The sequence below is a fragment of the Streptomyces sp. NPDC003943 genome, assembly GCF_053605265.1.
In genome coordinates this window covers 1-47,724 of the sequence record NZ_JBSGIW010000064.1, presented here as the reverse complement: position 1 = coordinate 47,724, position 47,724 = coordinate 1, and the positions used below count along the sequence as shown (strand labels likewise).

Annotated in this window: 42 protein-coding genes, 1 rRNA gene and 2 pseudogenes; 11 read left to right on the top strand and 34 right to left on the bottom strand. The window is 73.4% G+C overall.

Annotated elements, in window-relative coordinates; translation table 11 throughout:
* Positions 1-245: 245 nt before the first annotated feature.
* Both ACWEV0_RS24580 and ACWEV0_RS24575 read left to right on the top strand, forming a co-directional pair.
* Positions 246-1,037: pseudogene (locus ACWEV0_RS24580) on the top strand (ABC transporter ATP-binding protein); the annotation flags it as partial.
* Positions 1,034-1,717: an ATP-binding cassette domain-containing protein gene (locus ACWEV0_RS24575; protein WP_453151585.1), complete on the top strand. Its 684-nt coding sequence runs from the start codon at positions 1,034-1,036 to the stop codon at positions 1,715-1,717. The pseudogene ACWEV0_RS24580 and the gene ACWEV0_RS24575, both read left to right, overlap by 4 nt.
* On the opposite strand, the gene ACWEV0_RS24570 is transcribed toward ACWEV0_RS24575, so the two are convergent.
* Positions 1,714-2,238, bottom strand: a complete 525-nt coding sequence (locus ACWEV0_RS24570; protein ID WP_453151584.1) for a LysM peptidoglycan-binding domain-containing protein — start codon at positions 2,236-2,238, stop codon at positions 1,714-1,716. The genes ACWEV0_RS24575 and ACWEV0_RS24570 overlap by 4 nt on opposite strands.
* A 233-nt stretch (positions 2,239-2,471) precedes the next feature.
* Here ACWEV0_RS24570 and ACWEV0_RS24565 point away from each other — a divergent pair, with 233 nt between their 5' ends.
* On the top strand, positions 2,472-3,260 hold the full coding sequence (locus ACWEV0_RS24565) for a hypothetical protein (protein ID WP_453151583.1): 789 nt from the start codon (positions 2,472-2,474) through the stop codon (positions 3,258-3,260).
* A gap of 98 nt (positions 3,261-3,358) precedes the next feature.
* A pseudogene (locus ACWEV0_RS24560) lies at positions 3,359-3,556 on the top strand (hypothetical protein); the annotation flags it as partial.
* A gap of 188 nt (positions 3,557-3,744) precedes the next feature.
* Here ACWEV0_RS24560 and der read toward each other — a convergent pair.
* From der to aroH, 5 genes are all read right to left on the bottom strand, one after another.
* Positions 3,745-5,193, bottom strand: coding sequence for a ribosome biogenesis GTPase Der (gene der / locus ACWEV0_RS24555; RefSeq protein WP_453151582.1), 1,449 nt, complete (start codon positions 5,191-5,193; stop codon positions 3,745-3,747).
* 91 nt (positions 5,194-5,284) lie between these two features.
* On the bottom strand, positions 5,285-5,929 hold the full coding sequence (locus tag ACWEV0_RS24550) for a lysophospholipid acyltransferase family protein (protein WP_453151581.1): 645 nt from the start codon (positions 5,927-5,929) through the stop codon (positions 5,285-5,287).
* Complete coding sequence (cmk, locus tag ACWEV0_RS24545; protein WP_453151580.1) at positions 5,926-6,645, bottom strand: (d)CMP kinase; 720 nt, start codon at positions 6,643-6,645, stop codon at positions 5,926-5,928. Before cmk ends, ACWEV0_RS24550 begins: the two co-directional genes overlap by 4 nt.
* Before the next feature lie 150 nt (positions 6,646-6,795).
* On the bottom strand, positions 6,796-7,884 hold the full coding sequence (locus tag ACWEV0_RS24540) for a prephenate dehydrogenase (protein WP_453151579.1): 1,089 nt from the start codon (positions 7,882-7,884) through the stop codon (positions 6,796-6,798).
* The gene (gene aroH / locus ACWEV0_RS24535; RefSeq protein ID WP_403797413.1) at positions 7,881-8,243 is read right to left on the bottom strand and encodes a chorismate mutase; all 363 of its coding nucleotides are present in this window, start codon (positions 8,241-8,243) and stop codon (positions 7,881-7,883) included. Before aroH ends, ACWEV0_RS24540 begins: the two co-directional genes overlap by 4 nt.
* 101 nt (positions 8,244-8,344) lie before the next feature.
* On the opposite strand from aroH, the gene ACWEV0_RS24530 reads away from it, so the two are divergent.
* Positions 8,345-8,680, top strand: a complete 336-nt coding sequence (locus tag ACWEV0_RS24530; protein WP_453151578.1) for a DUF952 domain-containing protein — start codon at positions 8,345-8,347, stop codon at positions 8,678-8,680.
* Positions 8,681-8,797: 117 nt separating this feature from the next.
* The gene (locus ACWEV0_RS24525; RefSeq protein WP_453151577.1) at positions 8,798-9,559 is read left to right on the top strand and encodes a nucleotidyltransferase domain-containing protein; all 762 of its coding nucleotides are present in this window, start codon (positions 8,798-8,800) and stop codon (positions 9,557-9,559) included.
* Here ACWEV0_RS24525 and ACWEV0_RS24520 read toward each other — a convergent pair.
* The 13 genes from ACWEV0_RS24520 to ACWEV0_RS24460 all read right to left on the bottom strand — a co-directional run bounded on the left by ACWEV0_RS24520 (position 9,467) and on the right by ACWEV0_RS24460 (position 23,950).
* The gene (locus ACWEV0_RS24520) at positions 9,467-10,273 is read right to left on the bottom strand and encodes a nucleotidyltransferase domain-containing protein (protein ID WP_453151576.1); all 807 of its coding nucleotides are present in this window, start codon (positions 10,271-10,273) and stop codon (positions 9,467-9,469) included. The genes ACWEV0_RS24525 and ACWEV0_RS24520 overlap by 93 nt on opposite strands.
* A 3-nt stretch (positions 10,274-10,276) precedes the next feature.
* A complete protein-coding gene (locus ACWEV0_RS24515; RefSeq protein ID WP_453151574.1) occupies positions 10,277-11,305 on the bottom strand; it encodes an ADP-ribosylglycohydrolase family protein in 1,029 nt (342 codons plus the stop codon).
* A gap of 20 nt (positions 11,306-11,325) precedes the next feature.
* Positions 11,326-12,060 (bottom strand): NUDIX hydrolase, encoded by a 735-nt coding sequence (locus ACWEV0_RS24510; RefSeq protein WP_453151573.1) that lies wholly within the window; start codon positions 12,058-12,060, stop codon positions 11,326-11,328.
* Positions 12,061-12,083: 23 nt separating this feature from the next.
* Positions 12,084-12,974: an AAA family ATPase gene (locus ACWEV0_RS24505; RefSeq protein ID WP_453151572.1), complete on the bottom strand. Its 891-nt coding sequence runs from the start codon at positions 12,972-12,974 to the stop codon at positions 12,084-12,086.
* A 175-nt stretch (positions 12,975-13,149) separates the two neighbouring features.
* Entirely contained in the window at positions 13,150-14,343 is a 1,194-nt protein-coding gene (locus tag ACWEV0_RS24500; protein ID WP_453151571.1) for a pseudouridine synthase, read from the bottom strand.
* Positions 14,343-14,918, bottom strand: coding sequence for an SMC-Scp complex subunit ScpB (scpB, locus tag ACWEV0_RS24495; protein WP_453151591.1), 576 nt, complete (start codon positions 14,916-14,918; stop codon positions 14,343-14,345). Before scpB ends, ACWEV0_RS24500 begins: the two co-directional genes overlap by 1 nt.
* Positions 14,919-14,956: 38 nt before the next feature.
* Complete coding sequence (locus tag ACWEV0_RS24490; RefSeq protein ID WP_453151590.1) at positions 14,957-16,003, bottom strand: segregation and condensation protein A; 1,047 nt, start codon at positions 16,001-16,003, stop codon at positions 14,957-14,959.
* A 97-nt stretch (positions 16,004-16,100) separates the two neighbouring features.
* Positions 16,101-16,625, bottom strand: a complete 525-nt coding sequence (locus ACWEV0_RS24485) for a hypothetical protein (RefSeq protein ID WP_453151570.1) — start codon at positions 16,623-16,625, stop codon at positions 16,101-16,103.
* A complete protein-coding gene (locus tag ACWEV0_RS24480; RefSeq protein ID WP_365346797.1) occupies positions 16,610-17,635 on the bottom strand; it encodes a ParA family protein in 1,026 nt (341 codons plus the stop codon). The genes ACWEV0_RS24485 and ACWEV0_RS24480 overlap by 16 nt, the downstream gene beginning before the upstream one ends.
* 448 nt (positions 17,636-18,083) lie before the next feature.
* The gene (ald, locus tag ACWEV0_RS24475; RefSeq protein ID WP_453151568.1) at positions 18,084-19,199 is read right to left on the bottom strand and encodes an alanine dehydrogenase; all 1,116 of its coding nucleotides are present in this window, start codon (positions 19,197-19,199) and stop codon (positions 18,084-18,086) included.
* A 147-nt stretch (positions 19,200-19,346) separates the two neighbouring features.
* The gene (locus ACWEV0_RS24470) at positions 19,347-21,386 is read right to left on the bottom strand and encodes a tetratricopeptide repeat protein (protein WP_453151567.1); all 2,040 of its coding nucleotides are present in this window, start codon (positions 21,384-21,386) and stop codon (positions 19,347-19,349) included.
* 168 nt (positions 21,387-21,554) lie between these two features.
* Positions 21,555-22,181 carry an NUDIX domain-containing protein gene (locus ACWEV0_RS24465; RefSeq protein ID WP_453151566.1) on the bottom strand — a complete coding sequence of 209 codons (627 nt, stop codon included), beginning with the start codon at positions 22,179-22,181 and terminating at the stop codon, positions 21,555-21,557.
* Positions 22,182-22,291: 110 nt separating this feature from the next.
* Complete coding sequence (locus ACWEV0_RS24460) at positions 22,292-23,950, bottom strand: CTP synthase (RefSeq protein ID WP_453151589.1); 1,659 nt, start codon at positions 23,948-23,950, stop codon at positions 22,292-22,294.
* A gap of 495 nt (positions 23,951-24,445) precedes the next feature.
* Here ACWEV0_RS24460 and ACWEV0_RS24455 point away from each other — a divergent pair, with 495 nt between their 5' ends.
* Both ACWEV0_RS24455 and ACWEV0_RS24450 read left to right on the top strand, forming a co-directional pair.
* Positions 24,446-26,248, top strand: a complete 1,803-nt coding sequence (locus ACWEV0_RS24455) for a glycoside hydrolase family 15 protein (protein WP_453151565.1) — start codon at positions 24,446-24,448, stop codon at positions 26,246-26,248.
* A gap of 78 nt (positions 26,249-26,326) precedes the next feature.
* Complete coding sequence (locus tag ACWEV0_RS24450) at positions 26,327-27,718, top strand: FAD-binding oxidoreductase (RefSeq protein WP_453151564.1); 1,392 nt, start codon at positions 26,327-26,329, stop codon at positions 27,716-27,718.
* Between the two features lie 10 nt (positions 27,719-27,728).
* Here ACWEV0_RS24450 and ACWEV0_RS24445 read toward each other — a convergent pair whose 3' ends face one another.
* Together ACWEV0_RS24445 and ACWEV0_RS24440 are read right to left on the bottom strand one after the other, a co-directional pair.
* Positions 27,729-29,354, bottom strand: coding sequence for a flavin monoamine oxidase family protein (locus tag ACWEV0_RS24445; protein ID WP_453151563.1), 1,626 nt, complete (start codon positions 29,352-29,354; stop codon positions 27,729-27,731).
* Positions 29,355-29,378: 24 nt separating this feature from the next.
* Entirely contained in the window at positions 29,379-30,941 is a 1,563-nt protein-coding gene (locus ACWEV0_RS24440; RefSeq protein WP_453151562.1) for an APC family permease, read from the bottom strand.
* Between the two features lie 166 nt (positions 30,942-31,107).
* Here ACWEV0_RS24440 and ACWEV0_RS24435 point away from each other — a divergent pair, with 166 nt between their 5' ends.
* Positions 31,108-32,730 (top strand): PucR family transcriptional regulator, encoded by a 1,623-nt coding sequence (locus ACWEV0_RS24435; RefSeq protein WP_453151588.1) that lies wholly within the window; start codon positions 31,108-31,110, stop codon positions 32,728-32,730.
* Positions 32,731-32,928: 198 nt separating this feature from the next.
* Here the strand turns inward: ACWEV0_RS24435 and ACWEV0_RS24430 are convergent, their stop codons facing one another.
* The 6 genes from ACWEV0_RS24430 to ACWEV0_RS24405 all read right to left on the bottom strand — a co-directional run bounded on the left by ACWEV0_RS24430 (position 32,929) and on the right by ACWEV0_RS24405 (position 39,234).
* Positions 32,929-33,996, bottom strand: a complete 1,068-nt coding sequence (locus tag ACWEV0_RS24430) for a glycosyltransferase family 4 protein (RefSeq protein ID WP_453151561.1) — start codon at positions 33,994-33,996, stop codon at positions 32,929-32,931.
* Positions 33,997-34,086: 90 nt separating this feature from the next.
* Complete coding sequence (locus ACWEV0_RS24425; protein WP_453151560.1) at positions 34,087-34,812, bottom strand: hypothetical protein; 726 nt, start codon at positions 34,810-34,812, stop codon at positions 34,087-34,089.
* A gap of 184 nt (positions 34,813-34,996) precedes the next feature.
* On the bottom strand, positions 34,997-36,715 hold the full coding sequence (gene recN / locus ACWEV0_RS24420; protein ID WP_453151587.1) for a DNA repair protein RecN: 1,719 nt from the start codon (positions 36,713-36,715) through the stop codon (positions 34,997-34,999).
* A gap of 428 nt (positions 36,716-37,143) precedes the next feature.
* Positions 37,144-38,121: an NAD kinase gene (locus tag ACWEV0_RS24415; protein ID WP_453151559.1), complete on the bottom strand. Its 978-nt coding sequence runs from the start codon at positions 38,119-38,121 to the stop codon at positions 37,144-37,146.
* A complete protein-coding gene (locus tag ACWEV0_RS24410; protein WP_453151558.1) occupies positions 38,118-38,933 on the bottom strand; it encodes a TlyA family RNA methyltransferase in 816 nt (271 codons plus the stop codon). Before ACWEV0_RS24410 ends, ACWEV0_RS24415 begins: the two co-directional genes overlap by 4 nt.
* A gap of 7 nt (positions 38,934-38,940) precedes the next feature.
* Complete coding sequence (locus ACWEV0_RS24405; protein ID WP_453151557.1) at positions 38,941-39,234, bottom strand: hypothetical protein; 294 nt, start codon at positions 39,232-39,234, stop codon at positions 38,941-38,943.
* Between the two features lie 42 nt (positions 39,235-39,276).
* On the opposite strand from ACWEV0_RS24405, the gene ACWEV0_RS24400 reads away from it, so the two are divergent.
* A complete protein-coding gene (locus ACWEV0_RS24400) occupies positions 39,277-39,624 on the top strand; it encodes an SCP2 sterol-binding domain-containing protein (RefSeq protein WP_453151556.1) in 348 nt (115 codons plus the stop codon).
* Between the two features lie 178 nt (positions 39,625-39,802).
* Here ACWEV0_RS24400 and ACWEV0_RS24395 read toward each other — a convergent pair whose 3' ends face one another.
* The 4 genes from ACWEV0_RS24395 to ACWEV0_RS24380 form a co-directional block, all read right to left on the bottom strand.
* The gene (locus tag ACWEV0_RS24395) at positions 39,803-40,630 is read right to left on the bottom strand and encodes an ABC transporter ATP-binding protein (RefSeq protein WP_453151555.1); all 828 of its coding nucleotides are present in this window, start codon (positions 40,628-40,630) and stop codon (positions 39,803-39,805) included.
* 44 nt (positions 40,631-40,674) lie between these two features.
* Complete coding sequence (locus tag ACWEV0_RS24390; RefSeq protein WP_453151554.1) at positions 40,675-41,727, bottom strand: FecCD family ABC transporter permease; 1,053 nt, start codon at positions 41,725-41,727, stop codon at positions 40,675-40,677.
* Positions 41,724-42,779, bottom strand: a complete 1,056-nt coding sequence (locus ACWEV0_RS24385) for a FecCD family ABC transporter permease (RefSeq protein WP_453151553.1) — start codon at positions 42,777-42,779, stop codon at positions 41,724-41,726. Before ACWEV0_RS24385 ends, ACWEV0_RS24390 begins: the two co-directional genes overlap by 4 nt.
* A gap of 156 nt (positions 42,780-42,935) precedes the next feature.
* Positions 42,936-44,045, bottom strand: a complete 1,110-nt coding sequence (locus ACWEV0_RS24380; protein ID WP_453151586.1) for an HAD hydrolase-like protein — start codon at positions 44,043-44,045, stop codon at positions 42,936-42,938.
* 83 nt (positions 44,046-44,128) lie between these two features.
* Here ACWEV0_RS24380 and ACWEV0_RS24375 point away from each other — a divergent pair, with 83 nt between their 5' ends.
* Positions 44,129-45,415 carry a DUF1015 family protein gene (locus tag ACWEV0_RS24375; protein WP_453151552.1) on the top strand — a complete coding sequence of 429 codons (1,287 nt, stop codon included), beginning with the start codon at positions 44,129-44,131 and terminating at the stop codon, positions 45,413-45,415.
* 76 nt (positions 45,416-45,491) lie between these two features.
* Here the strand turns inward: ACWEV0_RS24375 and ACWEV0_RS24370 are convergent, their stop codons facing one another.
* From ACWEV0_RS24370 to rrf, 3 genes are all read right to left on the bottom strand, one after another.
* The gene (locus tag ACWEV0_RS24370) at positions 45,492-46,187 is read right to left on the bottom strand and encodes a tetratricopeptide repeat protein (protein WP_453151550.1); all 696 of its coding nucleotides are present in this window, start codon (positions 46,185-46,187) and stop codon (positions 45,492-45,494) included.
* Between the two features lie 65 nt (positions 46,188-46,252).
* Positions 46,253-47,266, bottom strand: a complete 1,014-nt coding sequence (locus ACWEV0_RS24365; RefSeq protein WP_453151549.1) for a hypothetical protein — start codon at positions 47,264-47,266, stop codon at positions 46,253-46,255.
* 172 nt (positions 47,267-47,438) lie between these two features.
* A 5S ribosomal RNA gene (gene rrf / locus ACWEV0_RS24360) occupies positions 47,439-47,555 on the bottom strand.
* Between the last annotated feature and the right edge of the window lie 169 nt (positions 47,556-47,724).

Sequence of the window (47,724 nt, the reverse complement as noted above, 5' to 3'; positions counted from 1 at the left end):
GACGCCATCGCCCGGGTGGCCCTGCCGCTGCTGGCCGCGAAGATGACGCAGTCGCCCAGTCTCATCTCCGCCGTGGGTGTACTCATCACGCTCCCCGTGGTTGCTGGCCGCACTGCCCGTGGGCGTTCTCGTCGGGCACAGGCCCCGCGGGCGCGAGCCCCGCGGACACAGGCCCCGCGGACACAGCGGAGCCCGCCGGGGCGGAGCCCCCGTCCGGCGCTCGCCCGGCGGCCGCCGACGGCGCCCGGCCACCCACAGGAAGACCCGCACCTCTGCCCACCCACAGAACGGGTGGTGCGGGCGGGGACACCAGCCCGGCCGCAGGCCGGGCGCACCCCCGCCGGCCCGCGGCCGCCGACGGCGCCCAGGCATCCGGCGCGGGACGGCGCCACCGGCCCGCGGCCTCTCACCGCCTCGTCGCCCACCACCTCACCCTCACCTACCCCGGCGGCCTCACCGCCCTCGACCGCGTCGACATCGCGCTCGCGCCCGCCCGGGTGACCGCCGTCGTCGGGCCGAACGGGGCCGGGAAGAGCACGCTCTTCGACTGCCTGGCCGGGGCGGCGCGCCCGACCACGGGGCGGGTCACGCTCGACGGCGTCGACATCACGAGGCGCCCCGCCCACGCCCGCCACCGGCTCGGCATCGCTCGGACGTTCCAGCAGCTGGCCGTGTTCCCCTCGCTGACCGTGGAGGAGAACGTGCGGGTCGGCGCGCGGGACGGCGCCGCGGTGGAGGCGGCGCTCCGGCTGTTCGGGCTGGCCGGGGAGGCGCTCCGGCACAGGCCCGCCGCCGGGCTGCCCACGGGGACCCTCAGGCGCGTCGAGCTGGCCCGGGCCCTCGCGAGCGCCCCGCACACGCTGCTGCTCGACGAGCCGGCCGCGGGGCTCGACGCGGCGGAGACGGCGGCCCTGGCCCGTGTTCTCGCCGCGCTCGCCGCCGACGGCCTGACCGTGCTCGTGGTCGAGCACGACCCGGACCTCGTCGCCGGCATCGCGGACGCCGTCCACACCCTGGAGGGAGGCAGGATCACATGACCGTCGCCATCGCCCTCCGTCGCGCCCGGGTCCGCTACGGCCCCCTGGAGGCCCTGCACGGCCTCGACCTGCCGCTCCCCGCCGCCACGGTCACCGTCCTGCTCGGCCGCAACGGCTCGGGCCGCACCACCGCGCTGCGCGCGCTCGCGGGGACGGTACCGCTGACCACCGGGCGGGTGGTGTGGGGCGGTACGGACGTCACCCGGCTGCCGGCCCACGCCCGGGCCCGCCGCGGCCTCTGCTTCGTACCGGATCTGCGGGCGGTGTACGGGACGCTCACCGTCGCCGAGAACCTGGACCTGGCGGCGCCTGGCCGCCGGGACGAGGCCCTCGCCGCGTACCCGGAGCTGGCACCGCTGCTCGGCCACCGGGCCAGCACCCTCTCGGGCGGCGAGCGCCGCATGCTCGGCCTCGTCCGCGCCCTCCTCTCCCCTGCCGGCACCCCCGCCGGCGCGACCACCGGCGTCCCCACCCGCGTCGTCCTCGTCGACGAGCCCTCCCTCGGCCTGTCGACGACGGTGGCCTCCCGTACGTACGGGCTGCTCGCCGCGCTCACCGGCCCGCCCGCCCGCGCGGCGGTCGTCCTCGCCGAGCAGCGGCTCCCGCCGGGGCTGCCGCCGGGCTCGGTCGCGTACGAACTGAGTCGCGGCAGCCTCGTGTCCGGCGGCGAGATCACCTAGAACGTGAGGCGGAGCATCGTGCCGACCGCCAGCCGGTTCGGGTCCGGCCCGATCACGGAGCGGTTCGCCGCGTACAGCGCCTGCCAGCCGCCCTTCACACCGAAGCGGCGGGCGATCGCGCTGAGCGTGTCGCCGGGCTGTACGACATGGGCGCGGCCGCTCAGCCCGTACCGCTTGGAGCAGACCGGCCAGGCGCCCCAGCCCTGGACGCGCAGCACGTTCTCGGCGACGGTGATCTGCTGCGCCCGGGTCGCGAGGTCGGCGCGCCGTGCGTAACGGCGGCCGCCGAACTCCTCCCAGGTCGGCTGCCAGAACTGCAGCCCGCCGTAGAAGCCGTTGCCGGTGTCGGCGCGCCAGTCGCCGCCGCTCTCGCAGTCGGCGACGCACCCCCACGGCCACTGGTCCTGCACACACGCCTCGACCGGCGTGGGCGCGCCGGCCGCGGCCACGGCCGCCGCCGGCAGCAGCAGTGCCGCCGCCAGGGCGGCGACGCCCGCGGCCCGATATCGGATCTTCGACATCGGGGCAGGCTAGGCAGCGGCCGCCGGGCCCCGGCCCGTGCCGCGCGGAACACCGTTCACATGCCACCCGGTCGGAGTCACCCGCGCCCGCGCCGCCGGCACCGGCCTCCCGCACGCCCCTCGTACAACTTGTCGGCGCTCCACGCGTGACCCCGGCCGAGCCTTCCCCGTTGAACTCGGCATGAGACGACCGGGAACCGCCCGGCGTCGCACGCGAAAGTCCAGGAGCCCCCGTGCCGCGCATGCTCGACGTCAGCGAGGACGTACGCGCCGAGATCGGCGACGAAGAAGCCGACCGGCTGCTGGCCGGCGAGAACGCCCCGGGCAGCTACGACTGCACCTCGTGCCGTACGCCCGGCGACTCCGAGCAGGAGCGCACCAGCACCGTCCTGTTCGTCGGCGAGGAGACCGCCGTCCTCGCCTTCGCCCACGCCAGCTGCATCCCGTCCCAGGTCGTCCGGGTGGCGGAGGAGCAGCTCCAGGGCGCCGTCGCCTCCATCACGGCGGCCGACGCCGCCGGGGGCGTGGCCGACTCGCTCGCGTCCGCCCACCCCGAGCAGGCGGTTCTCGGCGTCACCAGCGGTCTGGTCCTGATCGAGGGTGAGCTGCACCCGGCCCTGGTCGTGGAGCCGACCGCGCCGGTCGCCCGGCCCGGCTCGGAAGGTCTGACGGACGAGTTCCTGCCGCTCCTCGTCGAGCAGGGCTTCCAGCCCGTCACCGATGTCAACACCAGGCCCGCGCCGCTGCCCGGCTGGTCCGTGCTGGTCGCCATGGGCCAGCTCCACTCGGTGCTCCAGGCCGGTGCGGGCGGCCAGGTCGCCTGGTGGCAGGCGCACCAGCCGCTCCAGGTCACCGAGGGCTGGCGGGCGGCGGCCAACAAGTCGCACACGGTGCTCGTCTTCGCCGCCCCGGTCGGCTCCATCGGCCAGCAGCCGCGCGAGGACCTGCTGCGGGACGCGCTGGAGAAGGCCGCGGCCAACGGCTGCCTGGTCGCCGCCGCGATGCCGCTGGCCGGCACGTGACGGACGACCGTCGGGCACCGGCCGTTCCGCGGCCACGGCGGGCGCCTCTTTCCGAGAGCCGCCCGCATCCCACGGACAGCGGGGTCGTTGGCACATACGTGCACTCATACGACCCATTCCGCCAGCCGTACCCGAGCCCCAGTCCCATCCCGGGCATGCGGCCCGCACAGGACGCCTCCGTCGGATTCTCCGCGACGCCGATCTACGACGCCCTGTACTCCGAGTACCGCCGGTCCTTCCGCACGCTGCCGGGCGACCGCAGTGGTGAGGAGGAGCTGGTCTTCCGGGCGTTCGGGACGCACCGGCAGCTCGGGCAGCAGGCGGGCTGGTCGGCGTACGCGCTGCCGCCGGGCCGGCGGAGCGGTGTGTAGGAACGGCAGAGACGGCCGAGGGCCGGGGCATCGCGACGACGCCCCGGCCCTCGGCCGTTCTGCTGCTTCCGCGCTTCTGCTGCCTTCGCGCTTCTGCTGCTCAGGAGCTGCTGCTACTTCTTCTTGCCGCGCTTCTCGCGCACCCGCACCGAGATGTGCAGCGGCGTGCCCTCGAAGCCGAACTCCTCGCGCAGCCGGCGCTCGATGAAGCGGCGGTAGCCGGCCTCCAGGAAGCCCGAGGCGAACAGCACGAACCGCGGCGGCTTGGTGCCCGCCTGCGTACCGAACAGGATGCGGGGCTGCTTGCCGCCGCGGATCGGGTGCGGGTGGGCGGCGACCAGCTCGCCGAGGAAGGCGTTGAGGCGGCCGGTGGGGACGCGGGTCTCCCAGCCGGCGAGGGCGGTCTCGATCGCCGGGACCAGCTTCTCCATGTGGCGGCCGGTCTTCGCGGAGACGTTGACCCGGGGCGCCCAGGAGACCTGCTGCATCTCGGTCTCGATCTCGCGCTCCAGGTAGTAGCGCCGCTCCTCGTCGAGCTCGTCCCACTTGTTGTACGCGATGACGATGGCGCGGCCGGACTCGACGGCCATCGTGATGATCCGCTGGTCCTGGACCGAGATGGCGTCGGTGGTGTCGATCAGGATGACCGCGACCTCGGCCTTCTCGACGGCGGCGGCCGTGCGGAGCGAGGCGTAGTAGTCGGCACCGGACTGGAGGTGGACCTTCTTGCGGATGCCGGCGGTGTCGACGAACTTCCAGGTCTGGCCGCCGAGCTCGATCAGCTCGTCGACCGGGTCGCGGGTGGTGCCGGCCAGCTCGTTGACGACGACGCGGTCCTCGCCCGCCACCTTGTTGAGGAGGGAGGACTTGCCGACGTTGGGGCGGCCGATGAGGGCGATGCGGCGCGGGCCGCCGACGGCCTTGCCGAAGGTCTGCTCGGGGGCCTCGGGCAGGGCCTTGAGGACCTCGTCGAGGAGGTCGCCGGTGCCGCGGCCGTGCAGGGCGGAGACGGGGAACGGCTCGCCGAGGCCGAGGGACCACAGCATGGCGGCGTCGGCCTCGCCGGACTGGCCGTCGACCTTGTTGGCGGCGAGGACGACCGGCTTGCCGGCGCGGCGGAGCAGCCGGACGACGGCCTCGTCGGTGTCGGTGGCGCCGACGACGGCGTCGACGACGAAGACGACGGCGTCCGCGGCCTCGATGGCGAACTCGGCCTGGGCGGCGACGGAGGCGTCGATGCCGAGGACGTCCTGCTCCCAGCCGCCGGTGTCGACGACCTTGAAGCGGCGGCCGGCCCACTCGGCCTCGTAGGTGACGCGGTCGCGGGTGACGCCCGGCTTGTCCTCGACGACAGCCTCGCGGCGGCCGATGATGCGGTTCACCAGGGTCGACTTGCCGACGTTCGGGCGGCCGACGACGGCGAGGACGGGGAGCGGGCCGTGGCCGGCCTCCTCGATCGCGCCCTCGACGTCCTCCCGGTCGAAGCCCTCTTCCGCGGCGAGCTCCATGAACTCCGCGTACTCGGCGTCGCCAAGTGCCCCGTGGTCGTGCTGGTCGTTCATGAAGTCCGTTCCTTGATCATTCGTGGTCGGTGGGTTCCCGGGCGGGCGGCCTGTCGGCCGCCTCTCCGAGGCCCACTACTGAGAGTGTCGCTCAGCGTCCGGTGAGACGCCTGGCGTTTTTCAGGTGGTCGGTGAGCCGCTCCTGGATGCGGACGGTCGCCTCGTCCAGCGCCTTGCGGGTGCGGCGGCCGGAGCCGTCGCCGGCCTCGAAGGCGTCGCCGAAGACGACGTCGACGCGGCTGCGCAGCCGGGGCAGCCCCTTGACCAACCGTCCGGGGGTGTCCGTGCTTCCCAGCACGGCGACCGGGACGATCGGCGCGCCGCTGCGGACCGCGAAGTACGCGAGGCCGGCGCGGAGCGAGGCGAAGTCGCCCTCGCCGCGGGTGCCCTCGGGGAAGATGCCGAGGACGCCGCCGTGCTCCAGGACCGCGAGGGCCCGGGCTATCGCGGTGCGGTCGGTGCTGTCGCGGTCGACCTTGAGCTGGCCGATGCCCTCCAGGAAGCTGCCGAGCGGCCCGACGAACGCTTCCTTCTTGATGAGGAAGTGGACGGGCCGCGGGGCGGTGCCCATGAGCATGGGGCCGTCGATGTTGTGCGCGTGGTTGACGGCGAGGATGACGGGGCCGGAGGCCGGCACCCGCCAGGCGCCGAGGACGCGCGGCTTCCAGAAGCCGTACATCAGGCCGATGCCGATGCGACGGCCGACGGCGGCGCCCTTCTCGGAGGGCTGGGTCACTTCGCGGCCGTCCGCTTCTCCTCCACCAGGGTGACGACGCACTCGATGACCTGGTCGAGGGTGAGCTCGGTGGTGTCGACCTCGACGGCGTCGTCGGCCTTGGCGAGCGGGGAGGTCTTGCGGGACGAGTCGGCGGCGTCCCGCTTGATCAGGGCCTGCTGGGTGGCGTGCACGTCGGCGCCCTTGAGCTCGCCGGAGCGGCGGGCGGCGCGGGCCTCCGGGGAGGCGGTGAGGAAGATCTTCAGGTCGGCGTCCGGCAGGACGGTGGTGCCGATGTCCCGGCCCTCGACGACGATGCCGAGCTCGGCGCCCCTGGCGATGGACCGCTGGAGCTCCGTGATCAGGCTGCGCACCTCCGGGACGGCGCTGACCGCGCTGACCTTGGAGGTGACCTCCTCGGTACGGATCGGGCCGGACGCGTCGACGCCGTCGACGGTGATGGTGGGCCGGGCCGGGTCGGTGCCGGAGACGATGACGGGCTTGGCGGCGGCGTTGGCGACGGCGTCGGCGTCGTGCACGTCGACGCCGTTGCTGATCATCCACCAGGTGATGGCCCGGTACTGGGCACCGGTGTCGAGATAGCTCAGCCCCAGCTTGGCGGCAACCGCCTTCGAGGTGCTCGACTTGCCCGTGCCGGAGGGGCCGTCGATGGCGACGATCACGGTTTCCACGGTGGGGAACGCCTTCCTGGATGAGCGACAGCCCCCGGCGGACATGCGGGGACCCCCACAAGGTTACCGAGTCCGCCGCACCCGTTCGGCCCAGCGGTGCCCGGGGACCCGTTCCGGGCCCCTGCCCGCCCGGACCGCCGCCCCCGCCCGCGGGGAAAGCCGCCGCCCGCGCGGGGCACGGCCCACGACGGGGGCTCAGCCCGTCCGCAACGCCCAGCCGCGCTCGCGGAGCGACTCGCTCAGGACCGGCGCCGCCGAGGGTTCCACCATGAGCTGGACGAGGCCCGCCTGCTGGCCCGTGGCGTGGTCGATGCGGACGTCCTCGATGTTGACGCCCGCGCGGCCCGCGTCGGCGAAGATGCGGGCGAGCTCGCCCGGCTGGTCGCTGATGAGGACGGCGACGGTCTCGTACGTGGCGGGGGCGGCGCCGTGCTTGCCGGGGACGCGGGCGCGGCCGGCGTTGCCGCGGCGCAGGACGTCCTCGACGCCGGAGGCGCCGGCGCTGCGCTTGGCCTCGTCGCCGGACTCGAGCGCGCGCAGGGCCCGTACCGTCTCGTCGAGGTCGGCGGCGACGCCCGCGAGGACGTCGGCGACGGGGCCGGGGTTGGCGGAGAGGATCTCGACCCACATGCGCGGGTCGGAGGCGGCGATGCGGGTGACGTCGCGGATGCCCTGGCCGCAGAGGCGTACGGCCGACTCGTCGGCCTCCTCCAGGCGGGCGGCGACCATCGACGAGACGAGCTGCGGGGTGTGCGAGACGAGCGCGACGGCCCGGTCGTGGGCGTCGGCGTCCATGACGACGGGGACGGCCCGGCACAGGGCGATCAGTTCGAGCGCGAGGTTGAGGACCTCGGTGTCGGTGTCGCGGGTGGGCGTGAGCACCCACGGGCGCCCCTCGAAGAGGTCGGCGGTGGCGGCGAGCGGGCCGGAACGCTCCTTGCCGGACATCGGGTGACTGCCGATGTACGCGGTGAGGTCGAGGCCCAGCTCCTCCAGCTCCCGCTTGGGCCCGCCCTTGACGCTGGCCACGTCGAGGTAGCCGCGGCCGAGCCCGGCGCGGATCGCGTCGGCGAGGGTGCCGGCGACGTGCGCGGGCGGCACGGCGACGAGGACGAGGTCCACCGGCCCCGCGGGCGCCTCGTCCGTGCCGGCGCCGAGCGCGGCGGCGGTGCGGGCCCGGGCCGGGTCGTGGTCCCGGAGGTGGACGGTGACGCCGCGCCCGGCGAGGGCGAGCGCCGCCGAGGTGCCGATCAGGCCGGTTCCGATGACGAGCGCGGTTCTCACTGGGCGATGTCCTTGCGCAGGGCGGCCGCGGCACCGAGGTAGACGTGCGCGATCCGTGACTTGGGCAGTTCCGACTCGACGTGCGCGAGGAGCCGTACGACCCTCGGCATCGCACCCTCGATGTCGAGTTCCTGGGCGCAGATCAGCGGGACGTCCACGATCCCGAGGCCGCGGGCGGCCGCGGCCGGGAAGTCGCTGTGGAGGTCGGGCGTGGCCGTGAACCAGATGCTGATCAGGTCGTCGGCGGTCAGCCCGTTGCGTTCGAGCACGGCGGTGAGCAGCTCCCGCACCTGCTCGTGCATGTGTCCGGCGTCGTCCCGTTCCAACTGGACGGCGCCTCGGACCGCTCGTACCGCCACCTCGTACTCCTTCTCACCTGCGGGGGTGCTCCGGCCAGCCTAGTCAGGTGCCCGGAGGCACCGGCGCGGCGCCCGCCACTCGAGACGGTAGAACTGTCGGTATGTTGCTGCACGTCGTACCGCTGGACGAATGGTCCGCCGATCCGGACCGTCCCTACGCCCCGCCCTCCCTCTCCGCAGAGGGCTTCGTCCACTGCTCGCCGGACGAGCCCGCCGCCCTCGCCATCGCGGACGGCCACTACCGGGACGTGCCGGGGCCGCTGCTCGTCCTGGTGATCGACGAGACCCGGCTGGCCGGGGAGGTCCGCTGGGAGGGGTCTCGGGACATGCTCTTCCCGCACGTGTACGGGCCGATCGAGCGGGCCGCGGTCACGGCGGTCCTGGAGGTGCGGCGGGACGCGGACGGCCGGGCGAGGGAGCTGGCGCCCTGGACGTAGGCGTGGCGACCGTGGGCCGGCCGGTCTCCCGCAGCGAACGCTCCCGTGGGCCGGCCGGCCCCACACCGAGCGGAATTGATCTTCCGCGCCCACTCCCGCTGCCCTAGCCTGGCGCGCATGACTCCCGAGGAACTGGTGCGCGACCACACGATCTACTCGTGTGTCATGGGGTCGCGCGCGTTCGGTCTGGCCACCGAGGACAGCGACACCGACCGCAGGGGCGTGTATCTCGCCCCGACCCCGCTGTTCTGGCGCTTCGACAAGCCGCCGGCGCATGTGGAGGGCCCGGCCGCCGAGCAGTTCAGCTGGGAGCTGGAACGCTTCTGCGAGCTGGCGCTGCGCAACAACCCCAACGTCCTGGAGTGCCTGCACTCCCCCGTCGTCGAGCACGCCGACGCACTCGGCCGCGAACTCCTCTCGCTGCGCGGCGCGTTCCTGTCCCGCCAGGCGCACAGCACCTTCGTGCGGTACGCGGGAGGCCAGCGCCGGAAGCTGGACGCGGACGTGCGCCAGTACGGCGCCCCGCGCTGGAAGCACGCCATGCATCTGCTGCGGCTGCTCGCCAGCTGCCGTGACCTGCTGCGCAGCGGCGAGCTGCGCATCGACGTCGGAGAGGACCGCGAGCGGCTGCTCGCGGTCAGGCGGGGCGAGGTGTCCTGGCCGGAGGTCGAGTCCTGGATGAACCGCCTCCAGGACGAGGCCGACCAGGCCCACGCCGCCAGCCCCCTCCCCGAGACCCCGGACCACGCCCGGATCGAGGACTTCCTGACCCGCGCCCGCCGCGCCTCAGCCCTGCGCGTCCTGGAGCCCGGCCTCCTGGAGCCGGAGCCGCACGACGAACTCCCCGAGCGCCTCCCGCCCGTCGGCCTCGCCCCGTAGCGCCGACGCGGCCTGCGCCGCGTCGAGCACCGCGTGCAGCCGCTCGACCTCGGCCCGCACGTCCGCGACGCCCGCGATGTCCGGCCCCGCCGCTCCGTGCTCGGCCGCCGCCTTGGCGGCGATCAGCCCGGGCAGCCGGGCGGGGGCCTCGGGCACCTCGGCGGCGAGCGTGGGCAGATGGGCCTGGACCTCGCCCGTACGCATCAGGTGGATGCCGGTGAGCAGCGCCCGGTAGGTGTAGAGCAGCGGCTTGAGCTCGCCACTGCTCTCGAAGAGCCGCCACTGCGTGCCGGCGAACCCGCGGTAGTGGTGGGCGTGGTGCGAGGTGATCACGCCCGGCGCGAGGGCGCGCAGCTCCTCGTGGGCGGGCGAGGTGTGGACGACCAGCGGCGACAGGAGCTGTTCGAGGACGTAGCCGTTGCGCCGCAGCATGAGCCGGACGAACTTCCGCAGGTCGTGCGTGACGAGGTCCATCTCGACGCCGTCCCGGTCCCACATCCGGGTCCGGGTCTCCTCCGGCTCGCCGAGGCCGACCAGCGCGGCGACGGGCAGCAGGTGCACCCCGCGCAGGTCCACGTCGGAGTCCTGGGACGGGAAGCCGTAGAGGTGGGCCCCCGAGACGGTGGCGAAGAGCAGGGGGTCGGGCTGTTCGGCGACGACGGCGGACAGGTCGACGTCCGGGACGTCATCGGGGACGTAAGAGGTGAGTGTCATCGTTCACGCGTCCCACAACGCGCCGAAGGTGAGCAGTTCGCCGTGGTACTCGACGCGGTCCGTCCACCGCGCCGGCCACGCGTCCGCGCCCAGGTGGGCGCCCGCGAAGGCGCCGGTGAGCGCGGCGATCGAGTCGGAGTCGCCGCGGGTGCAGGCGGCGCGGCGGAGGGCGGTGAGGGGCTCGTCGGGGAAGAGGAGGAAGCAGAGCAGGGCGGTGGCGAGGGCCTCCTCGGCGATCCAGCCGTCGCCGGTGTACTCGCAGGGGTCGAGCTCGGGGTCGGCGGTGCGCTGGACGGCGTCCAGGCGCTCCAGCACGGCCAGGCACTCGTCCCAGCCGCGCCGGACGAAGTGGAGCGCGTCGGGGTCCTGGGAGCGGGTCCACAGGTCGCCGAGCCAGTGCTCGTGGTAGCGGTCGCGGTTCTCGTACGCGTACGAGCGGAGCCGGCCGACGAGCCCGGCCGGCTCCACGCCCTGGGCGAGCAGGTACACGGCGCGGGCCGTCAGGTCGGAGGCGGCGAGCGCGGTGGGGTGGCCGTGCGTGAGGGCCGACTGGAGCTGGGCGGCGCCGGCGCGCTGCTCGTCGCTCAGGCCGGGCACGAGGCCGATGGGCGCGACCCGCATGTTGGCGCCGCAGCCCTTGGAGTGGATCTGGCTGGCGTCCTGCCAGGCCCGGTCGGTGTCCAGGAGCCGGCAGGCGACCATGCACGTGCGGCCGGGAGCCCGGTTGTTCTCAGGTGAGTGGTACCAGTCGACGTACTCCTCCCTGAGCGGGCGAAGCAGCCGCAGCGGGGCCAGCACGCCCCGGTCCATGGCGGTGCGGATGCCCCGGGCGAAGGCGAGGGTCATCTGGGTGTCGTCGGTGACGTACGCGGTGCCTCCGCGCACCGGCAGCTCCATCGACCGCCACGGGCCGCATTTCGCGAGGATCTGCGGCACGTCGTTGAACTCCGTCGGGAAGCCGAGCGCGTCACCGAGCGCCAGTCCGAACAGCGCTCCCGTCGCCGCCTGCTTCGTCCGCTGGGTCATGGGCATTCCGCCTGTCGATCCGCCTGTCATTCCGTCCGTCCTTCCGGTCGCAGCAGCGGCGGGTGGAGTGCCGTGGCCTCCCCCGCCCGGTAGAGAGCGGCCGGTTTCCCCCGTCCGCCGGTGCGGCGCGGCGGTGCCTCGACCGGCCGGACGAAGCCGGGGGTGGCGAGGACCTTGCGCCGGAAGTTGGGGCGGTCGAGTGCGACGCCCCAGACCGTCTCGTACACCTGCCGCAGCTCGCCGAGGGTGAACTCGGGCGGGCAGAAGGCGGTGGCGAGACACGTGTACTCGAGCTTGGCGCCGACCCGTTCGCGGGCGTCGGCGAGGATCCGCTCGTGGTCGAAGGCGAGGTCGCCGGCGTCCTCGTACGGGAGCCAGCGCGCCTGTGCCGCGTCCCCGCCGCCGCGCGGCTCGGGGAGGTCGGGGACGAGTGCGGTGAACGCGACGGAGACCACCCGCATCCGGGGGTCGCGGTCCGGCTCGCTGTAGGTGCGGAGCTGTTCGAGGTGGAGCCGGGCGGCGGTGGTGCCGGACAGGCCGGTCTCCTCGGCGAGTTCGCGGCGCGCGGCCCGCTCGGCGGACTCCTCGGGCAGCACGAATCCGCCGGGCAGGGCCCAGGCGCCCGCGTAGGGCTCCTGGCCGCGTTCGACGAGCAGGACGTGCAGGCGGCCGTCGCGGACGGTGAAGACGGCGAGGTCGGCGGTGACGGCGAACGGTTCGAAGGCGTGCTTGTCGTAGGTCACGGCGGTCTCGGTGCTCACAGGGCTCTCGGCGCTCACGGGGCTCACAGATCGTGCGGGGCGGTGAAGTGCCAGCCCTCCGCGAGCAGCGCGTCCACGGCGGCCACGGCCGTCGCGAGGCGCTCCTCGGGCGGGCCGGTGAGGACGACGGTCCGGCGGCCGGTGCGGGCGAGCTGGGTGAGGAGGCGGGCTGTCATCCACACCCGAAGGCCCTCGGCGCCGGGCACCGGCGACGGCGTGCCCCGGTGGTCGGTCAGCAGCCACAGGTGGTGCCGGCCTCGGGCGGCTATCTCGCCGGTGGCAGGGCTCGCGGTGCCGAACTGGCGCTCGTGCCGGATGGTGAGCGCGAAGGCGTCGCCGTCGCAGAAGAGCACGGGCGAGCCGTCCCGGGCCGCCTCGTCCTCGCGGTCGGCCTGGCGCTGCGCGGCGACGGGGAAGTCCTCGGAGCGCAGCCGGTGGTACGGCGGGCCTTCCGCCAGTACGTCCGGTACGTGCCGGGTACGGGCCCAGGGGCCGCCGCGCCGCCGGTAGTGGTCGGTGAGGGCGTCGACCAGCGTGGTGGCGCCGGTGGACTCGGCGCCGAGGACGACGACCCGCCGGGTGAGCGCGGCCCGCACCGGGGCCTCCAGCTGCGCCCAGTGGGCGGCGGGGTCGGTGCGGACGGCGTCGTCGGCGTCGGGCTCCGGGGTGAACACCGCGTCGACCGGCTCGCGGACCTCCGCCTGCTCCGCACCGATGACCAGGGCCTCGGGGTGCAGCTCCCGCATCCAGGCGACGCGGTCGTCGAGCGGCGCGGTGTCGGCGGCGGAACCGTGGACGAGGACGGTGACGCGGTCGCAGTGCTGCGCGGCGGTGCGGACGAGCCGGTGGTGGCCCGCGTGCGGCGGGTTGAACGCGCCGACGACGAGCCCGTGCCCGTAACGGATCCTGCTCATGCCCCCACCCCCTCAGGCTTTAAGAGTCACTCTGACTATAAAAGCGGGAGGGCTCGACCACAAGTACGAAAACCCGGGGCGAGAAGACGGGAAGACGGGAGGACACGAAGAGGCCCGTGGCCGCCGGGCGGGCGGTCACGGGCCTCTTGGTACTTCTACGGGAGGGGGGTGCGGCCTACAGGCCGACCTCCTTCATCAGCATGCCGACCTCGGTGTTGCTGAGCCGGCGCAGCCAGCCCGACTTCTGGTCGCCCAGGGTGATCGGGCCGAAGGCCGTACGGACCAGCTTCTCGACCGGGAAGCCCGCCTCGGCGAGCATCCGGCGCACGATGTGCTTGCGGCCCTCGTGGAGCACGACCTCGACCAGGTAGTTCTTGCCGGTCTGCTCGACGACCCGGAAGTGGTCGGCGCGCGCGTAGCCGTCCTCCAGCTGGATGCCGTCCTTGAGCCGCTTGCCGACCTCGCGGGGCAGCGGGCCGGTGATGGCGGCCAGGTAGGTCTTCTTCACGCCGTACTTGGGGTGGGTGAGACGGTGGGCCAGCTCGCCGTGGTTGGTGAGCAGGATGATGCCCTCGGTCTCGGTGTCGAGCCGGCCGACGTGGAAGAGCCGCGTCTCGCGGTTGGTGACGTAGTCGCCGAGGCACTGGCGGCCGTCGGGGTCCTCCATGGTGGAGACGACGCCCTCGGGCTTGTTCAGCGCGAAGAACTGGTACGACTGCGTCGCGACGGTCAGGCCGTCGACGCGGATCTCGTCCTTCTCCGCGACGCGCATGCCCTGCTCGAGGACGATCTCGCCGTTGACCTCGACGCGGGCCTGCTCGATCAGCTCCTCGCAGGCGCGGCGGGAGCCGTAGCCGGCGCGGGCCAGGACCTTCTGCAGGCGCTCGCCCTCCTGCTCGGCGCCCGGGAAGGTCTTCGGGGTCTTGATCTGGGGCTTGTTCGCGTACCGCTCGCGGTTGCGCTCCTCCGCGCGGGCGTCGTACTCGCGCGAGCGCGCCGGAGCCGTGCGGCCGCCGCCGCGCTTCGGGGACTGCTTGGGGCCGCCCTTGGCGCCACCGCGGGCCGCGTCGCCGCGACCGCGCTTCGGACCGCCGCCCTGGCCGCCGTCGGAGGGACGGCCTGCCATGCCCTCGACGTCGTAGCTGCGCTCCTCGGGGCGGGGGCGACGCGTGCGGCCGGCGCCCTGACCGCCCTGGCCGCCCTGACCGCCCTGGCCGCCGCCCTGACGGCTCTGGCCACCGCCGGGACGGCCCTGGCCGCCGCGCTCGTCGCGGTTGTTCCCCGCGCCCCTGTAGTTGCCGCGGCCGCCGCTCTTGGCACCACGGCTCCCGCCGTTGTTTCCGCTGTTCCTGCCGCTGCTGCTTCGCATCAAACTTCCGTCGTCTTGTCGTCTTCGGCTGCGTCCGGATCGTCTGCATCCGGATCGAACGACGGAACGCCCTCCAGACTGTCCGGCTCGACCGCCTCCGCCTCGGGGAGGAAGGGCGCGAGCTCCGGAAGCTCGTCCAGGCCGCGCAGGCCCATCCGCTCCAGGAAGTAGTTCGTCGTCCTGTACAGGATCGCACCTGTTTCGGGTTCCGCGCCCGCCTCCTCGACCAGACCGCGCTGGAGGAGGGTGCGCATGACCCCGTCGCAGTTCACCCCGCGCACCGCGGAGACGCGGGAGCGGCTGACCGGCTGGCGGTAGGCGACGACCGCGAGGGTCTCCAGGGCCGCCTGGGTGAGCCGGGCCTGCTGCCCGTCCAGGACGAAGGCCTCGACGGCGGGCGCGTAGGCGGCCCGGGTGTAGAACCGCCAGCCGCCGGCGACGAGCCGCAGCTCGAAGCCGCGGCCCTGGGCGGTGTACTCGTCGGCGAGCTCGCGCAGGGCGTCGCCGACCTCGCGCGGGGTGCGGTCCAGGACCTTGGCGAGGTGGGCCTCGGTGGCGGGCTCGTCGACGACCATGAGGACGGCTTCGAGCGCGGGCTTGAGGTCGAGGTCGCTCACGAGGCTGCCTCCTGGTCGAATTCGTCGGTGACGGCGCTCGCCGCGTCCGTCCCGTTGCCGCCGGTCCAGGAGACGGTGAGGTCCCCGAGGGCGGTCTCCTGGTCGAGGGCGACGGCCTTCTCGCGGTAGAGCTCCAGGAGCGCCAGGAACCGTGCCACGACCGTGAGCGTGTCGTCCACGCCCGCCACCAGCTCCCGGAAGCCGAGCGTCCCGTGCTCGCGCAGCAGCGCCACGACCACGCCCGCCTGCTCGCGGACGCTCACCAGCGGGGCGTGGATGTGGTCGACGTACACCTGCGGCTCGGCCTTGGGCTGCATCGCCTTGACCGCGAGCTTCGCGAAGCCCTCGGCCCCGATGGAGATCACGACCTCGGGCAGCAGCTCGGCGTGGTGCGGCTCGAGGCCGACCGTCCGCGGATAACGCCGCCCCTCCGTCTCCCAGCGCTCGGCGAGGATCTCCGCGACCTGTTTGTACGCCCGGTACTGCAACAGCCGCGCGAACAACAGGTCCCGCGCCTCCAGCAGCGCCAGATCCGCCTCGTCCTCCACCTCGGCGGCGGGCAGCAGCCGCGCGGCCTTGAGGTCGAGCAACGTCGCCGCCACCACCAGGAACTCGGTCGTCTGGTCCAGGTCCCAATCGGGCCCCATGGCCCTGATGTGCGCCATGAACTCGTCGGTCACCTTCGACAGCGCGACCTCGGTGACGTCCATCTTGTGCTTGGCGATCAGCTGGAGGAGCAGATCGAAGGGCCCCTCGAAGTTGGCGAGGCGCACGGTGAAACGACCGTCGTCGCCGACGGTGCCGGGGGGAGTGTCGGTGCGGGCGTCCGAAGCGGCGGCGGGCATCGTGGCGGCGCACCCGACCTCGGGCCCGACCTTGGGCCCGACCTCGGCAGGCTCGAGTGGTTCCGGGCCACCGAGGGTGGCGTCGTGCGCGGGTGCGGGGGGCTCCGCCTCGTCGACCGCGCAGCCGGGCCCCGGCCCCGCCGCTGCGTCCTCGGGCCTCGCCGACGGCCCTCGCGCCGCCCCCGGTCCGCGCCCCAGCGCCCTGCGGCGCGGTGGGCGGGACGTTTCGTCAGAGGGTGGGGGCACGGATGGGTCCTGGTGGAGCGGAGCGGGTGCGGCTGCGCGCAGCGTAGCGTCAGCGGCCGCGGAGGCGGCGGACGAGGATGCTCGCGTCGCCGCGGGACTCCAGGTCGGCCAGCACGACGGCGACCGCCTCGCGGACGATGCGGCCGCGGTCGACGGCGAGGCCGTGCTCGCCGCGGAGCACCAGGCGGGCGTGCTCCAGGTCCATCAGCTCCTCGGCGGAGACGTAGACCGTGATCTTCTCGTCGTGGCGCTCGCGCCCGCTCGGGCGCCGGCTGGCGGCGGTGCGGCCGCGGCGCCGGGCCTGGGCCGGCGCGGCCGCGTCGGCCTCTCGGGATTCCCGCGAATCCCGCGAGTCCCGGGCGCGCGGCTCCGCCGCCTCGGAGTCGGCGGGAGCATGCTCGGCCGGTCCGGAACCGGAGCCGGAGCCCTCGGCCCCCGCACCCGCTCCCGCCGCCGAGTCGCTCTCGCCCGCCGGTGGCGGCACGGTGCGGCGCGGCGAGGAGGACTGCAGCGCCATCCCTCCGGTCGTACGGAACAGTTCGTCGGCGCCGGGCAGACTCACTCGGCGTGACACCGGGCGAGCACCTCCCTGGCGAGCTGACGGTAGGCGGCGGCGCCCACGCTGTTCGAGGCGTACGTGGTGATGGGCTCGCCCGCGACCGTGGTCTCCGGGAAACGCACGGTCCGGCCGATCACCGTGTGGTACACGTGGTCGTCGAATGCCTCGACGACGCGCGCGAGCACCTCGCGCGAGTGCACCGTCCGCGAGTCGTACATCGTGGCGAGGATGCCGTCGAGCTCCAGGTCGGGGTTGAGCCGCTCCTGGACCTTCTCGATCGTCTCGGTCAGCAGGGCCACACCGCGCAGCGCGAAGAACTCGCATTCCAGCGGCACGATGACCTTGTGAGCGGCCGTCAGGGCGTTCACGGTCAGCAGGCCGAGCGAGGGCTGACAGTCGATCACGATGTAGTCGTAGTCGTTCATCAGCGGCTTCAGGGCGCGCTGCAGCGTCGACTCGCGCGCGACCTCGGAGACCAGCTGGACCTCGGCCGCCGACAGGTCGATGTTGCTCGGCAGCAGGTCCATGTTGGGCACGGCGGTCTTGAGGAGCACCTCGTCCGCCGACATGCCCCGCTCCATGAGCAGGTTGTAGACGGTGAGGTCGAGCTCCATCGGGTTCACGCCGAGGCCGACCGACAGGGCGCCCTGCGGGTCGAAGTCGACGAGCAGCACCCGCCGTCCGTACTCCGCGAGCGCGGCGCCCAGGTTGATGGTCGACGTGGTCTTGCCGACGCCGCCCTTCTGGTTGCACATCGCGATGATCTTCGCGGGACCGTGGTCGGTCAGCGGGCCCGGGATCGGGAAGTACGGCAGGGGCCGTCCGGTCGGGCCGATCCGCTCGCGGCGCTGGCGGGCAGCGTCGGGTGCGAGCGTGGCCGCGTACTCGGGGTCGGGCTCGTACTCGGCGTCGGGGTCGTAGAAGTGCCCCTCGGGCACCTCGTCATAGGCGGCGAAGTGGGTGGACTCTCGGCCCATCTCGTTGCCGGCCGTGGCGTTCACGTGTAGGCCGTCCGTCATCTTCATCGTATGGGCTGGCGTCATGGGCTGGTGCGTCGCGAAGGTCCGCACCGCGACGGAGCCGATCGGGGCTCCTGGCTCGCCACTCCCGGGAGTAAATGTCGACTCATTCACAAGTCGTCTTACCTCCTTGGAAGTGGTCAGGAACATTTATCGATAGGTCAGCGTGGCACCATGCCGACGGTTGGCGACTCTATGGCGTGTCACCGCTCCGCAGCAACACAATCCGCCGGACCCGGCCCGATGTGTCGGCAACCGAACACCCCTCTGTCAAGGGTGCGCAGGCATGGAACCGCACGTTTCAGGGGTGCGCGAAACGGTTAAAGAGTTACGTTCGAGGCGAGTTGACCAGGCGTCGGAACGTGGCCCGACACACAGCGGGCCGGACCTTGCTCATCAAGGTCCGGCCCGGTGTGTGTGGTTGACGGCGTCAGTTGACCGTCCGTCCGAAAGGTCAGCCCAGGAGGCTGCTCAGCTCGAGGTGCTCGTAGCCGTGCGCCTCGGCGACCTCCTTGTAAACGACCTTGCCGTCATGGGTGTTGAGACCCTTGGCGAGGGCCTCGTCACGGCGCAGCGCCTCGACCCAGCCGTTGTTCGCCAGCGACACGATGTAGGGCAGCGTGGCGTTGGTGAGGGCGTAGGTGGAGGTGTTCGGGACGGCGCCCGGCATGTTGGCCACGCAGTAGAAGATCGAGTTGTGGACCTGGAAGGTCGGCTCGGCGTGGGTGGTCGCGTGGGAGTCCTCGAAGCAGCCGCCCTGGTCGATGGCAATGTCGACAAGGACACTTCCGGGCTTCATCTTGGCGACGAGCTCGTTGGTGACCAGCTTCGGGGCCTTGGCGCCCGGGATGAGGACCGCACCGACGACGAGGTCGGCCTCGATGACGGCCTTCTCCAGCTCGAAGGCGTTGGAGACGATCGTCTTGACCTTCGTGCCGAAGATCTTGTCGGCCTCGCGGAGCTTGTTGATGTCGCGGTCGAGCAGGGTCACGTGGAAGCCCAGGCCGATGGCGATCTGCACGGCGTTCCAGCCGGAGACGCCGCCGCCGATGACGACGCACTCGCCGGCGTGGGTGCCGGGGACGCCGCCGGGGAGCACGCCGCGGCCGCCGGCCGAGCGCATCAGGTGGTAGGCGCCGACCTGCGGGGCCAGGCGGCCCGCGACCTCGGACATCGGGGCGAGCAGCGGGAGCGCGCGGTTGGCGGTCTCGACCGTCTCGTAGGCGATGGCGGTGGTGCCGGAGGCCAGGAGGGCGTCCGTGCACTCCTTGGAGGCGGCGAGGTGCAGGTAGGTGAAGAGGGTCTGGTCCTTGCGGAGGCGGTGGTACTCCTCCGCGATGGGCTCCTTCACCTTGAGCAGCAGGTCGGCCGTAGCCCAGACCTCGTCGGCGGTGCCGAGGATCTCGGCGCCGGCAGCGACGTACTCCTCGTCCGTGATGGAGGAACCGACACCGGCGTTCTGCTCGATGAAGACCTGGTGGCCGTTGCGGACGAGCTCGTGGACACCGGCAGGGGTGATGGCCACGCGGAACTCGTTGTTCTTGACCTCGCGGGGGATGCCGACCTTCATCGTCGATCACGGTCCTTGAATCAGGGGGATGAAACGGGGGTGATGAATACATACCCGGATGCACCACGGCGCACCGGGACACACCACGTTCGAACGCGGCACACCCAGTCTAATGAAGGAGTTCCCCCTGTCTAGCCTTTCAAAGTACTAATCTTCGAGAGAAGCACTGCGGATTTCGTAGGCGGAAGCCTCGCTTCCAAGGAGTCTGTCGGCCGCGGACCGGTGCAGCCGGGCGGCCGCCGGGTCGCCGAGCCGGTCCAGGGTGTCGGCCAGCCTGAGCTGCAGCGCCGCCTGCAGCCGCACGTCCCCGGCGCGGCGCGCCCACTCGACGGCCTCCTCGCAGGTCCGGAGGCATTCCTCGGGGCGTCCGGCGTACTCCTGGACCCGGGCCGCCTCGCTCAACGCCCGTGCGTAGCCCGGGAGATCGCCGAGCCGGCGGTAGCCCGCGGCGGCCGCACGCCAGTTGCGCAGGGCCTCCCCGTAGCGCCCGGCGTAGGTGTGCACGGCGCCGAGCCGGCCGTAGAGCCGGGCCTGGTCGGTGCGCTCGTCGCGGGCGAGGCGCTGGGCGAGGGCGCGGCCGTACCAGTCGCCGGCCCGCTGCCAGTCCCCCAGCTCCTGGTAGCTGCCACCTACGGATTCCATTGCGCGACCGGTCGCGTACGGGTCATTTGCTTCCCTTCCCGCATCCAGAGCCGACCGATATCGCAGCAGAGCGTCCTGGGTGCGACCGGTTCCGGCATCGAGGTCGGCCAGGTTGAGCAGGGCCGCGGCCCGCTCGCGGTGCAGTCCGCGCCGCTCGGCGACGTCCAGGACGAGGCGGTGCAGTCCGTACAGGTCGGGGGCGGCGGCCTCGGCGCCCCGGTGCGCCGTGAGCGCCCGGACCAGGGCCGCGATCAGGCGGCGGGCCAGGGTGTCGAACTCTCCGTCCGCGACCGCGAGCCGGGCCGCGGCCAGCAGGACCGGGCGGCGGCTGTCCAGCCAGGCGGCGGCGGTGGCGGCGTTCGGGAAGCGCAGGGCGCGCGGCAGCCCGGCGAGCTTGCGGCGGGCCGGGGAGCCCTCGGGTTCGGTGACCGCGCGGCTGGACTGGAGGAGCCGCACGGTCCGCTCCAGCATCCGGGCCCGGGCCAGCTGCACCTCGGCCGGGCGGTCGCGCTCCTCCAGCTCGGCGCGCAGCAGCGGGACGAGGTGGGCGGGCACGTCGTACTGTCCGTCGGACTGTCCGTCGTGCCGTCCGGTCCGCGCCGCCGTCTCCCGTACGAGTCCGAGCGCGGCGAAGTCCGCGAGGGTGGTCGCGGCGGCGGAGACGGAGCAGCCGGCCAGGGCGGAGGCGGTGTGGGCGTCGACCCGGCCGAGCGGGGCGAGGCTGAGGTGTCGCAGTATCCGGGCGGCGGGCTGCGGCAGGGACTCGTGGACCAGGGCGAAGGCGCGGCCGACCGGGTCGCCGGTGCGGGCGCGCAGCCGCTTGGTGAGGTCGGCGACGGAGGACTGGGGGCGGGCGGCGAGCCAGCCGCCGGCCAGCACCAGCGCGGCCGGCATTCCGCCGCACTCCTCGGCGAGGCTCTCCGCGGCCTGCGGGTCGACGGTGACGCGGACCGAGCCGGTGTAGGAGGTGAGCAGTTCGATGGCCGACTTGGGGTCGAGGCCGCCGAGGGTGCACGGGCGGACGTCGGGGATGCCGGTGAGCGGGCCGCGGGCCACGCCGACGACCAGGGTGTCGGGGTTGTCGGGGAGCAGCGGGTCGACCTGTTCGGCGTCGACGGCGTCGTCGAGCAGGAGCAGCGCGCGGCGGCCGGCGAAGGCCGCGCGGACCAGGGCTGCGAGCTCCTCCTCGGCGGCACCGGGCGGCTGCGGGACGCCGAGCGCGGCGAGCAGTTCCTGGGCGGCGCGGGCGGTGGGCACGGGGTCGCCGCCGGGTTCGGTGAGCCGCGCCCGGAAGACGCCGTCGGGGTAATCACCGGCGAGCGCGGCGACGAGCTCCTCGGCGAGCGCGGTGCGGCCGGAGCCGGGCTTGCCGGCGATGAGCAGCACCCGGGCGCGCGGGGCCTTGCGGCCGGTGAGGGTGTCGAGCCCGGTGCGTTCGATGTCGGAGCGCAGCGCCTTCAGCTCCCGCTGGCGGCCGTAGAACCGCGCGGCGTCGACCTCCCCCAGACTTCGTCCGGGGGGACCCCCAACCGCCTGATCCGTCACGGGCCACGCTCCGTCCACCTGCGCACCACCATCCCGCGGGGGCTCCGCGCGGGCGCTCTTGAGCGTAGTTCAGGCGGCCCCGCCGACCCGGCGGAGCGCGGCGGACAAATCGCCCGATCGGATCACTGGATTGTCGGACCGCCGCGCTCCCCCGGGCCGCGACGGGTGTTACGCCTCGAAGGGGCGGGCCGGCCACGGCGCGTCCGCGGGGCGCAGCGCGTCCACGCCGTCCCCGGTCCGGGCCGCCATCAGCGACAGCACGCCGACCACCAGGCAGTTGTTGTGCAGCTCGCCGGCGAGCGCCCCGCGCACGAGGTCCGCGAGCGGGACCCGGGCGAGTTCCATGTCGGCCTCCTCCTCGGAGACCTCGAAGCGCTCGCCCTCCGCCTCGGACAGATCGCGGGCGAGGAAGATCCGTACGGCCTCGTCGCAGCCGCCCGGGGTGGTGTAGACGTCCGTGAGCACCCGCCAGTCCTCGGCCTTGACGTGCGCCTCCTCGTACAGCTCGCGCTGCGCCGCGTGCAGCGGGTTCTCACCGGGCACGTCGAGCAGTCCGGCCGGGATCTCCCACAGCTTCTGCCGCACCGGGTGCCGGTACTGCTTGAGCAGCAGCACCCGGTCCTGCTCGTCGAGGGCGACGACCGCGACCGAGCCGGGGTGGACCTGGTAGTCGCGGCGGGCGACCGAGCCGTCGGGCATGACCACGTCGTCCGTGCGGACACTCGTCTTGTTGCCCTGGAAGGGGGTGGTGGTGGCGACGACCCGCCACTCCTCCGGGGTGTCCTGCACCTGCATCGTCGAGTCCTCCCACATACGTCGGTCAGCGCCTACGTCAGCACATACGAAAGCCGGGGTACGCGCCCTCGGGTAAGGACCCGTACCCCGGCAACGTTAACGCGCGGCGATTACTCGGCCGACGTGCCCGTCTTGCGCTCGACGGCCGCCTTCACCAGGCCCGCGAAGAGCGGGTGCGGGCGGGTCGGGCGGGACTTGAGCTCCGGGTGCGCCTGGGTGGCGACCAGGTAGGGGTGGACGTCCTTCGGGTACTCGACGAACTCGACGAGCTTGTTGTCCGGGGAGGTGCCGGAGAAGACCAGGCCGGCCTTCTTCTCCAGCTCCGCGCGGTACGCGTTGTTCACCTCGTAGCGGTGACGGTGGCGCTCCTCGACGTACGGCTCGCCGGCGTAGGTCTCGCGGACGACCGAGCCCTCGGCGAGCTTCGCCGGGTAGAGGCCCAGGCGCATCGTTCCGCCCAGGTCGCCCGCGCCCTCGACGTACGCCAGCTGCTCCTCCATCGTCGAGACGACGGGGTGCGCGGTGGCCGGGTCGAACTCGGTGGAGTTGGCCTCGGGGATGTCGGCCAGGTTGCGCGCGGCCTCGATCACGATGCACTGCAGGCCGAGGCAGATGCCGAGCAGCGGCACCTTGTTCTCGCGGGCGTACTGGATCGCGCCGACCTTGCCGGACACACCGCGGTCGCCGAAGCCGCCGGGGATCAGGATGGCGTCGCAGTCGCTGAGCTGCTTCTCGGCGCCGGCCTGGGTCTTGCAGTCGTCGGAGGTGACCCACTTGACCTTGACCCGGGCCTTGTTGGCGAAGCCGCCGGCCCGCATGGCCTCGGTCACCGACAGGTAGGCGTCGGGCAGGTCGATGTACTTGCCGACGAGGGCGACGGTGACCTCGTGCTCCGGGTTGTGCACCCGGTCCAGGAGGTCCTCCCAGACGGTCCAGTCGACGTCGCGGAAGGGCAGGTCGAGCTTGCGGACGACATAGGCGTCCAGGCCCTCGGAGTGCAGCACCTTCGGGATGTCGTAGATCGACTTGGCGTCGATCGCGGCGACGACGGCGGCCTCGTCGACGTCGCACATCAGCGAGATCTTGCGCTTGATGGCGGTCGGGACCTCGCGGTCGGCGCGCAGCACGATGGCGTCGGGCTGGATGCCGATGTTGCGCAGGGCGGCGACCGAGTGCTGGGTCGGCTTGGTCTTCAGCTCGCCGGACGGGCCGATGTAGGGCAGCAGCGAGATGTGCACGACGAAGACGTTGTCGCGGCCGACCTCGTGGCGGACCTGGCGGACGGTCTCCAGGAACGGCAGCGACTCGATGTCGCCGACGGTGCCGCCGACCTCGGTGATGACGACGTCGACGTCGTCGGTGGCCATGCGGCGGATCCGGGACTTGATCTCGTTGGTGATGTGCGGGATGACCTGCACGGTGTCACCGAGGTACTCGCCGCGCCGCTCCTTGGCGATGACCTGCGAGTAGACCTGGCCGGTGGTGACGTTGGCCGAGCCGTCGAGGTCGACGTCGAGGAAGCGCTCGTAGTGGCCGATGTCCAGGTCGGTCTCGGCGCCGTCGTTGGTGACGAACACCTCGCCGTGCTGGAACGGGTTCATCGTGCCCGGGTCGACGTTCAGGTACGGGTCGAGCTTCTGCATCGTGACCCGCAGGCCCCGGGCCTTGAGAAGCGCACCCAGGCTGGAGGCGGTCAGGCCCTTGCCGAGGGAGGAGGCGACACCCCCGGTGACGAAGATGTGCTTGGTCGTCGTGGTGTTGGGCGGCATCGCCAAGAGGGGGCTCCCGTGGTCGCGTTCTGGAGGTGCGTACCGGCGTCCCCTCCGGAAGAATCGGGGGGTGCCGTCGCTGCGGTTGCGGGGTCCTCGGCTGTCGCCGTTTCCCACCGGTCCACGGGGTACCAGGGTATCAGCGACATCGGGAGACCGCTTCCGGCCACACGGGGCAGTCGGGTGCACACGGTCCGCGACACGCCGGGCGCGCGGAAGAGCCGGTACGCGCCCCGGCAGACGTATCCCGGCGGGGTCAAGACCTGTTCACCCGATCGGAGCAACGCCGTGACGTGCACGGCTCCGCCTCTCCCGACGTGCGTCGTATCCTGCACGGACACGCGCTGCCGAGCCGGACCGGCACGGCACCACCCCCGCCAAGTCAACCGGTGCCAAGAGCTCGTCAACGATCCCTTGACCGCTGATTGACCGCTGACCAGTAAGTCGTCCGCCCCCGCGGGGCGGACGTGGCCGTTCTGTCTGGAGTGAAAGCACGTGGCCGGGCGCATCGAGGATTACGCACTCATCGGAGACATGCAGACCGCTGCCCTGGTCTGCCGGGACGGCAGTGTCGACTGGCTCTGCCTCCCCCGCTTCGATTCGCATGCCGTCTTCGCGGGACTGCTCGGCACCGAGGAGCACGGCTTCTGGAGAGTCGGCCCCGCGACCCCCGAGAACACCCCCGTCCCGCTCGCCGACCGGCGCCGCTACCGGGGCGACTCGCTGATCCTGGAGTCCGAGTGGGACACTCCGCGCGGCACGGTCCGGGTCACCGACTTCATGCCCCCGCGTGACGGCGCCCCGCAGCTGATCCGGGTCGTCGAGGGCGTCAGCGGCCGGGTGCCGATGCGCTCCAGCCTGCGCATGCGGTTCAGCTACGGCCGGGTGGTGCCCTGGGTGCACAAGGTCGGCGAGCGCACGGTGGCCGTCGCCGGGCCGGACTCCGTCTGGCTGGACACGGACGCCGAGACCCACGGCCGGAACCTGACCACGTACTCCGAGTTCACCGTCACCCCCGGCGACAAGGTCACCTTCACGCTCTCCTGGCAGCCCTCGCACAAGGAGCCGCCGCCGCTGCCGGACCCCGAGGGCTCCCTGGAGGCGACCGCGGACTTCTGGCGCGAGTGGGTCGGGCACTGCACGTACCACGGGCCCTACCGGGAGGCCGTGGTCCGCTCCCTGATCACCCTCAAGGCGCTCACCTACGCGCCGACCGGCGGCATCGTCGCCGCCCCCACGACCTCGCTGCCGGAGGAGATCGGCGGCGTACGGAACTGGGACTACCGCTACACCTGGCTGCGCGACGCGGCGATCACCCTCTCCTCCATGCTGCGCACCGGCTACCGCGAGGAGGCCCGCGCCTGGCGGGACTGGCTGCTGCGCGCGGTGGCCGGCGACCCGGAGAACCTGCAGATCATGTACGGCATCGCCGGCGAGCGGGAGCTCGGCGAGGCGGAGCTGGACTGGCTGCCGGGGTACGAGAACTCCGGCCCGGTCCGGGTCGGCAACGGGGCAGCGGGCCAGCTCCAGCTGGACGTGTACGGCGAGGTCACCGAGGCCCTGCACCTGGCCCACATGACCGGTCTCTCCCGCAACGACTACGCCTCCCTGCTCCAGATCAAGCTGATCAACTACCTGGAGACCCACTGGAACCAGCCCGACGAGGGCATCTGGGAGGTGCGCGGCCCGCGCCGGCACTTCGTGCACTCCAAGGTGATGGCCTGGGTGGCGGTGGACCGCACGATCAAGCTGATCGAGTCCGGCGACGCCGACGGCCCGCTGGAGCGCTGGAAGGAGCTGCGCGACGAGATCCACCGGGACGTCTGCGAGAAGGGCTACGACAAGGAGCGCAACACCTTCACCCAGTCCTACGGCTCCCAGGAGCTGGACGCCTCGCTGCTGCTGATCCCGCAGATGGGCTTCCTGCCGCCGGACGACAAGCGGGTCATCGGCACGATCGAGGCGATCCAGCGGGAGCTGTCCACCGAGGACGGCTTCGTGCTGCGCTATCCGACCGCGGGCGCGGAGGCGGGCGTGGACGGTCTGGAGGGCGACGAGGGCGCGTTCCTGGCCTGCTCGTTCTGGCTGGCCGACGACCTGGCGATGATCGGCCGGGTCGACGAGGCCCGCAAGCTCTTCGAGCGGCTGCTGGCGCTCCGCAACGACCTGGGGCTGCTCGCCGAGGAGTGGGACCCGCGGCTGCAGCGGCAGGTGGGCAACTTCCCGCAGGCGTTCAGCCACGTGCCGCTGATCGACACGGCGCTGCGGCTGACGGCCTCGGGCGCGTACGGGGGCTGAGCCGTCCGACACGCGGGGGACGGGACCCGGACCTACGATGAAGGAGTCCTGTCCCCCCAGCGAAAGGGGGGCAACGTCATGGCTCCCCAGACCACCCTTCCGGACAGCGCGCTGGCCGGGCTCCGCGAGGATCTGGCCGGTGAGGTGTACCTGCCCGGTGATCCGGGGTACGACGAGGCCCGGACGATCCACAACGGCATGATCGACCGGCGTCCCGCGGTGATCGCCCAGTGCGCGACCCCGGCGGACGTCTCCAACGCGGTCCTCTTCGCCCGTCAGGAGGGGCTGCCGATCGCGGTGCGCGGCGGCGGTCACAGCGTCGCCGGGTCCTCGGTGATCGACGGCGCCCTGGTCGTGGACCTGCGCCGGATGCACGCCGTCGTCGCCGACCCGGAGAACATGACCGTGCGGATCGAGGGCGGCGCCACCATGGGCCACCTGGACCACGCCTGCCAGCCGTTCCACGTGGCGACCACGGGCGGGCGGGTGTCGACGACCGGGGTGGGCGGCTTCGTCCTCGGCGGCGGATCGGGCTGGCTGGAGCGGAAGTTCGGCCTCGCGAGCGACAACCTGCTGGCCGCCGAGCTGATCACGGCGGAGGGCAAGCACGTCCACACGGACGCGGAGGAGAACCCGGAGCTGTTCTGGGCGCTGCACGGCGGCGGCGGCAACTTCGGCGTGGCGACCTCGCTGACGCTGCGGCTGCACCCGCTGCCGCGGATGAGCATGGCGATGCTGTTCTTCCTGCCCGACAACGCGCCCGAGGTGGTGCGGACCTTCCGGGACATCGGCCTGGGCGCCCCGGACGAGGTGGGCGGCGGCGCCATCATGCTGCCCGCGCCGCCGGAGCCGTTCGTCCCCGAGGACCTGGTCGGCAAGCTGGTCTGCGGGGCGCTGTTCACGTACGCCGGCCCGGTCGAGGAGCTCCGCGAGCTGGCGGCGCCGCTGTTCGGGCTGAAGCCGGTGATCGAGATCGTCACGGACATCCCGTACGTGGACCTGCAGAGCATGATGGACGACCCGCCGGGGCTGCGGAACTACTGGTCGGCCGAGTACCTGACGGAGTTCCCGGACGTGGCCGTGGACGTCTTCTGCGCGCGCGGCCAGGCCATCCCGATGCCCACGGCCACCCAGCAGGTGCTGTTCCTGATGGGCGGGGCAGTGGCGGCCGGCCCGTCCCAGTACCCGCAGCCGTGGCGCACCGCGCCCTGGGCGGTGCACCCGTTCGCGACCTGGGAGGACCCGGCGCTCGACGCGCGGGCCCGGCAGTGGGTGCAGGACGTGCGGGCCGACGCGCAGCCGTGGTCGGTCGGCGCGACGTATCTGAACTTCACCGGTGCGGAGGGCGAGCAGCGGGTCGTCTCCTCCTTCGGGGAGGGCAACTTCCGCCGGCTCGCCGCGGTGAAGGCCGAGTACGACCCCGACAACGTCTTCCGCTTCAACCACAACATCGCGCCGGCCGCGGCCTGAGCCGGCGGGGCTACCTGAGCGCGGCGATCACCTCCTTCGCCGCGCGCTCGCCCTCGGTCGCGCCGCCTTCCATGAAGCCCTGGAAGTCGTAGCTGCAGTGCTCGCCGCCGATGTGGACGTTGCCCTGCGCGGTGCCCTCGTAGCCGGCGTACCGGTGGAGGTAGCCCACCGGCCAGTACGAGTAGGCGCCGAGCGAGTACGGGTTGAGGTGCCACGCGGACAGCTGGGCGCGGCCCGTGTAGGCCCGGGACGTGCCCGGGAAGAAGGCGTCGATGTCCTTCAGGTAGCGGGTGGCGAGGTCCCGTACGTACGGGTCGGACTCGAAGGCGAACGGCCCCGCCGGGGCGAGTGATCTGGCGAGGCTGCCGCCGCCGTACTGCAGGAGGATGCCGCCGGTGCCGCCCTGGACCTTGGTGGTGTCCCAGGTCTGCTGCACCTCGCTGTCGGTGAAACAGTCGCCGGCGGAGACCCCGGGCCAGGGCCCGGTGCCGCGCCAGGGGCGGGTGGCGAACTGCATGTTGAGCTTGGTGCAGTAGCCCATGCGGGCGTCGCGCAGCAGGTTCGTCATCAGCGGGTCGAAGCCGGCGCGGGAGAGGTCGAGCCGCTGGAGGATCGGCAGCGGCACGCACAGGATGGTGTGGTCGGCGGTGACGGTCCGGGTGGCGCCCGCCTCGGTGAAGGTGAGCGTCTGGGTGCCGTCGGAGTTGGCCCGTACGGCGTCGAGCGACCAGCCCATGCGCAGGGTGCCGGGCTTCAGCGCCCCGGCGATGGCGTTCGGGAGGCGGTCGTTGCCGCCGACGATGTGGTAACGCTCGTTCGACAGGCCCCAGATGTTGAAGTTGCCGGGATTGGTCTGGTAGCCCATCAGCAGGACGAGGGCGAGCGAGGACTGGTCGACGGTGTCGGCGCCGTACTCGACGTTGTAGGCGACGTCGAAGAAGCGGCCGAGCGGTGAGGAGTGCCCGCCGGGCACGCGGCTCTCGATCCAGTCGTACAGCGTCATGTTGTCGAGGGCGGTGCCGGTGGGCGTGGTCTGGTTCCACTTCACCTCGCCCGCGTCGAGCAGGTCGCGGTGGAGCTGCTGGTAGACGGCGTTGAAGTCCTCGTCGGCCTGGGCGCGCGGGTAGTAGCCGCCGTTGAACCAGAGGACCTCCTCGGCCCCGTTGGGCCCGCCGCCGAGGAAGTCCTCGGTGGCCAGGCCGAAGCGGCGGCAGAGCTCCAGCATCTTCTTGTGGCTGGTGTCGATGAGCTCGCCGCCGATCTCGGAGGTCTGCCCGTACGCCCAGTGCTCGCGCTGGCTGAACATCCGGCCGCCGACCCGGCCGGGGTTGGCCTCGTAGAGCACGGGGCTGAGGCCGGCGTCCTGGAGGGTGAGGGCCGCGGTGAGGCCGGCGATGCCGGCGCCGACGACGGCGACCCGGGCCGGGGTGGCGGCGCGGGCGGTGGCCGGGGCGGCGACGGCGGTGCCCGCGGAGACGGCGATGCCCGCGGCGGCGGCGTACTTGAGGAGGGTGCGGCGCCCGAGGGCGTCGTTCCGCATCTCCCGCAGTTCGTCGACGGGGAGGTGGAGCCGTCGGGCGTCGGCGTGCTCGGCGGCGAGGCGCTTCAGGAGGTGCATCGGGTTGGTGCGTGCCATGGGGCGCTCCTGGAGGGTGAGGTGTCAGCTGTGTGCGGCCGGTGCGGGGCTTGGCGTGCTGCTGTCGTCGGTGCGCTCGGCGGCGTCCTCCAGGACGATCCGGCCGATGATCTCGTAGCGTTCGGGGCGCCGGAGCTTGAGGTACCAGCCGAGGCCGAGGCCGCCGACGAAGACGGCGCCGACGGTCCACGGGATGGCCTTGAAGAACAGGGAGTCGGCGGCGAGCCCCGCCGCGGTCTCCATGTTCATGACCAGGAGGACGACGACGGCGATCATGCCGATGCCGCCGAGGAGCGGCGCGGTGAAGGTCTTGAACCAGTGCCGGTCCTCGGGGTGGTTCTTGCGGAAGTAGCCGATGACGGCGAAGGAGCAGAGCGTCTGCACGATGAGGATCGCCATCGTGCCGAGGATCGCCAGCAGCGTGTAGAGGTGGATGTACGGGTCCTGGCCGGTCAGCCAGAAGGCGCCGACGAGGATCACGGCGATCACGCTCTGCACGAAGGAGGCGATGTACGGCGAGCCGTGCCGCGCGTGGGTGCGGCCGAGCGCCGGGTGCAGGAAGCCCTCGCGGCCGATGGCGTAGAGGTAGCGGGCCGCGCACTGGTGGAAGGCCATGCCGCAGGCGAAGGAGCCGGTGAGCAGCAGCCACTGGAAGGCGTCGACGGCCCAGCCGCCGATGAAGGACTTCGTGGGCGCGAAGAACAGGTCGAGCGGCGCGGCGGACGCGGCCAGCTTGACCGAGCCGGCCAGGCCGTTGCCGGCGATCGTCATCCACGACACGTAGATGTAGAAGAGCCCGACGCCGACGACGGAGATGAGCGTGGCGCGCGGGATGACCCGCTTGGGGTCGCGCGACTCCTCCCCGTACATCGCGGTCGACTCGAAACCGACCCACGACCAGAAGGCGAAGAAGAGGCCGAGCCCGGCGGAGGCGCCGGTGAAGGCGTTCTTCGGGTTGATCGGCGAGGCGGGGATGCCGTCGGGGCCGCCGCCGGCGATCAGGACGGCGGTGGCGACGGCGAAGAGGACCGCGATCTCGGCGACCAGCATCACGCCGAGTGCCTTCGCGGTGAGGTTGATGTCGAAGTACGACAGGACGGCGGTGACCGCGAGCATCACGGCCGCGTAGCCGATCCACGGCAGGTCCACGCCGAGCTGGGCGGCCACCGTCGTCTTGGCGAAGTAGGCGAAGACACCGACGATCGAGCCCTCGAAGACGATGTACGCGAGGACGGCGAGCATGCCGGAGGCCATGCCCGCGATCCGGCCGAGGCCGTGCGAGATGTAGCCGTAGAAGGCGCCGGCGGCGGTGATCCGCTTGGCCATCGCGACATAGCCGACCGAGAAGACGGTCAGCACGACGGTCGCGAAGAGATAGCCGGCGGGGGCGCCGGTGCCGTTGCCGAAGCCGACGGCGATGGGAAGGTTGCCGGTCATCGCGGTGATCGGCGCGGCGGTGGCGACCGCCATGAAGACGACGCCGACGAGGCCGACCGAGTTCGCCTTGAGCCGCTGGACCTGAGGGGCCTGCGAGCCGGCCGGGGTGGACCCGGGCGGGGCCGGCGCTGGGGTGGGGTTCTCTGCCATGGCGCGAGAGCATCCTCTTGGGTGACGTAGGCCACAATCGACATCCGGTCGCACAATTCCCGCCAGGGGGCGACGAGTTGTCGCCTGCGTGTACGAACTGTCCGGCCCGTTAACGTCGTGGTGATGTCGCGGTGACGGCTCCGGCGGGTAGCGTCCGCCCATGTCCATGGAACGTCAGGGCGGGATCACCGTGCAGCGGGCGCTGGAACTCCCGGGGCTGCGCAGCGGACTCCCCGAGGTCGTCGCGGGCGCCGACCGGCTGCACCGCACCGTGCGCTGGGTGCACGCCGGCGAGGTGCCGAACATCGCCTCGCTGCTCAAGGGCGGCGAGCTGCTGCTCACGACCGGCATGGGGCTCGGCACCCGCCCGGCGGAGCAGCGCGCCTTCGTGCGGCGGCTCGCGGAGCGCGGCATCGCCGCACTGGTGGTGGAGCTCGGCCCGCGGTTCGCGCGCCTGCCCGCGACGATCGTCGAAACGGCACGGACGGCGGGCCTGCCGCTCGTCCAGCTCCACCGCGAGGTCCCCTTCGTCGCCGTGACCGAGGAGATCCACACCGAGATCGTCAACGGCCACTACGCCCTGCTCCGGCAGGCCGAGGAGGTCCACCGCCAGTGCACCGAGGCGCTGCTCGGCGGCGGCGGGGTGCCGCAGGTGCTGCGGATCCTGGCGGACTTCTCGCTCAACCCGGTGTTCCTGGAGACCGCGGACGGCCAGCTCCTGTACGCGGCGGGCACCGAGTCCGAGCCCGCCGACCCGCTCCAGGTGTGGGACGGGCTGCGCGGGCAGCGGGCGGCCCGGGAGTCGGGGCCGCCGACGGGGGCGGTGCTCGTGGACGTGCCGGGCGGCGGGCCGGGCAGCTCGTCGGTGCGGGCGCGCCTGGTCCTGCTGTCGGTCTCGGGTCCGCTCTCCCCCGTGCACAGGATGGCGGCGGAGCGCGCGGCCGGGCTGCTGGCCGTCGTCCTGATGCAGGCCCGCCAGGAGGAGGAGCTGGCCGCGCGCGGCCGGGGCGACTTCCTCACCGACCTCGCCGAGGGCCGGATCGCGGCGGAGGACGCGCCCGCGCAGGCCCGGGTGCTTGGCTTCAAACCGGGCGACGGCCCGCTGCTCCCCGTCGTGATGCGGCTCGCCTCCGAGCTCTCCCCGTCGGGCAACTGGGCGCTGCTCGCGCGGGCGGTCCTCGAGGAGCTCTCGGCGGTCGGCGTCCCGGTGCTGCTCGGCGTCCGCCCGGTGGAGGGCCGGGTGCCGCTGCTCCTCGGCCTGCGCTCGGAGTCGGAGCGCACGGCGGTCGCCGACCGCGTCGCCGCCGCGCTGCGCGCCGGCGTGGAGCGGGCCGGCCTCGAACGCGCCGGCGTCCACCCCCCGGTCGTCGTGGTCGGCGTCGCCGGCGGCTGGGCGGCGGCCTCGGCGGGCCTCCGCCACGCTGCCGAGACCGCGACGGCGGCCCAGGGTCTGAGCGAGCTGCCCTGGTACGACGCCCGCCGCCTCGACACGGACCTGCTCCTGTGGCGCCTCCGCGACCACCCCGACCTGGCCGCCTTCGTCGACCGCGCCATCGGCCCCCTGCGCGACCACGACCGCACGTCCCGGCCGCCCCTCCTGCCGACCCTGGAGACGTACCTGGCCCACGCGGGCCGCAAGGCCGAGACCGCCCGCGAACTCCACCTCAACCGCCAGACGCTCTACAACCGCCTGGCGAGGATCTCGGAGCTGCTCGGCACGGACCTGGACGACCCCCAGACGGTGCTGGCGCTGAGCCTGGCACTGAGGGCGAGGCGGCACACGGGGTAGGGGGTCCGGCGGAGGTTTGTGGGCAATCGTTCCGCAGGGGGAGTCTGGGGGAGGGTGGGCACAAACCGCCTACCGTCGCGCGGTCGCCCGTCCAGGCCGGGCACCGCGCCCGTGGGCGCCGCAGGCCCAAGGGGCCGAGGCGCAGGCGAAGGCGCCGCGGCAGCGCCCCGTCAGCCTGTGAGCCCCGTGACCGCCCCGTCACCGCCCCGTCAGCTCGTCGTACACGCTCAGCACGTGCGCCACCGTCTCGTCCTCCGTCGGCCACGTCCTCGCCTGTACCCGTCCCGCCGCCGCCAGGTCCATCCGCCGGTCGGTGTCCTCCAGGAGTGCCCGCACCGCCCCTGCCATGGCGTCGGCGTCCCCGTACGGCACCAGCTCCGCCGCGTCCCCCACCAGCTCGGGGACCCCGCCCACCGCCGTCGCGACGAGCGGCACGCCGAGCCGCAGCGCCTCCTGGGCCAGCAGGGAGCGGGCCTCCCACCGCGACGGAAGCACCGCGACGTCCGCGGCGGCGAGCAGCTCCGCGACGTCGTCGCGGCGCCCGATGAGCCGGACGCCCAGCGCCTCCGTCTCGATCCGCCGCTGGAGCGCGGCCCGTTCGGGCCCCTCGCCCGCGATGACGAGCAGCGGCTGCGGGTCCAGGTCCCGCCACACCCGCGCCGCGTCGAGCAGCATCCCGTACCCCCGCCCCGGCTCCAGCGCGCCGACGGCCATCAGCAACGGCCGGTCGACGGCGCCGAGTTCGGCGCGGGCCTTGCCGTCGTGGAGGCAGACGGGCGCGCGGCAGGCGGGGACGGTGACGGGGGCGAGACGGGCGTCGCGGGCGCCTCGCCGGCGGGCGCGGTCGACGAGTTCGGAGGAGGTGCCGAGGACGACGGCCGCCGCCCGCGCGGCCCTTCGCTCCAGGAGCCGTACGAGCCGGGCGCGGGCCCCGGCGAGCTGGCTGCGGGTGTGCCAGGTGGTGACGAGCGGGGTGCGCGGCCCGGGGCCGCCGGACAGCGCGAGCGAGGCCCGGACGGAGGCGTCGAGGTTGTGCGCGTGGACGACGTCGGCGCCGATGCAGGCGTTGCGCAGCGCGCCGACGCTCGCCACGGGCACGAAGCGCGCGCCGGCGCCCTCGAAGTCGTAGACATGGTCGAGTTCGGGCGGGGCGCACACGGTCACCCGCACGCCCCTCGCCACCAGCCCCGAGGCAAGTGATCTGACGTGGGCGCTGCTTCCCGCGCTGCCGCCGCCCAGCACTTGGACCGTACGGAGCTGTGTCACGCGCCCAAGGATGCCAGTCCGTACGCACGTTCCGGCACCGAAGTGACGTCGTTGCCGTGTCGGCGACCCCAACTTACCGACGGGGATCACTCACACGAGTGAAGATCGCCGGAACTCCCCGTACGCGGCGGCCGCGAGCAGTCCGGCCGCGTGGACGGCGAGCCCGGCCCGCCCGTTGGACGCGGCGACGGCCGTGCCGACGGCCGCCCCGAGGGCATGGGCGCCGGTGTCGCCGAGCATGGTCCGCTCGGCCAGGTCGTCGGCGAGCACGGCCGCGACGGCGCCCATCGGGGCGGCGGCGACCGGCGTGCGCACCAGCCCGGGCGCCGCGAGCCCGAGCACGACGAGCCCGGCCCGCCCCGGGCGCACGTCCACCAGGTTGACGAGGTGCGCGGTCCCGGCGACGACGACGCCGGCGAGCACCCTGTCCACCGCCCGCTCCTTGAGCAGCGCCCCGGCCACGAGCCCGGCGGCGCCGATCCCGAACAGCTTGACGGCCCCGCTGGTCACCTCGCCGTCCCGCAGCGCCGCCAGATGCGCCCGGAACCCGCGCCGGTGGTCGCCGTACGCATCGTCGTACGCCCCGCACGCCCCCGCGGCGAGCACCGCGAGCGCCCCCACCGGACTCCCGGCGACGGCCGTCCCGGCCACGGCCGCGAGCGCGGTCGCGGGCCCCGCGTACAGACCGACGGCCCGCCCGGCGTGGTTGGTCCGCTCCCACCGCGGATCACGCCGCCGCCGCAGCCTCTCGTACGCGACACGGGCCACGCCGGCGGCGACGGTGAGGGAGGCGGCCCTGCCGCGTGTCCTGATCATGCCGGTCAGCCTAATGACCTGTCAGTGGCGGCTGCCACGCTGTCGAGGAGGGGGTGGTGGCGCGCATCCCCCCTGAGCCAGGCCGAGCCGGGCAGCGGCCGGACGAACTCACGCGAGCCCGCACAGCAGCCGATCAGGCACACGCGCGCCCGCGCGAGCCCGCGCGAGCCCGGGCAGCGGCCGATCAGCGGTCGGCGCGTGCCGCCGCCAGCAGTTCCTCGGCGTGCGCCCGCGCCGTCTCGGAGTCCTCCTGGCCGGCGAGCATCCGGGACAGTTCGCGGACCCGCTCCTCGCCCTCCAGGGCGGTGACGCCCGAGCGCGTGACGGAGCCGTCGTTGGTCTTCTCGACCAGCAGCTGGCGGTCGGCGAAGGCCGCCACCTGCGGCAGGTGGGTGACGACGACGACCTGCGCGGTCCTGGCGAGCTTGGCGAGCCGGCGGCCGATCTCGACCGCCGCCTTGCCGCCGACGCCCGCGTCGACCTCGTCGAAGAGATACGTCGGCACCGGGTCCGTACCGGCGAAGACGACCTCGACGGCCAGCATGACCCGGGACAGCTCACCGCCCGACGCGCCCTTGGCGATCGGCCGCGGCGGCGCGCCCGGGTGCGGGGCGAGCAGCAGCTCGACCTCGTCGGCGCCGGACGGGGTGTACGCGACCCGGCGGCCGCCCACCTCGACGCCGTCCGGGTCCTCGGTCTGCCGGATCGCGAACGACACCCGCGCGTGCGGCATGGCGAGCGAGGCCAGTTCGGCGGTGACGGCCTCGGCGAACCGGTCGGCCGCCTCCGTACGCGCGTCGGTGAGCCGCTGGGCCAGCGCCGACAGTTCGTCGCGCAGCCGGTCGCGCTCGGTGGTCAGCTCCTCGATGCGCTCGTCGTCGCCGTCCAGCTCGGTGAGCCGGGTCGCGCTCTGCTCGGCCCACGCGAGCACGGCCGTGATGTCCTCGCCGTACTTGCGGGTGAGCTGGGTGAGCGCGGCGCGCCGCTCCTCGACGGCGGCGAGCCGGATCGGGTCGGCGTCCAGGTCGTCGGCGTACCCGGCGAGTTCCCCGGCCACGTCCGACAGCAGGATGGAGATCTCCCCCATCCGCTCGGCCAGCGCGGCCAGCGCGGGATCGTGGGCCCGTACGGCCTCCAGGGCGCGGCCCGCGCCCGCGACGAGCGTGGTCGCGTCCACGGCCTCCGGGTCCTCGGGCTGTCCGGCGAGCGCCGCGTGCGCGAGCGCGGCGGCGGACGCCAGCGCCTCGGCGTGCCCGAGCCGCTCCGCCTCGGCGGCCAGCTCCACGTCCTCACCGGGCCGCGGCTCCACCGCCTCGATCTCCCCGAGCCCGAAGCGCAGCAGATCCGCCTCCTGCGCCCGCTCCCGGGCCCGCGTGGTGATCTCCTCCAGCTCGGCGCTGACGGCCCGCAGCCGCCTGTACGCCTCCCCGTACGCGGCCAGCGGCACGGACACCGCCTCGCCCGCGTACCGGTCGAGCGCCCCGCGCTGCCGGGCCGGCTTCAGCAGGCCCTGCTGGTCCGTCTGGCCGTGCACGGCCACCAGCTCGTCGGCGAGCTCCGCGAGCACGCCCACGGGCACGGAACGACCGCCCAGGTGCGCACGGGAGCGTCCTTCGGCGGACACGGTACGGGTGACGAGCAGCGCGCCCTCGTCGAGCTCCGCCCCCGCCTCCTCGGCCCGCGCCACGACCGGCGCGCCCGGCGGCAGCGTGATGCGCCCCTCGACGACGGCCGACCCCGCTCCGATCCGCACGAGCGCCGGATCGGCGCGCCCCCCGAGCAGCAGCCCGAGGCTGGTCACGACCATGGTCTTGCCCGCACCGGTCTCGCCGGTCACCGCGGTGAACCCGGGCGACAGCTCGACGACGGCGTCGTCGATGACACCCAGCGACCGTATCCGCATCTCCTCCAACACGAGAGAGACCTTACGAGGTCGGCGCACCGATGTGCGACGGCCCCTGCCACCCGGAGACGAACCCGCAGGTCGGACGAGACCGATGTCACCCGCCGGAGTGGGCGAACGGGGCCAGGGGCTCCTTCCGGAGCCGGGCCCGGGAGGGCTCCCAGGGCGGGACGGGGCCAGGACAGGGACCGGTCCCGGGACCGGGACGGGCGGCGGGACCGGGGCTGGCGGCGGGACGGGGCTGAGGCCCAGGGCCGGGAACGGCGGCCTGCGGTCGGTCGGCCCCGCAGGCCGCGCCGCCGAAGCAGGCGCGCCCTGGCCGGCGCCGGCGCACGGTCCCGCCGGAACCCGGCGCCGCCCCGACGCAGACGCGTCCCGTCCGGCGGCCCGCCCGGCGGCCTGAGGCGCCGCCCCAGCCACAAGGCCCCCTAGTGCGGCGCCCCCCGCCACCCCGACACCGGCAGTGCGAACTTCGCCACCAGCCGGTCCGTGAAGGACGCGTGGTGGAGGCGGGCCAGGCGGACCGGGATCGCGCCGCGGCGGATCTCGACGCGGGCGCCGGCCGGGAGTTCGACCGTGCGGCGGCCGTCGCACCACAGGACGCCGTGCGGGGTGTGCGGTTCGACCTCGACGGCGAGGACCGAGTCCGGGGTGGTGACGAGCGGCTTGGCGAACAGCGCGTGTGCGCCGATCGGGACCATGAGGAGCGCCTCGACCTCGGGCCAGATGACCGGGCCGCCCGCGGAGAAGGCGTACGCGGTCGAGCCGGTCGGGGTCGCGCAGATGACGCCGTCGCAGCCGAAGCCGGTCACCGGACGGCCGTCGATGGCGAGGACGACCTCCAGCATCCGTTCCGGGGACACCTTCTGCACGGCCGCCTCGTTGAGCGCCCAGTCGCGGTGCAGCACGTCGCCGTTCTCGTACACGGCGACGTCGAGCGTCATCCGCTCCTCGACCTCGTACGCCCGCGTGACGACCCGGTCGACGACCTTGTCCAGGTCGTCGCGCTCGGCCTCGGCGAGGAAGCCGACCCGGCCCAGGTTGACGCCGAGCATCGGCACGCCGGAGGCGCGGGAGAACTCGGCGCCGCGCAGCAGCGTGCCGTCGCCGCCGAGGACGACGAGGAGTTCGCAGCCGTCGAGCGCGTCGGGGCAGCCTTCCGGGACCTGCTCGACGGACGGCGGCAGCGGCAGGTCGGCCGCCTCCGCCGCCAGGACGCGGACGCCCAGGCCGCTGCGCAGCAGGCCGAGGACGACGAGTTCGGCACTGCGCACGGCGGCCGGCCGGCCGGTGTGCGCGAGCAGGAAGACGGTGCGGTTCCCGCTCCCGCTCCCGCTGCCGTTCCCGTTCTCGTCAGTCCGCTTGCTCTCGGTGTTTTCGGTTGACGTGCTCGAAGGTGTGCTCAACGAGGTCCTTCCGCCACAGCGCGGTCGACTTCCGCCGGATCGAGGGCGGGCGCCCCGGCCCGCAGCCACAGAAAGTACTCGACGTTGCCGGACGGGCCGGGCAGCGGGCTCGCGGTGACGCCGACGACACCGAGGCCGAGCTCGCCGGCCCGCCGGGCCACGTTCTTGACGGCGTCGGCGCGCAGTTCGGCGCTGCGCACCACACCACCCGAACCGAGCCGCTCCTTGCCGACCTCGAACTGCGGCTTGACCATGAGGACCAGGTCCGCGTCGGGCGCGGTGCAGGCGACCAGAGCGGGCAGCACGAGCCCGAGCGGGATGAAGGAGAGGTCGCCGACGACGAGGTCGACGGGGATGCCGTCGATGTCGTCGAGGGTCATCTCGCGCACGTTGGTGCGGTCCTTGACGGTGACCCGCTCGTCGCTCTGCAGCGACCAGGCCAGCTGCCCGTAGCCGACGTCGACGGCCACGACGTGGGCGGCGCCGGCGCGCAGCAGCACATCGGTGAAGCCGCCGGTCGACGCGCCCGCGTCGAGCGCGCGCCGGCCCTCGACCCGCAGCCCCTGCGGCACGAACGCGGCGAACGCGCCGGCCAGCTTGTGGCCGCCGCGCGACACGTAGTCGGGGTCGGTGTCGTCCTGCGCGACGACGATGGCCGCGGCGGTCTCGACCTGGGTGGCGGGCTTGGTGGCGACGGTCTTGCCGACGGTCACCCGACCCGCGGCGATCAGCTGGCTGGCGTGCTCGCGCGACCGCGCCAGCTTGCGCCGTACCAGCTCGGCGTCGAGTCGGCGGCGTGCCGGTCCTGCCACGTTCGGTTCAGCTCCTGTTGTCGTACGGACGGGGTGCGGGGGCGGGCGCGGCGTCGAGCGCGGTCAGCTCGGCGCGCAACCCACGGTGTACATCCTCGTACACGTCGAGGTGTCCGTCCGCCGTGAGGTCGTCCGCGGCACCGAGCCGGTCGAGGAGCGCGTCCACGGCCGGGCGCCCGGTGGGCGTCCGTACGACCCCGAGCGGCGCGGGCCCGGCGGCCTCGTACGGATCGCCCTGCGCGGAGGCGTCGGGCACCGCCCCTGGGGCCGGAGCCGGGGCTTCGGGTGTCGCATCGCTCATGCCCCGACGCTACATCGAAGCCCTGGGGTACCGTCGACCACGATGGCGACGATCACCGAGTGCCGTGCGGCACTGAGCAGGCTTTCGGACAACCTGGCGCGGGCCGACGGCGACGTGCGCGGCGCGGCCGCGCTCGACCGCACCCTCAGCTGCCACCTCACCGACCTGGACACGACCTTCACCGGCCGCATGGCCGACGGCCGCATCGCGGTCGAGGACACGGTCCCGGGCCCGCCGCGCGAGAAGGCGCAGATCCGCCTCCGGATGACCGGCGACGACCTGGTGGCGATGGTCGACGGCCGGCTGAACTTCGCCAAGGCGTGGGCCTCGGGCCGGGTGGGCCTGGAGGCCGGCTTCCGCGACCTGCTCCGGCTCCGCTCCCTCCTCTGAGCCGCCTGGTGCGGGACCGCGGCTGAGCACCCGGCGGGCCCCGGAGCCACGACCCGCGACCACGGCTGAGCCACCCGGCGGGCCTCCGGGCCACTTGGCGGGCCTCTGAGCCGCCTGCCGCGACTGCGGCTGAGTCACCCGGGCGGCCTCCGAGCCGCCTGGCGAGCCTCCGAGCCGCCTAGCGCGACTGCAGCGCGGGCCTGCGCGCCTTCCGGCCTGCCGGCACGACCAGCGGCGTCCCCGTCTCCGGGTCCTCGATGACCTGGCAGCGCAGCCCGAAGACGTGCTCGACGAGTTCGGCCGTGACGACCTCGCCCGGCGGGCCCTCGGCGACGACCTCGCCGCCCCGGCAGGCGATGAGGTGGGTGGCGTACCGGGCCGCGTGGTTGAGGTCGTGCAGCACGGCGACGAGCGTGCGGCCCTGGGTCTCGTGGAGCTCGGCGCACAGGTCCAGGATGTCGATCTGGTGCTGGATGTCGAGGAAGGTCGTCGGCTCGTCGAGCAGCAGCAGCGGCGTCTGCTGGGCGAGGGCCATCGCGATCCAGACCCGCTGCCGCTGGCCGCCGGACAGCTCGTCGACGTACCGCTCGGCCAGTTCGGCGACGCCCGTCGCGGCCATCGACTCCTGGACGACCCGCTCGTCCTCGGGCGACCACTGGCGAAGGAGCCCCTGGTGCGGGTAGCGGCCGCGGGCGACGAGGTCGGCGACGGTGATGCCGTCGGGCGCGACGGAGGACTGCGGAAGCAGCCCGAGGGTCCGGGCGACCTGCTTCGCGGGCATCGAGTGGATCGCCTGCCCGTCGAGCAGCACCCGCCCCCGCGTCGGCTTGAGCATCCGGGACAGCGCGCGCAGCAGCGTGGACTTGCCGCAGGCGTTGGGGCCGACGATGACGGTGAAGGAGTTGTCGGGGATCGCGACGGACAGATCGCGGGCGATGACCCGCTGGTCGTAGGCGAGCGTGACCGACTCGGCGCTCAACCGCGGAGACTGCGGCGTCTGCTGCATACCCTTGCTCCTGATCGTGTTCTCAGTGGTCGTACCCGGCCCGGTCACATCCGGCCCGCCTTCCGCTCGCTGACGAGCAGCCACAGCAGGTAGCACCCGCCGAGCACCCCCGTCACCACACCCACCGGCAGCTGCCGCTCCCCGAACGCGTGCGTGGCGGTCCAGTCGGCCACGAGCAGCACCGCCGTACCCATCAGCGCGGAGGCGGCCAGGTTCGGCCCGGGCGAACGGGTCAGCCGGCGGGCCAGCTGGGGCGCGCTGAGCGAGACGAAGACGATGGGGCCGGCGGCGGCGGTGGCGACGGCCACGAGCAGCACGGCCGCGCCCATGAGCACGATCCGGGTCCGCTCGACCTTCACGCCGAGCGCGTACGCCGCGTCGTCGCCCATCTCGAGCATCCGCAGCGCCCGCCCGTGCCCGAGGACCAGCGGCAGCAGCACACAGCTGACGCCGAACAGCGGCCAGAACTGGTCCCAGTCCCGCCCGTCCAGCGAGCCGGTCATCCACACCACCGCGCGCGTCGCGTCGACGAGCTGCCCCTTGGTGAGCAGGTAGTGGATGACGGCGGTGAGCATCGCGGCGGCTCCGATGCCGACGAGCACCAGGCGGTAGCCGTGCACCCCGCGCTTCCAGGCGAGCAGGTAGATCGCGAGGGCCGTGACGAGTCCGCCGACGATCGCGCCGGCGGCTGCGGCCAGGGCGCTGCCCTGGAAGAGGATGATCACGACGAGCGCGCCGACCGTGGAGCCCTGCCCGAAGCCGATGACGTCGGGGCTGCCGAGCGGGTTGCGGGAGATCGACTGGAAGACCGCGCCGCCGATGCCGAGCGCGGCGCCCACGAAGACGCCGACGAGGACGCGCGGCAGCCGCAGGTCCATCACGGCGAACTCCTGCACCGGCGTGCCGTTGCCGAGCAGCGTGCTGACGACGTCGCTCGGGGCGAGCGGGAAGTCGCCGCTGCCGATGAGCACGACCGTCATGGCGAGCGCGAGGACGAGCAGGCCGAGGACGCAGACGAGGGCGCGCGGCTCGTAGCGCACGGAGAGGCCGCCGCGTACGGAGCGACCGCCGCCGGTCCGCAGGGTCTTGGTCGTCACAGCTGGGCCATCCTCTTGCGGCGGACGAGGTGGATGAAGACGGGTCCGCCGAGGAGCGCGGTGACGATGCCGACCTGGAGCTCGGCGGGGCGGGTGACGACCCGCCCGATCACGTCGGAGCCGAGGAGGAGGACGGGAGCGAGCACGGCCGCGTACGGGAGGATCCACCGCATGTCGGGCCCGGTGATCGAGCGCACGATGTACGGGACCATCAGGCCGAGGAACACGATCGGCCCGCAGGCCGCCGTCGCCGCGCCGCACATCAGCGTCACGGCCGCCATGGCGGTGATCCGGGTCCGGTTGAGGTGCGCGCCCAGCGCGCGGGCGGTGTCGTCGCCCATCTCCATGGCGTTCAGCGGCCGGGCGATGAGCAGCGCGAGGACGGCGCCGACGAGGATGAAGGGGGCGACCCGGGCGACGGTGTCGGCGTTCGCGGAGGCGAGCGAGCCGACGGTCCAGAAGCGCAGCCGGTCCAGGGCGGCGGAGTTCAGCAGCTGTACGGCGTTGACGTAGCCGTAGAGGGCGGCGGTGGCCGCGGTCCCGGCGAGCGCGAGCCGCACGGGCGTGGCGCTGCGGCTGCCGCCGAGGACGTACACCAGGACGGAGACGACGGCGGCGCCGGCGAACGCGAACCACACGTACGCGTCGACGTCCGTGATCCCGAAGAAGGCGATCGCGGAGACGACGGCCGCGGCGGCGCCCGCGTTGACGCCGAGCAGTCCGGGCTCGGCGAGCGGGTTGCGGGTGAGGCCCTGCATGACGGCGCCGGACAGGCCGAGGGCGAGTCCGACGAGCAGCCCGAGCAAGGTGCGGGGCACGCGGACGTCGTGGATGACGACGTCGTTGCGGATGCCGCTGTTGTGGAACAGGCCGTGCCACACGTCGGCGAGCGGCACCGGCTTGGCGCCGATCATGATGCTCAGGACACAGACCAGCAGCAGGACCCCGACGGCCGCGACAAGACCCACGGCCCGCAGCGAGTTGCGGCGCGCCGGATTCCGGTCAGGGCCGGTCGGCTCCGCGCTCGCACGGGAGGGACTCTCGACCAACACGAGGTTAGGTTAGCCTACCCTGATTCTCGCCACGAGACGGGGTGCGGAACGGGCACGGGGCACACGGGGCCGGAGAGGGGGCACCGGGCCCGAGAGGGGGACACGGGGCACGGCCCGAGGGTTACGCCCCCGGGCCCGTGCCCCGTGCGCGCCGCGTCACCCGAGGCCCAGCCGCTCCAGCGCCTTCGTCGCGTCCAGGCCGCACGCCCCGGCCCCCGCCTCCGTCCAGGCCGCAGCGCACAGCGCCCGTACCCCGTCCAGCGGATCCAGTCCGCCCGCCGCACCCGCCGCGTCCCCGTCCCCGTACCCGTCCCCGGCGGCGTCGAGCAGCAGCGCTCCCCCGCTCACCGACGCCGTCCAGCCGCCGCACCGGAACGCCCCGTCCGCGCCGTCGGCCACCTCCGGCTGCGGCACGAGCAGCCCGCGCAGGTCCGCCGCCACATACGTCGGCCGGTGCTCCGGCACCGCCTCGAGCAGCCGAGCCACGTCCGTCACACCGGTCAGCACGAGCAGCGAGTCGACGCCGCCGTTGAAGGCTCCCTCGATGTCCGTGTCCAGCCGGTCCCCGACCACCAGCGGCTTCTCGGCCCCGGTGCGCAGCACCGTCTCGCGGTGCATCGGAGGCAACGGCTTGCCCGCGACCTTCGGCTCGGCACCCGTCGCGATCCGGACAACCTCGATCGCCGCGCCGGTGCCCGGACCGATCCCCCGCGCGGTGGGCACGGTCAGGTCGGTGTTCGACGCGTACCAGGGCAGCCCGCGCCCCACCGCGTAACTCGCCTCCGTGAACCGGCTCCACGGCGTCTCCGGGCCCCCGTACCCCTGCACCACCGCCACCGGGTCGTCATCCGCCGAATCCACCGGCACCAGGCCCCGCTCGATCAGCGCCACCCGCAGCCCCTCGCCGCCGATCAGCAGGACCCGCGACCCCGGCGGCACCTCGTCGGCGACCAGCCGGGCCACCGCCTGCGCCGAGGTGATCACGTCCGCCGGCCCGGTCGGCACCCCCAGCTCCGTCAGATGCGCCGCCACCGTGTCCGGCGTCCGCAGCGCGTTGTTGGTGACGTACGCCAGGTGCATCCCGCCCTCGCGGGCCGCCTCAAGGGCCTCGACGGCGTACGGGATCGCGTGCCCGCCCGCGTAGTAGACGACCCCGTCCAGGTCGAGCAGCGCCGTGTCGTACGCCTCGCTCAGCGCGCGCGCACTGCCACCCGGCCGGTTCCTGCCCTGCCGGCCGTCCTGCCGGTCCTGGCCGAATCCCGTCATCGTCATGTACTCCTCACATCGCCCAGGCAAATCCCCGCTCCCCCGATCATCGCTCATGGCCACCGCCCACATACGATGACGAGATGAACACCTCAGGTCACGCGGCCGACGACGTCCGCGCCCCCGGTCTCCGCCTGAGCCCCTTCAGGGGCCTCAGGTATGTCCCCGAACGGGTCGGCAGCCTCGCCGCCGTGACCTCCCCGCCGTACGACGTGGTCGTCCGGCCCGACGGACTGCACCACCTGGAGTCCCTCGACCCGCACAACATCGTCCGGCTGATCCTCCCGCAGGCCATCACCGCCGGCACCCGGCACCGCAAGGCCGCCGTCACCCTCGACCGCTGGCTCGCCGACGGCATCCTCGCCCCGGACCCCGAGCCCGCGCTCTACGTGTACGAGCAGCAAGGCGAAGGCATCCTCCAGCGCGGCCTCATCGGCGCCCTCGAACTCTCCACCCCCGCCGAGGGCATCGTCCTCCCCCACGAGGACGTCATGCCGCACGTCGTCGAGGACCGCACCGCCCTCATGCGCACCACAGGCGCCAACCTGGACCCGCTGCTCCTCACCTACCGCGGCGACGGCGACGGCGCGGGCGCCGTCGTCGACCGCGTCGCCGAGCGCGAGCCGCTGCTCTGCACCACCACCGAGGACGGCATCCGGCACCGCCTCTGGGCGGTCACCAACCCGGCCGACCTCACCGCCGTCGCCACCGAACTCGCCCGCCACCAGGCCCTCATCGCCGACGGCCACCACCGCTGGGCGACCTACCTCCGGCTGCGCGACGAGCACGCCGCGCCCGGCCCCTGGAACCACGGTCTGGTGCTGCTCGTCGACACCGTCCGCTATCCGCTGCGGGTCCGCGCCATCCATCGCCTGCTCAGCCGCCTCCCGGTCGCCGACGCGCTCGCCGCCGTCGGCGACAGCTTCCGCGTCACCCGGATAGACGGCCCACTGTCCGCCGCCCAGGAGGCCCTGGCCGCCGCGGCCGCGAAGGGCAACGCCTTCGTCCTCGCCGGCGACGGCGGCTTCCACCTCTTCGACCGCCCCGACCCGGAGCTCCTCGCCCGCACGGTCCGCGGCGACCGCCCCGAGCTCTGGCGCACCCTGGACGCCACCGTCCTGCACGCCACCCTCCTCGACCACGTCTGGCACATCCCGGACGAGCCCGAGGACATCGCCTACATCCACGACACTGCCGCCGCCGTCGCCCAGGCCGAGCGCCGCGGCGGCACGGCGGTCCTGATGCACCCGGTGAAGGAGGAGGTCGTACGGGACCTGGCCCGCCAGGGCGTCACGATGCCCCGCAAGTCGACCTCGTTCGGCCCGAAGCCGGCGACGGGCCTGGTGCTGCGGAGTCTGGCGTTGGACTGAGCCTCCTGCACGCCTGGATACGCCGAAGGGCGGCACCCCTGGTGGGGTGCCGCCCTTCGTACGTGCGCGCGGAGCGTCAGCTCTTGCTGTCGTCCTCGGTGCCCTCGGAGTCCTCGTCCTGGGCGTCCTCCTGGACGTCCTCGTCGTCCGAGTCGTCGAACGCGTCGACGAACTCGACGCCGTCCAGCTCGGCGAGGCGGTCGGAGGCGTCGGTGGAGCCGTCCTTGTCGGCCTCAAGGGCCTTCGCGAACCACTCGCGGGCCTCCTGCTCGCGGCCGGCCGCGAGCAGCGCGTCGGCGTACGCGTACCGCAGGCGCGCCGTCCACGGGTGGTTGGCGCTGGACGCCAGCTCGGGGCTCTGCAGGGTCACGATGGCCGCGTCGAGCTGGCCCATGTCCCGGCGGGCGCCGGCGGCCACGAGCCTCATCTCGACCTGGCCGGCCTTGTCCAGCTTCTGCACCTCGGGCTCACCGGCCATGGCGAGGGCACGCTCCGGCCGGCCCAGGCCGCGCTCGCAGTCCGCCATGACGGGCCACAGCTCCACGCTGCCGGTCATCCGCCGCGCGGCCCGGAACTCGGCCAGCGCCTCGGAGTACTTCTGCGTCGCGTACGCGGCGAAGCCGGCCGCCTCACGGACGGCGGCGACGCGGGACGCGAGACGCAGCGCGATGCGCGAGTACTCGTACGCCTTCTCCGGCTCGTCGTCGATCAGCTGGGCGACCATGACGAGGTTGCGCGCGACGTCCTCGGCCAGACCCTTGGGCAGGCTCATCAGCTCCTGCCGCACGTCCGGGTCGATCTCCTCACCGGTGACCTCCGGCGGGATCGGGAGGCGCTTCAGCGGCGCCCGGTCCCCGCGGTCCTCACGGCGGAACGACGGCCGGTCGTCCCGGCCCCGGTAGCCGCCCCGGTCGTCACGACCGCGGTAGCCACCGCCACGGCTGTCGTCACGGCGGTCGTCCCGACGCGGGTACGACGGACGGTCGTCACGCCCACGGAACCCGCCGCCACCACGCCGGTCGTCCTCACGCCGCGGCCCACGGGGCCGCTCGTCACGACGGTCGTCCCGGCGGTCGTCACGCCGGTCGTCGCGACGCGGGTACGACGGACGGTCGTCGCGACGGTCATCCCGTCGGTCGTCACGGCGGTCGTCACGGCGGGGGTACGAGGGACGGTCGTCCCGGCCCCGGTAGCCGCCGCCACCACGGTTGTCATCGCGCCGGTCGTCACGACGGGGGTACGACGGACGGTCATCACGCCGGTCATCGCGCCGGTCGTCACGGCGGTCGTCGCGACGCGGGTACGACGGACGGTCATCACGCCGGTCATCACGCCGGTCATCGCGCCGGTCGTCGCGACGCGGGTACGACGGGCGGTCGTCACGGCGGTCGTCGCGGCGGGGGTACGAGGGACGGTCATCGCGGCCCCGGTAGCCGCCGCCACCACGGTTGTCATCGCGCCGGTCGTCACGGCGGAACGAGGGGCGCTCGTCACGACGGTCGTCACGCCGGTCGTCACGCCGGTCGTCGCGGCGGGGGTACGAGGGACGGTCGTCCCGGCCCCGGTAGCCGCCGCCACCACGGTTGTCATCGCGCCGGTCGTCACGACGAGGATACGACGAACGGTCGTCACGACGGTCATCCCGTCGCTCGTCACGACGGTCGTCGCGGCGGAAGCCACCGCCACGGTTGTCGTCGCGTCGGTCATCACGACGGTCGTCACGCCGGTCGTCACGACGGGGGTACGACGGGCGGTCGTCGCGGCCGCGGTAGCCGCCCCCGCCACGGTTGTCGTCACGACGCGGCCCACGGAAGCCGCCCCGGTCGCCGCCCTCGCGGCGGCGCGGCTCACGCTCCGGACGGTCGTCGGGAGAGTTGGTGGACATCGACGTGACTCCTGTCTTCGGGTACTGCAGTCATTCTCGCGCAGCCGGCACAGCGCCGCGCGTTCCAACAAATTCAAGGAAAAACAAAAGGACCCCTGGTCCCAGCGTGAACGCTGGGACCAGGGGTCCTGAAAGATTGTTCGGCGGCGTCCTACTCTCCCACAGGGTCCCCCCTGCAGTACCATCGGCGCTGAAAGGCTTAGCTTCCGGGTTCGGAATGTAACCGGGCGTTTCCCTAACGCTATGACCACCGAAACCCTATCGGTTTCGAGCGAACAAGCACACTCTGTAGTTGTGTTCTAGCTCAAGAAACCAGCAACTGTTCGTTGCTTCAGAACTAACACAGTGGACGCGAGCAACTGAGGACAAGCCCTCGGCCTATTAGTACCGGTCAGCTCCACCCATTACTGGGCTTCCACATCCG

What these genes read in the sequence shown, in the direction of transcription:
- ACWEV0_RS24575 (WP_453151585.1), top strand. Translation starts at nt 1,034, where the DNA reads ATGACCGTCGCCATCGCCCTCCGTCGCGCCCGGGTCCGCTACGGCCCC.
- ACWEV0_RS24570 (WP_453151584.1), bottom strand. Translation starts at nt 2,238, where the DNA reads ATGTCGAAGATCCGATATCGGGCCGCGGGCGTCGCCGCCCTGGCGGCG.
- der (WP_453151582.1), bottom strand. Translation starts at nt 5,193, where the DNA reads ATGAACGACCAGCACGACCACGGGGCACTTGGCGACGCCGAGTACGCG.
- cmk (WP_453151580.1), bottom strand. Translation starts at nt 6,645, where the DNA reads ATGTCCGCCGGGGGCTGTCGCTCATCCAGGAAGGCGTTCCCCACCGTG.
- ACWEV0_RS24530 (WP_453151578.1), top strand. Translation starts at nt 8,345, where the DNA reads ATGTTGCTGCACGTCGTACCGCTGGACGAATGGTCCGCCGATCCGGAC.
- ACWEV0_RS24525 (WP_453151577.1), top strand. Translation starts at nt 8,798, where the DNA reads ATGACTCCCGAGGAACTGGTGCGCGACCACACGATCTACTCGTGTGTC.
- ACWEV0_RS24520 (WP_453151576.1), bottom strand. Translation starts at nt 10,273, where the DNA reads ATGACACTCACCTCTTACGTCCCCGATGACGTCCCGGACGTCGACCTG.
- ACWEV0_RS24515 (WP_453151574.1), bottom strand. Translation starts at nt 11,305, where the DNA reads ATGCCCATGACCCAGCGGACGAAGCAGGCGGCGACGGGAGCGCTGTTC.
- ACWEV0_RS24505 (WP_453151572.1), bottom strand. Translation starts at nt 12,974, where the DNA reads ATGAGCAGGATCCGTTACGGGCACGGGCTCGTCGTCGGCGCGTTCAAC.
- ACWEV0_RS24500 (WP_453151571.1), bottom strand. Translation starts at nt 14,343, where the DNA reads ATGCGAAGCAGCAGCGGCAGGAACAGCGGAAACAACGGCGGGAGCCGT.
- scpB (WP_453151591.1), bottom strand. Translation starts at nt 14,918, where the DNA reads ATGGTCGTCGACGAGCCCGCCACCGAGGCCCACCTCGCCAAGGTCCTG.
- ACWEV0_RS24480 (WP_365346797.1), bottom strand. Translation starts at nt 17,635, where the DNA reads ATGAAGATGACGGACGGCCTACACGTGAACGCCACGGCCGGCAACGAG.
- ald (WP_453151568.1), bottom strand. Translation starts at nt 19,199, where the DNA reads ATGAAGGTCGGCATCCCCCGCGAGGTCAAGAACAACGAGTTCCGCGTG.
- ACWEV0_RS24465 (WP_453151566.1), bottom strand. Translation starts at nt 22,181, where the DNA reads ATGCAGGTGCAGGACACCCCGGAGGAGTGGCGGGTCGTCGCCACCACC.
- ACWEV0_RS24460 (WP_453151589.1), bottom strand. Translation starts at nt 23,950, where the DNA reads ATGCCGCCCAACACCACGACGACCAAGCACATCTTCGTCACCGGGGGT.
- ACWEV0_RS24450 (WP_453151564.1), top strand. Translation starts at nt 26,327, where the DNA reads ATGGCTCCCCAGACCACCCTTCCGGACAGCGCGCTGGCCGGGCTCCGC.
- ACWEV0_RS24445 (WP_453151563.1), bottom strand. Translation starts at nt 29,354, where the DNA reads ATGGCACGCACCAACCCGATGCACCTCCTGAAGCGCCTCGCCGCCGAG.
- ACWEV0_RS24440 (WP_453151562.1), bottom strand. Translation starts at nt 30,941, where the DNA reads ATGGCAGAGAACCCCACCCCAGCGCCGGCCCCGCCCGGGTCCACCCCG.
- ACWEV0_RS24435 (WP_453151588.1), top strand. Translation starts at nt 31,108, where the DNA reads ATGGAACGTCAGGGCGGGATCACCGTGCAGCGGGCGCTGGAACTCCCG.
- ACWEV0_RS24425 (WP_453151560.1), bottom strand. Translation starts at nt 34,812, where the DNA reads ATGATCAGGACACGCGGCAGGGCCGCCTCCCTCACCGTCGCCGCCGGC.
- recN (WP_453151587.1), bottom strand. Translation starts at nt 36,715, where the DNA reads ATGCGGATACGGTCGCTGGGTGTCATCGACGACGCCGTCGTCGAGCTG.
- ACWEV0_RS24405 (WP_453151557.1), bottom strand. Translation starts at nt 39,234, where the DNA reads ATGAGCGATGCGACACCCGAAGCCCCGGCTCCGGCCCCAGGGGCGGTG.
- ACWEV0_RS24400 (WP_453151556.1), top strand. Translation starts at nt 39,277, where the DNA reads ATGGCGACGATCACCGAGTGCCGTGCGGCACTGAGCAGGCTTTCGGAC.
- ACWEV0_RS24395 (WP_453151555.1), bottom strand. Translation starts at nt 40,630, where the DNA reads ATGCAGCAGACGCCGCAGTCTCCGCGGTTGAGCGCCGAGTCGGTCACG.
- ACWEV0_RS24380 (WP_453151586.1), bottom strand. Translation starts at nt 44,045, where the DNA reads ATGACGGGATTCGGCCAGGACCGGCAGGACGGCCGGCAGGGCAGGAAC.
- ACWEV0_RS24375 (WP_453151552.1), top strand. Translation starts at nt 44,129, where the DNA reads ATGAACACCTCAGGTCACGCGGCCGACGACGTCCGCGCCCCCGGTCTC.
- ACWEV0_RS24370 (WP_453151550.1), bottom strand. Translation starts at nt 46,187, where the DNA reads ATGAGCCTGCCCAAGGGTCTGGCCGAGGACGTCGCGCGCAACCTCGTC.